36 protein-coding genes are annotated in these 43,240 nt (G+C 62.0%); 21 read left to right on the top strand and 15 right to left on the bottom strand.

Annotated features, from left to right (window positions below):
• Positions 1-60: 60 nt before the first annotated feature.
• From D0N36_RS16155 to msrB, 3 genes are all read right to left on the bottom strand, one after another.
• Complete coding sequence (locus D0N36_RS16155; RefSeq protein ID WP_116942871.1) at positions 61-405, bottom strand: hypothetical protein; 345 nt, start codon at positions 403-405, stop codon at positions 61-63.
• An 88-nt stretch (positions 406-493) separates the two neighbouring features.
• Positions 494-1,279, bottom strand: coding sequence for a DUF3050 domain-containing protein (locus D0N36_RS16150; RefSeq protein ID WP_116942870.1), 786 nt, complete (start codon positions 1,277-1,279; stop codon positions 494-496).
• 196 nt (positions 1,280-1,475) lie between these two features.
• Entirely contained in the window at positions 1,476-2,048 is a 573-nt protein-coding gene (gene msrB, locus D0N36_RS16145; protein ID WP_116942869.1) for a peptide-methionine (R)-S-oxide reductase MsrB, read from the bottom strand.
• Positions 2,049-2,289: 241 nt separating this feature from the next.
• Between msrB and typA the strand changes: the two genes are divergently transcribed.
• From typA to D0N36_RS16130, 3 genes are all read left to right on the top strand, one after another.
• Positions 2,290-4,098, top strand: a complete 1,809-nt coding sequence (gene typA, locus D0N36_RS16140; RefSeq protein ID WP_116942868.1) for a translational GTPase TypA — start codon at positions 2,290-2,292, stop codon at positions 4,096-4,098.
• Between the two features lie 124 nt (positions 4,099-4,222).
• Positions 4,223-4,735: a DUF6630 family protein gene (locus D0N36_RS16135; protein ID WP_116942867.1), complete on the top strand. Its 513-nt coding sequence runs from the start codon at positions 4,223-4,225 to the stop codon at positions 4,733-4,735.
• A gap of 228 nt (positions 4,736-4,963) precedes the next feature.
• On the top strand, positions 4,964-5,710 hold the full coding sequence (locus tag D0N36_RS16130) for a YqjF family protein (protein WP_199798361.1): 747 nt from the start codon (positions 4,964-4,966) through the stop codon (positions 5,708-5,710).
• Between the two features lie 10 nt (positions 5,711-5,720).
• On the opposite strand, the gene D0N36_RS16125 is transcribed toward D0N36_RS16130, so the two are convergent.
• On the bottom strand, positions 5,721-6,026 hold the full coding sequence (locus D0N36_RS16125; RefSeq protein WP_317191495.1) for an acylphosphatase: 306 nt from the start codon (positions 6,024-6,026) through the stop codon (positions 5,721-5,723).
• Between the two features lie 112 nt (positions 6,027-6,138).
• Between D0N36_RS16125 and D0N36_RS16120 the strand changes: the two genes are divergently transcribed.
• On the top strand, positions 6,139-6,804 hold the full coding sequence (locus tag D0N36_RS16120; RefSeq protein WP_116942865.1) for a DoxX family membrane protein: 666 nt from the start codon (positions 6,139-6,141) through the stop codon (positions 6,802-6,804).
• Between the two features lie 4 nt (positions 6,805-6,808).
• Here the strand turns inward: D0N36_RS16120 and D0N36_RS16115 are convergent, their stop codons facing one another.
• Positions 6,809-7,618 carry a TrmH family RNA methyltransferase gene (locus tag D0N36_RS16115; RefSeq protein ID WP_116942864.1) on the bottom strand — a complete coding sequence of 270 codons (810 nt, stop codon included), beginning with the start codon at positions 7,616-7,618 and terminating at the stop codon, positions 6,809-6,811.
• Between the two features lie 278 nt (positions 7,619-7,896).
• On the opposite strand from D0N36_RS16115, the gene D0N36_RS16110 reads away from it, so the two are divergent.
• From D0N36_RS16110 to D0N36_RS16095, 4 genes are all read left to right on the top strand, one after another.
• Positions 7,897-8,784, top strand: coding sequence for a hypothetical protein (locus D0N36_RS16110; protein ID WP_147320947.1), 888 nt, complete (start codon positions 7,897-7,899; stop codon positions 8,782-8,784).
• Positions 8,785-9,024: 240 nt separating this feature from the next.
• Positions 9,025-9,735, top strand: coding sequence for an endonuclease III domain-containing protein (locus D0N36_RS16105; protein WP_242478956.1), 711 nt, complete (start codon positions 9,025-9,027; stop codon positions 9,733-9,735).
• Between the two features lie 107 nt (positions 9,736-9,842).
• Positions 9,843-10,043, top strand: coding sequence for a hypothetical protein (locus D0N36_RS16100; protein WP_116942861.1), 201 nt, complete (start codon positions 9,843-9,845; stop codon positions 10,041-10,043).
• A 9-nt stretch (positions 10,044-10,052) separates the two neighbouring features.
• Complete coding sequence (locus D0N36_RS16095) at positions 10,053-10,316, top strand: DUF167 domain-containing protein (RefSeq protein ID WP_190242721.1); 264 nt, start codon at positions 10,053-10,055, stop codon at positions 10,314-10,316.
• Between the two features lie 104 nt (positions 10,317-10,420).
• On the opposite strand, the gene D0N36_RS16090 is transcribed toward D0N36_RS16095, so the two are convergent.
• From D0N36_RS16090 to D0N36_RS16080, 3 genes are all read right to left on the bottom strand, one after another.
• Positions 10,421-11,806 carry an ammonium transporter gene (locus D0N36_RS16090; protein WP_116942859.1) on the bottom strand — a complete coding sequence of 462 codons (1,386 nt, stop codon included), beginning with the start codon at positions 11,804-11,806 and terminating at the stop codon, positions 10,421-10,423.
• A gap of 437 nt (positions 11,807-12,243) precedes the next feature.
• Positions 12,244-13,446, bottom strand: a complete 1,203-nt coding sequence (locus D0N36_RS16085; RefSeq protein ID WP_116942858.1) for a threonine synthase — start codon at positions 13,444-13,446, stop codon at positions 12,244-12,246.
• A gap of 237 nt (positions 13,447-13,683) precedes the next feature.
• Complete coding sequence (locus D0N36_RS16080; protein ID WP_116942857.1) at positions 13,684-14,595, bottom strand: LysR family transcriptional regulator; 912 nt, start codon at positions 14,593-14,595, stop codon at positions 13,684-13,686.
• A gap of 99 nt (positions 14,596-14,694) precedes the next feature.
• Between D0N36_RS16080 and D0N36_RS16075 the strand changes: the two genes are divergently transcribed.
• Positions 14,695-15,720, top strand: coding sequence for an alkane 1-monooxygenase (locus D0N36_RS16075; protein ID WP_116942856.1), 1,026 nt, complete (start codon positions 14,695-14,697; stop codon positions 15,718-15,720).
• Positions 15,721-15,922: 202 nt separating this feature from the next.
• Complete coding sequence (locus D0N36_RS16070) at positions 15,923-19,021, top strand: T9SS-dependent choice-of-anchor J family protein (protein WP_147320946.1); 3,099 nt, start codon at positions 15,923-15,925, stop codon at positions 19,019-19,021.
• 77 nt (positions 19,022-19,098) lie between these two features.
• On the opposite strand, the gene D0N36_RS16065 is transcribed toward D0N36_RS16070, so the two are convergent.
• Entirely contained in the window at positions 19,099-19,650 is a 552-nt protein-coding gene (locus D0N36_RS16065; protein ID WP_116942854.1) for an RBBP9/YdeN family alpha/beta hydrolase, read from the bottom strand.
• Positions 19,651-19,898: 248 nt separating this feature from the next.
• Positions 19,899-20,474: a hypothetical protein gene (locus D0N36_RS16060; protein WP_147320945.1), complete on the bottom strand. Its 576-nt coding sequence runs from the start codon at positions 20,472-20,474 to the stop codon at positions 19,899-19,901.
• A 94-nt stretch (positions 20,475-20,568) separates the two neighbouring features.
• Between D0N36_RS16060 and D0N36_RS16055 the strand changes: the two genes are divergently transcribed.
• Together D0N36_RS16055 and D0N36_RS16050 are read left to right on the top strand one after the other, a co-directional pair.
• Entirely contained in the window at positions 20,569-26,067 is a 5,499-nt protein-coding gene (locus D0N36_RS16055) for an alpha-2-macroglobulin family protein (RefSeq protein WP_116942853.1), read from the top strand.
• A gap of 11 nt (positions 26,068-26,078) precedes the next feature.
• On the top strand, positions 26,079-26,957 hold the full coding sequence (locus D0N36_RS16050) for a hypothetical protein (protein WP_116942852.1): 879 nt from the start codon (positions 26,079-26,081) through the stop codon (positions 26,955-26,957).
• Between the two features lie 12 nt (positions 26,958-26,969).
• Here D0N36_RS16050 and D0N36_RS16045 read toward each other — a convergent pair whose 3' ends face one another.
• Entirely contained in the window at positions 26,970-27,566 is a 597-nt protein-coding gene (locus tag D0N36_RS16045) for a Uma2 family endonuclease (protein WP_116942851.1), read from the bottom strand.
• Between the two features lie 78 nt (positions 27,567-27,644).
• Here D0N36_RS16045 and pbpC point away from each other — a divergent pair, with 78 nt between their 5' ends.
• The 5 genes from pbpC to D0N36_RS16025 all read left to right on the top strand — a co-directional run bounded on the left by pbpC (position 27,645) and on the right by D0N36_RS16025 (position 36,414).
• The gene (pbpC, locus tag D0N36_RS16040) at positions 27,645-29,864 is read left to right on the top strand and encodes a penicillin-binding protein 1C (RefSeq protein ID WP_242478955.1); all 2,220 of its coding nucleotides are present in this window, start codon (positions 27,645-27,647) and stop codon (positions 29,862-29,864) included.
• Positions 29,753-30,073, top strand: coding sequence for a hypothetical protein (locus tag D0N36_RS19790; protein ID WP_242478957.1), 321 nt, complete (start codon positions 29,753-29,755; stop codon positions 30,071-30,073). Before pbpC ends, D0N36_RS19790 begins: the two co-directional genes overlap by 112 nt.
• Positions 30,074-30,371: 298 nt before the next feature.
• The gene (locus D0N36_RS16035; protein WP_116942850.1) at positions 30,372-31,745 is read left to right on the top strand and encodes a TolC family protein; all 1,374 of its coding nucleotides are present in this window, start codon (positions 30,372-30,374) and stop codon (positions 31,743-31,745) included.
• 100 nt (positions 31,746-31,845) lie between these two features.
• Positions 31,846-32,994, top strand: a complete 1,149-nt coding sequence (locus D0N36_RS16030; RefSeq protein ID WP_116942849.1) for an efflux RND transporter periplasmic adaptor subunit — start codon at positions 31,846-31,848, stop codon at positions 32,992-32,994.
• A 213-nt stretch (positions 32,995-33,207) separates the two neighbouring features.
• Positions 33,208-36,414, top strand: a complete 3,207-nt coding sequence (locus D0N36_RS16025) for an efflux RND transporter permease subunit (RefSeq protein ID WP_116942848.1) — start codon at positions 33,208-33,210, stop codon at positions 36,412-36,414.
• Between the two features lie 74 nt (positions 36,415-36,488).
• Here the strand turns inward: D0N36_RS16025 and D0N36_RS16020 are convergent, their stop codons facing one another.
• On the bottom strand, positions 36,489-36,767 hold the full coding sequence (locus tag D0N36_RS16020; RefSeq protein WP_116942847.1) for a hypothetical protein: 279 nt from the start codon (positions 36,765-36,767) through the stop codon (positions 36,489-36,491).
• Positions 36,768-36,963: 196 nt separating this feature from the next.
• On the opposite strand from D0N36_RS16020, the gene D0N36_RS16015 reads away from it, so the two are divergent.
• Positions 36,964-37,482 (top strand): hypothetical protein, encoded by a 519-nt coding sequence (locus tag D0N36_RS16015; RefSeq protein ID WP_116942846.1) that lies wholly within the window; start codon positions 36,964-36,966, stop codon positions 37,480-37,482.
• A 109-nt stretch (positions 37,483-37,591) separates the two neighbouring features.
• Positions 37,592-38,056 carry a YybH family protein gene (locus D0N36_RS16010; protein ID WP_116942845.1) on the top strand — a complete coding sequence of 155 codons (465 nt, stop codon included), beginning with the start codon at positions 37,592-37,594 and terminating at the stop codon, positions 38,054-38,056.
• An 82-nt stretch (positions 38,057-38,138) separates the two neighbouring features.
• Here D0N36_RS16010 and D0N36_RS16005 read toward each other — a convergent pair whose 3' ends face one another.
• From D0N36_RS16005 to D0N36_RS15995, 3 genes are all read right to left on the bottom strand, one after another.
• Positions 38,139-38,555: a DUF779 domain-containing protein gene (locus tag D0N36_RS16005; RefSeq protein WP_116942844.1), complete on the bottom strand. Its 417-nt coding sequence runs from the start codon at positions 38,553-38,555 to the stop codon at positions 38,139-38,141.
• A gap of 35 nt (positions 38,556-38,590) precedes the next feature.
• On the bottom strand, positions 38,591-38,971 hold the full coding sequence (locus D0N36_RS16000) for a hypothetical protein (RefSeq protein WP_116942843.1): 381 nt from the start codon (positions 38,969-38,971) through the stop codon (positions 38,591-38,593).
• A gap of 139 nt (positions 38,972-39,110) precedes the next feature.
• The gene (locus D0N36_RS15995; protein WP_116942842.1) at positions 39,111-40,637 is read right to left on the bottom strand and encodes an aldehyde dehydrogenase family protein; all 1,527 of its coding nucleotides are present in this window, start codon (positions 40,635-40,637) and stop codon (positions 39,111-39,113) included.
• A gap of 303 nt (positions 40,638-40,940) precedes the next feature.
• Here D0N36_RS15995 and D0N36_RS15990 point away from each other — a divergent pair, with 303 nt between their 5' ends.
• On the top strand, positions 40,941-41,642 hold the full coding sequence (locus tag D0N36_RS15990; RefSeq protein ID WP_116942841.1) for a DUF3239 domain-containing protein: 702 nt from the start codon (positions 40,941-40,943) through the stop codon (positions 41,640-41,642).
• A gap of 225 nt (positions 41,643-41,867) precedes the next feature.
• Positions 41,868-43,103: an MFS transporter gene (locus tag D0N36_RS15985; RefSeq protein ID WP_242478954.1), complete on the top strand. Its 1,236-nt coding sequence runs from the start codon at positions 41,868-41,870 to the stop codon at positions 43,101-43,103.
• Positions 43,104-43,240: the final 137 nt, after the last annotated feature.

Here is a 43,240-nt window from a genome sequence, read left to right as displayed (position 1 = left end):
AGCCTAACGCCCTTGCTACGTAGCAACGGGCCGTTAGGCTTTTCAGCGGAAGGTGGGCGTTTAAGGCAGCCGCAACGTATCGGCGGGGGTCCCTTTTACGCGGCGCAGGCGGGTTTCGGGCGTAGCCGTATTGTTGTTGTCGGTGTTGAGGCTTTCGGGGTTTTTCTGCGAGTTGATGCCACTGGCCTGCTCGCCGGGCCGGACCCGGCCGGGTGTGGCATCGGGCGTGGCTCCGCCGTAGCCGGCGTTGCTGTTATAGGCCGCCTGCCGGTCGGCATCGGTGAGAATGCGGCTCGGTACGCGCCGCACGCTGGCTTCCTCATTAGCCGTCTCCTGAGAGGTTGTGCAGCCGCCAAGTAGCAGCGCAGCGGGCAGTAAAAGGCGAAATATGACGACGGTATTCATGACGCAACGGAAAAAAAGCTGCCCAGGAATAGGTCAGCTCTTTTTCTAACGACCGGACGGAAGCGAAGTTGGCTCCGCCAGTACCTTTTTACAGCGCGGCCCTAATTCCGTCCCACAAGGTTACGCGGGCGCTCATGCAACTCACGGCCGTTGCCTCGGCCTCGGCCCAGCGTTGGGCCGAATCGGCGCACAGGTCGCGCACCATCTGTTGGGCCAGCGGCGTATGGACCTCCTCATCGAGCTGAATGTGGCGGTCGAGGTAATAGGTGAACGTGTCGAGCTGACCGGGGAAACGCTGGCGCAAATCGTGCACGAGGTGGCGGAACATGTCGGGTATCACGTCTTCGCGCCCGAATGTGAAGGCCGCCGCCGTCGCGTGAGGCTGCCCCGCCTCGATGAGGCGGAAAGTACCGAGCACGAACTCGTGCACCGAAGCCGGCGCCTCGGCCGCGGCCAGCGCCTCGGCCACCGACGCGCCGCCGGCCACCGCCGCCAGCAGCCGCTCTACGGGCTCCGTATCGGCCCCGCACTCGCGCATGGCCCGCAGATACAGTTCGAAGTGACTGGTAGGCCGGCCCTCAGGGTCGAGGTCGGTTTCTTCTTCCAGCACGATGTCGTTGATGAGGCGGCGGGTGGCGGGGTTGCCGCGTGGCACCCAAGGCAGCTCCACGCAGGTTAGCTCCCGCTGCAGAGCCTTCAGCAACGACATAAAGTCCCAAACGGCAAAGACGTGGTGCTCCATAAACGTGCGCAAATCGGCCAGCGAATGCAGCGACTGGTATATGCCGTGGGCCACTAGCTGCGCGCGGGCCGGGGCCAGCGCAGTTTGCAGGTCAGTAATCGGATCGGTTTGAACTTGGATGTGAGTTGACATAAACCAGCGACGAGCTTTCAACCGCAAGCGGCAGTTGAAGAATGAAAAAAGGGCAAACACGCCTGGCCGGGGCGCTACGGGGTTATAACAAACGAAATGGCCCACTGGCTCGGATTGCCAGTGGGCATTTAACAATGGTAGTTCAGTTGTCAGAATAATACGCGGTGCTGACCACTAGCAACTGACCACTGGCACCTTATTCGGCTTTCTTGAACGTCATGCCGTACGAATCCATGCAGTAACGCAGGCCGGTGGGCTTGGGGCCGTCGTTGAAGACGTGGCCCAGATGGCCGCCGCACTTGGCGCACAACAGCCCGTCGCGGCTCATGCCGTAGCTGTTATCGACGACCACCTTGAGGCTACTATTGGCCGCTGGGGCCCAGAAGCTGGGCCAGCCGGTGCCCGACTCAAACTTAGCTTCCGAAGAGAACAGCAGGTTACCGTCGGCGGCGCAGTAATAGTTGCCCTTCTCATGGTTGTCGTTGAAGGGGTTGGCGAAAGGCTTTTCGGTGCCGTGCTCACGCAGGATGAAATACTGCTCGGCCGTGAGCTGCTTTTTCCACTCGGCATCGGTTTTCTGCACCGGAAATTCGCCGGGCTTGCCCGTTACAGGTTGGGGCTTAGGATACTCCTTGCCCGCGGCCGAAGCAGTCGTCGTCCCGCGGGGCGAGTCGGCGGCATCCATCTTGGTGTCGCGGGAGCTAACCTGGGAGCAGGCGGTGTTAAAAGTGGCCGCCGAAAGCAGCAGAATCAGCAAAGAAGAGCGCATGGAGTAAATTTTTTTCTGTGAGGCAATGCCGGACCTGAAATCCGACAGCTGAACAACATACGTGGGCCGGGTAGAGTTCGGTTGGGGGCTTGAAGCGGCTTGAGGGCCTATTTGCGCGACTGGCAGCGGGTCAATGAGTTGGCTGAAGCAGCCGGAACAATTTCCTAGCTCGCTGGCAATTAGTAGGCCGACAAAATTTACGCTCATTATTACGTACATTTGCACCCGCAAAAACCCCTGTATGCAGAACATTCGGAATATCGCCATCATTGCGCACGTTGACCACGGCAAAACCACGCTCGTGGACAAGATTATCCACGCCTCGAAGCTGTTCGACGAACACCAGCAATTCGACGACCTCATCCTCGACAACAACGACCTGGAGCGCGAGCGAGGTATTACCATCGTCTCGAAAAACGTATCGGTTCGGTACAAAGACGTTAAGATCAACATCATCGACACCCCCGGTCACGCCGACTTCGGCGGCGAGGTGGAGCGGGTGCTCAAGATGGCTGACGGCGTGCTGCTGCTCGTCGATGCTTTCGAAGGCGCCATGCCCCAGACCCGCTTCGTGCTGGGCAAAGCCATCGACCTGGGCCTGAAGCCCATCGTGGTTGTCAACAAAGTAGACAAGGAGAACTGCCGGCCCGACGAGGTGCACGAGCAGGTTTTCGACCTCATGTTCAACCTCGGCGCCAGCGAAGATCAGCTGGACTTCGTAACGCTGTACGGCTCGTCGAAGCAGGGCTGGATGAGCACCGACTGGAAGGTGAAAACCGACAGCATCATCCCGTTGCTCGACGCCGTAGTGGCTTCCATCCCGCCCGCGCCTACCCTGGACGGCACGCCCCAGATGCAGATCACCTCACTCGACTACTCGTCGTTCGTGGGTCGTATCGCCATCGGCCGCGTGCATCGTGGTACGCTAAAAGAAGGCGCCAACATGAGCCTGGTGAAGCGCGACGGCACCATCAAGAAGGTTAAAATCAAGGAGCTGCAGGTGTTTGAAGGCCTCGGCCGCACGAAAGTATCTGAGGTTAGCTCGGGCGAAATCTGCGCCGTAACGGGCATCGAAGGCTTCGACATCGGCGATACGCTGGCCGACGCCGACAACCCCGAGGGCCTGTCGGTTATCAGCATCGACGAGCCGACCATGAACATGCTCTTCACCATCAACAACTCGCCCTTCTTCGGTAAGGAAGGCAAGTTTGTGACCTCGCGCCACCTGCGTGACCGGCTGTTCAAGGAAACCGAGAAAAACCTCGCCCTGCGGGTAAAAGAAACCGATAAGGAGGACACGTTCCTAGTGTACGGCCGCGGTATTCTTCACTTGTCGGTCCTGATTGAAACCATGCGCCGCGAAGGCTTCGAACTGCAGGTGGGCCAGCCCCAGGTGTTGTTCCAGGAAGACGACAACGGCCACCGCCTCGAGCCTATCGAGCACCTGGTGGTAGACGTACCGGAGGAAACTGCCGGTAAGGTGATTGAGCTGGTGACGATGCGCAAGGGCGAGTTGACCATCATGGAGCCGAAGGGTGACCTGCAGCACCTGGAGTTCAACATTCCGGCCCGCGGCCTGATTGGCCTGCGTAACAACGTGCTGACCGCCACCGCTGGTGAGGCCATCATGAACCACCGTTTTGCCTCTTACGAGCCGCACAAGGGTGTAATTCCGGGCCGTATTGCTGGTTCGCTGATTTCGATGGATACGGGTGCCGGCACGGCCTACACCATCGATAAGATGCAGGACCGCGGCGAGTTCTTCGTTGATCCGGGAGAGGAAGTGTACTCTGGCCAGGTAATCGGCGAGCACACCCGCCCCAACGACCTGACCATCAACATCCAGAAGGGCAAGAAACTCACCAACATGCGTGCTTCGGGCACCGACGACAACGCTAAGATTGTTCCTAAGCGTCAGTTCTCGCTAGAAGAGGCCATGGAATACATCCAGAAGGATGAGTACCTGGAGGTGACGCCTAAGTCGATCCGGATGCGTAAGATTCTGCTCGACGAAAACGAGCGTCTTCGTTCGGCCAAGAAAATCGACTAGTTGTTAGTCAGCTGATTTAAAAAAAGGGGTGCGGCCGATGGCTGCCCCCCTTTTTTGTGTCTGCCCGAGCTTAACTACTTTTATAAACAACGGCTTCGTTTTCCAACCACTTCTACCCACAGGCATGCATCCTGAACTCCTGGCCTTTCTCGACATATTTACCCTAGGCGACACGGCGGCGACGCAACGGCTGGCAGTCCGGCTCAACCTGGCGCTGACTGATGCAGCGGGATATGCGACGCACTTTGCAGAGGAGCTGGCTGAACGCGGGATAGAAAGCGAAATAGCGCCCCAGGAGCTGCGCGACATTGCCCTGATTGATGGGTTGATGGCCGAAGACCTGGCTGTGGAGTGCGATTGGAAAGAAACTGCTGGTGATATGCTAAGCAGCCTGAACGACGTGTTGACCCGGCAAGGACGGCCACTACTGGCGGAAGTGCCGGACCTGGGCACCGATGAAGAACTCGGCCCCGAACAGCTGGACCTCGTGCAGGATGCGCTGGAACCGCGCGAGCTGGCCCTGGTCATGTTCAACCTCGACGGCGACTCATATCCGTTGAGCGTGGTAGCCCAGGAGCAGGCAGAAGGCCTGACGACGCGGGCACAACAATTAGGGTTTAAGCTGCATCAGTGGTAACCTAGGCACCATGAATCGGCAGACAATCCACCACGAAATTGCACAGAGCAGTCGGGAGCCCGGAGTAGCAGGATTACGGCATCGTTTCGGGCAGCTGCGGCAGCGCACGTAGAGGCAGGCGCCCTGAACGATTCGAAGGCCGTCAAAGCAGGTAGTAGCAAAGTGCTGTAACTGTTCGGTGCTGCTCCGGTTTCTTCGCTATCGATTACCCACTTTGCTTCCTGCCGCGTGCCTGCTTCTACTCCAACTGCTACTACCCGCCGCCCGCCGCTGATGCGGCAGCGCTGGAGCAACCTGCTGTTTGCCCACTGGCCGGTAGCACCCGAAATTCTGCGGCCTTACCTGCCCGCCCGGCTGGAGCTGGACTTGTTTGAGGAGCAGGCCTGGCTGGGTGTGGTGCCGTTTACCATGAGCCGCATCCGGCCGCTGGGGCTGCCGGCTGTGCCCGGCTTGAGCGCGCTGCACGAGTTGAACGTGCGCACCTACGCCCGCCTCGACGGGGTGGCGGGCGTGTGGTTTCTCTCGCTCGATGCCACTCAGCCGCTGGGCGTATGGGCGGCCCGCACCCTGTTTCACCTGCCCTACCTGCACGCCCGCATGCGCCTGACGGAAACCAGCGGCCAGTTCCGGGCCGTGGCGGAGCGTACTCACCGGGGTACTGCGCCCGCCACTTTCGCCGCCGCCTGGACGCCGGGCGCGGCCCTGCCCCTGGCCCGGCCGGGCACGCTGGCGCATTTTCTTACCGAACGCTACTGCCTCTACACCGCCGGCCCCGATGTGCGCGCCGGTCAGCACGGGCCTCACCTGTGGCGCGGGCAGCTCTGGCACCAGCCCTGGCAGCTGCACGAGGCCACTTTGCAGCAATGGGACTCGACGCTGCTGGAAAGCCACGGCCTCCCTACACCCGTCGGCCCGCCCCTGCTCTATGCTGCCGAGCCGCTCGATGTAACCGTGCAGAGCCTGCGGCGGGTGTAAAACGGCCGGCTTAGCGACGTACCTCGAACTTCTCGTAGCCCCGCACCGGGCCGGCCGTTACCTCCACGCTATCTACCCGCGCCGCCACCGGGCCACCCTGCCGGCACCAGCTTTCGAGTGCGGCCAGGGCCTCGGCGGCCCCTTCGGCTTCGATGGTTACGGTGCCGTCGGGGTTGTTGCGGGCGTAGCCGCCGAGGCCGAGCTGACGAGCTTGCTGCTGGGTGCTCTGGCGGAAGAACACGCCCTGCACGCGGCCGTGGACGAGGAAAGTACGGTGTTCGGCAATCATGTTTTCTTTGCGGTAATTATAAATCAAGGGCAATCGGGGCAGCTTGATTGATATAGTTATACGGCCTGTTGTGCCCGGCCTGACTACCGGACGTGGAATAATCCGCCGGAGTTACGCGGCCGCAAATAACTTGCCTCCCATGAACCCTACTTACCTCTGTCTGGCGACGATACTGGTGCCCATTCTGGCCACGGCAGTGGCTTTGCACTTTGGAGGCTGGCTGCGCAAGCTGTACGTATGGGGCAGCCGCCTGCTGCTGGGCGCGCTTATGCTCGGCGGCGGCCTCTACAAGCTCTCCGACAACCACCTGCCCGGCCTGATGGGCCCGCCGATGGACCACGCTTTCCTGGCCCAGCACCAGCTGGAGCTGTTCGCTCAGTTTATTGGCGTGGCCCAGCTGCTGATTGGCCTGCTGCTGCTTACGGGCCGGTTTGCGCTGCTGGGGGCGGTACTGCTGGTGCCCATGTGGCTCAACATCATCTTCCTCACCTGGTCGCAGCATTGGACGGGCACTCCCTGCCTCGTTACTGGGTTTCTGGTTCTTACTATCGGGCTGCTGCTCCACGATTTTCCGCGGCTCAAGTTCCTGTTCTATCCACCCGAAAACGCCAGCGAGCTGCGCGCTTTGCCGCTCCGCACGGCCGGCCTGGGCCCCGAAAGCCTCTGGTGGCTGGCCCTTGGCATAACGCTGAGCGGCGCGTTGCTCTACCCCGTTTCGCTGGCCGTTATGGTGCGCGTAATGGCGCTCGGAGGTGTGCTGCTGCTCGGTGCTACCTGGTGGAGCGGGCGACGCAGCCAGCCGTAAGTGGCTACATCCGCTGGCGCACGGCTTCAAACGTGAGAATGGCCGTGGCAGTGCTTACGTTGAGCGAATCGATGTAGCCCTGCATGGGGATGATGATGGTCTGGTCGCAGGCCTGCATGAGTTCGGGGGTGAGGCCGTCGGCTTCGGTGCCCATTACCAGGGCCGTGGGGCCACGGAAGTCGCAGCTGGTGTAAGGCACGGCCAGCTCGGTGAGGGCGGCGGCGTAGGTGCGGATACCGTGGGCGGCGCACCAGGCCAGCAGCTGGGGGCGCGAAGTGGCCACGGTAGGCACCGTGAACGAACAGCCAATGCTGCTGCGGATAGCATTGGGATTGAACAGGTCGGTGCGCGGGTCGCAGACGATGACGGCCGTGGCCCGGGCCGCGTCGGCGGTGCGCAGGATGGCTCCGAGGTTGCCGGGCTTCTCTACGGCTTCGAGTACCAGCAGCAGCGGATTTTCGGGCAATACGAGGCTTTCGAGGGTGTGGTGGGGCGGGCGGGCCAGGGCCAGCACGCCGTCGGAGCCTTCGCGGTAGGCCACTTTCCCAAATACAGCCTTCGACACGGATACCCACTCGGTGTCGGAACCGGCAAACAGGGCCTGTAGTTCGGCCTCGTGAGTTGGGCCGGCCAGCTCGGCGCACACAAACACGGTGGGCACCGCTACCCCATTGGCCCGGGCAATGGTGAGCTCGCGCAGCCCCTCGATGATGGTGAGGCCCTGACTGCGGCGCTCAGCCGATTTTTGCTGGAGCCGCAGCAGGTTTTTGATGCGCGGGTTCTGGGGCGAGGTAATGGCGTCGGAAGCAAACATAAGCAGATAAAGCAGGCGGCAGAATGCGCCGGACGGCGCCAAAGATAGGCAGCACGACCGTCGGGGCCGCTGCCCAGAGGCTGCCCGATCAGCCGACAGGAGCAGGCCAAGCAGTTCAGCCAGCAGAGGCAGGCCAAACAGTTTAGCGGGTGCGGGTAACCCGGCATGAATATGGCGGGTTACCCGGCACCCGGGGCCGATGATTGGTAGGCGGTCTTGCCGGGCGGATGGTACGGCGTACTATCCGTATTTTCGGGCTTTCTACGTTATTTGCCTTTATGCTGCTTCGATTTCTTCCTCTGTTGGCGCTGAGCGCCTTTGCACAACCGGCGCTGGCCCAGCAAACACCCCGCGAGCTGAGCACGGCGCCCGCCCCTACCCTACCCGATACCACCCGCCCCGCAACCCCGCCAGTTCTGGCGCCGGCCCCCGTTGCGCCGGCCCCCGTTGCGCCGGCCCCCTACCCGCGCCAGGCTCCACTGCCGCCCGCCAACACCACCAGCTACAGCGTAGGGCTGAAATCGGGCCAGGTGCTACGCGGCTACGATGTGGAAGTACGCAGCCCGGTGTTCGGGCGCACCTTTCTGCTGGTTGATGGCCAGCAGAAGCTCGACCTCAACGACGTACGCTACTACGAAGACCAAAGCGGGTTTTATGTGCGCACTACCCTCCCCGGCCGCAGCAAGCGCGAAAGCACGCTGCGTCGCGACCGGGTGGGCCGCATCAGCCTGTACTCCATCACGCAACAGCAGTACTCGAACAACGGGATAGGTCCCGGCGGCTACAGTCCTTACGGGTACAACCCCTACGGCTACGGCGGTTTTGGCGGTTACCGCACGGTGCGCAACGAGTATTTCAGCAAAGACAACGGCCCGATTGAGGATTTGAGCATCCGTAACCTGCAGTTGGCCACAACCGACAACGCCGGATCCCAGCAGCTGCTGGCCAGTGCCCGCCGCTACCAGACCCTGACAACGCTCAGTTACGTGGGCGCGGGCGGCCTACTGCTGGCGGGCGTACTCTCAAGCCTGGGCGGCAGCAACGGCTTCTCGGTGTCGCCGCTGATGTATGCGGCCATTCCGCTGGCCATTGTACCGCTGGCCATCGGTGGCAAGTCGCAGAACAACGTCAAGCAGGCCTTGCTTTTGTACAACACCGGCCAGTAGATTAGTTGCCAGTGAAAGGAACGTCATGCTGAGCATGTGGCGCATAGAGCCAGGGTCGGAGCGGAGTCGAAGCATATCTACCGCTTTGTTGTAGTCGACAGAATTAGCATTGAGGTAGAAACACTTCGACTGCGCTCCGACCCTGGCTCAGCATGACGTTCCTTTCACTGGCAACTGACAACGCAAGCCTACGTAGGCAAGCGGGTGAAAACTTCTCCTGCTTCTGCCACTGAACCCACTTTGCCTGAGCGCCAGGAGCTGGCCTTGTGGACGCACGCCAAGCTCTGCACCGAATACGGCTGCCCGGTGGCCTTTTTTGCTACCAAAGACCCACTCAGTGAACTGATCAGCTCGCTGCTCTCCCACCGCACCCGCAACCAGGATTCGCACCGGGCCTACCAGCAGTTGCGGGCCCGCTTCCCGACCTGGGATGAAGTGCGCGACGCGCCCACCGCTGAAGTAGAGGCCGCCATCAGCCCCTGTACCTGGCCCGAGCAGAAGGCACCGCGGCTCCAGCAGATTCTGCGCGAAGTGGGTCAGCGCTGCGCCGGCGGCCCCTGCGACCTGGAGTTTCTGGCCGATTTGTCCATTCCGGAGGCGCGGGCGTGGCTGGAGCAACTGCCCGGCGTGGGGCCCAAAACCAGCGCCGCCGTGCTGCTGTTCAGCACCCTGCGCCGCCCGGCTATGCCCGTCGATAGCCACCACCACCGCGTGGCCCAGCGCCTGGGCCTCATCGGTCCCAAGGTGGGCGAGGCAGCGGCCCACAAGCAGCTGGCTGCCCTGTTGCCGCCCGACTGGGACGCCCAGCAGGTGTACGACCACCATGAGGTGCTCATGTTCCACGGCCAGAAATGCTGCTACTTCCACACCCCCGCCTGTGGCCGCTGCACCTTGCTGGAACGCTGCCCCTTCGGGCAGGCCCGGGTGAGTGGTGGTGGAGTGCAAGTTTGAGCAGATCCTAAGAAAGCCTGCTGATTTCCCGCATATTGCTTTCCCTTCCGTGTTTACTGCCTCATCACCTTTCCCCTATTACCACCTCACATCCTTACCTGCTTACTATGAAACAGACGTACGGCCTGCCCGCCCTGGTTTCCATCTTCGTGCCCGGCTTGGGCCAGCTTATCAAGGGACAGTTTCTGAAGGCCTTTCTGATCTGGGCCGTTGGCGGCACCATCAGTTTTTTTCTGGTCTGGACTATCATCGTGCCCTTTCTAATCTGGGCCTGGAACGTGTACGATGCCTACAATTCGCCCGCCTGAGCCTTGCCGGTGCTGCATCTCAAAGCCAGGCCCAACGCCCGCCATAACCAACTGGCAGTAGCGGCCGACGGCACCATAACCGTGCGGCTGCACGCCCCGGCCCAGGACGGCAAGGCCAATGCCTGCCTGCTGGCTTATTTGGCGGAAGTATTCGGCGTAAGCAAATCCAGCCTCACGCTGCTCAGCGGCCATACTACTCCCTTCAAAAAAGTTGAAATCGGGGGCGTTACCAATGAGGAGTTTCGGGATGTGCTAGCGGGGCTTGTAAGCTGACTGGCGTAATGTGCGGGGCTTGACCCCGCCCGCCACTGAAAGGCTAGACGTTATTGTTCGCCGGTAGGCGAAGGCAAGCCTCGCTCCCCACGTTGTACCGTCTTTTAATTCACAACCTTCTCCTGCGCGGCGCGGCGATAGGTGCGCTCGAATTCCTCGTCGATGTGGTAGGTGGATTCCTCGTGCTGGCTTAGGTCGAGGCCCAGCTCTTCCTCGGGCAGTTTTACGCGCAGGCCCACGAGCCGGTCGGTGAGCTTGAGCAGCAGCCAGGAGCCGCCGAAGGAGTAGCCTACCACGATAACCAAACCCAGCACGTGGTAGCCGAACGTAGTGGCCGAACCGTGGATGAGGCCCACTTTATCGGCGAAGATGCCCGTAAGCAACATGCCCACGATGCCACCCAGGCCGTGGCAGGGAAACACGTCGAGCGTATCGTCGATGGTGGTGCGGGCGTTTTTCCAATGCACCGCGGCGTGGCTGATGAGAGCGGCCAGTACCCCGAACAGGATGCTCTGGCCATAATCGACGTAGCCGGCGGCGGGCGTAATGGCCACCAGGCCCACCACGGCCCCGGTGCAGGCACCCACGGCGGTAGGCTTCCCCCCGCGCACCACTTCCACCAGCACCCAGGCCAGCAGGGCAGCGGCCGAAGCCAGGTTGGTATTCACAAACGAGAGAGCCGCCAACTCATTGGCCCCCAGCGCCGAACCGGCATTAAACCCGAACCAGCCAAACCACAGCAAACCCGTACCCAGCAATACGTAGGGCACGTTGGGCGTCGAAAACGAGGAGGTCCGCAGGCTGGCCGAGCGTTGGCCCAACACCAGAGCCCCGGCCAGTGCCGCCACGCCGGCCGAAATATGCACCACCGTGCCGCCCGCGAAATCGAGCACTCCCCACTGCCGCAAAAAACCCTCCGGATGCCAGGTCCAGTGCGCCAGGGGGCAGTAAATCAGCAGGCTGAACAGCACCATAAACGCCAGATAGCCCTTGAAGCGTACTCGCTCGGCAAACGAGCCGGTTATCAGGGCCGGCGTAATGATGGCGAACTTGAGCTGGAAGGCGAAGAAGAGCACGAATGGAATACCGGCCGCGAAAACCGGGTTGGGGGCCGTGCCTACGTCGCGCAGCAGGGCAAACGTGAGCGGGTTACCAATCAGCCCGTGCCAAGAAGTGCCGTAGCACAGCGAGAAGCCCACAAAGTAGAACAGCACCGACACCACGCCCAGCGCCACGAAACTCTGGAGCATAGTGCTGATAACGTTTTTGGGGCGCACCATACCGCCATAGAAAAACGACAGCCCCGGCGTCATCAGCAGCACCAGGGCCGAGGCCGTGAGCATCCAGGCAATATCGGCCCCGTTGAGCGCGCCGGGGGCCGCCGCCGGGTGCGGCACCCGCACGAAAGCCGCTACAAGGGCCAGTGCCACAAGCACCAGCAGCAGTAGAAGAGTGCGGCTTGGCCGGGAGGAAGCAGTCTGGTTTCTCATAACAAGTATTTCAGTTCGTGACCCTATTTCACAGGGTATAATTACTGAAATATTCTTCTTTTATCAGAATTGCTCTTCATATAACAGGGCTACTTGTCTATAAAAGCACATCAATAGCCGTTTTATAGCCTTATTTAGAAGGGTGCGATATATCTGCTATTGAAATAAGAGCGAGAGTCGGACAAACACTTTTTTGGCAACGGAAGCCCGGCGCCGGCCCGGCAGCAGCCAGACCGAGCGAACCGATGACCAGCGTAGCCAACCAAACCAACAAAAAAATCGGTGGACCAAACGTGGAGAATGCGCACAAGAGCAACGGGCCTTGTCCGGCAGGCTCGGACAAGGCCTATGAGGCGGAGGTAATGAACAACCCGGCGTCTGGGCAAACCCGGTTGTTATCACGCAACTGGCTCACGCACGCGCCAGGTTATTACCCCTTACTTCTCCCAGCGGCCTTCCACGTTGTCCATATACTTCTGGGCCGAGCCGGTGTTGAGCAGCAGAATCTGCTCGCCGGGGGCAATCCAACCGGAGGCCAGCAACTTGCGGGCGGCCATCCAGACGGCCCCGCCCTCGGGCGCCACAAACAGGCCCTCGTGGCGGGCCAGCTCACGCATGCCTTCCATCATTTCCTCGTCGGTGATGCTCAGGGCCGTACCGTTGGATTCGGCCAGCACGCGCAGCATCATCTGCTCGCCCATCGGGTGGGGCACGGCCAGGCCGTTGGCAATGGAGGGGCGGCCGACGTAGGCGTGGCAATTGGCCTGCTGGCCCGTGTAGGTGGCTACCAGCGGCTGGCAGGCGTCGGCCTGCACGGCTACCATGCGGGGTAGTTTCGCGTCGGGCGCCAGCCAGCCCAATTGTTGCATTTCCCGGAAGGCCTTCCAGATACCAATGAGGCCGGTGCCGCCGCCAGCCGGGTAGAGCAGCACGTCGGGCAGCTGCCAGTTGAGCTCTTCGGCCAGCTCATAGCCCATCGTTTTCTTGCCTTCGAGGCGGTAAGGCTCTTTCAGGGTCGACACGTCGAGCAGCTGCCCGTTGGCGTTGTGCTGGCGCACCCAGGCGGCGCAGTCGTTGATGAGGCCGTCGATGAGCTGCACTTCGGCCCCGTACCAATAGCACTCCTCCTTGAAGGCCTTGGGCGTGTGACGCGGCATGGCCACCACCGCCCGCAGGCCCGCCCGGGCGCAGTAGGCGGCCAGGGCCACGCCCGCGTTGCCGGCCGTCGGGATGATGCAGCCGGTCGCGCCCAGCTCCTTGGCCTTGGAAACAGCCATGCTCAGGCCCCGGGCCTTGAACGAGCCGGTGGGGTTCTGGCCTTCATCTTTAAGCAGCAGGCTACCCAGCTCGTAGCGGCCGCCGAGGGTGGGCAGGTGCAGCAGCGGTGTCAGGCCTTCGCCCAGGCTCACCTTGTTTTTGTCGTCGAATAGCGGCAGCAGGGCCCGGTAGCGCCACATAGACGAATCGGCTTGGTTGATACCAGCGGCCGGGGTAAGCTGTGGCGACAGGTGGTAGGAGGCTACCAGCGGCATCTGGTGGCACTTGGACACGAGCTGTAGCTGGTGCGCGGAATGGGGTTGGCCGCAAACGGAGCATTCCAGCTCGTGCAGGCAGGTGATGGATTCGAGGGTCGGGTTCATAAGCAGGGAGTTGAACGCAAAATTCCCCGTCGTCTATGCCGAAAACAAATGGCTACTTGGAATAGGCTATGCCATTTGGGAATAGTGGTTAGAACCGTGTAATGCTTCATCTGGCGTCCGCGTAGCCAGAGGCGAGTCGAAGCATCTTTACCGCAGTGGTAAACCCAATAGCAGGAATAGCACTGCGGTAGAGATGCTTCGACTTCGCCTCTGGCTACGCTCAGTATGACGTTCATTTTATTTCGGTCCCTCTGCCCCATAATACCGTTTTGCAAACTGCACGAAAGCCTTGTAGGGAAGGTTGTTTTCGGTGCCTTTGCGCTGCACGAACTCGAAGTGGCGCACCAGGTTCAGATCCAGAATTGGCACCTCTACCAGCTCGCCGGCGGCCAGCTCCTTCGTGACGGCCTGGCGGGGCAGGAAGGCCAGGCAGGTATCCACGCGGACGAAGTTTTTGAGGGCCTCGGTGCCGCCCAGGCGCACTTTCACCGGCAAATCGGCGAGCCGGATGCCCTTAGCGGCCAGGGCCTCTTCGAGCACGGCCAGCGTACCCGAGCCAGTTTCGCGCAGGGCTACGGGGGTGCGGAGCAGGTCGGCGGCCAGCAGGGGTTGGCGCAGCAGCGGGTTGCGGCCCGAGCACACCGCTATTACCTCGTCGGTGAGCAGGGGCGTGTAGGTGACGTTGCTGACCCGGTGGATACCCTCGATGATACCCAGGTCGATTTCGTGGTCGAGCAGGGCTTTGAGGATGTTTTCGGAGTTGCGGTTTTTGAGCGTGAGCCGGGTGTTGGGGAACTGGCCCAGGTAGGCCGAAAGCACCGGCGGAATCACGTAGAGCGAAATGGTGGTGCTGGCCCCAATCACCATGTCGAGCGGGGGCGAGAAGGCGGGGCTGAGGGCCGCAAATTCGAGGTGCAGCTCGTGCTGGAGCTGACGGGCCAGCAGCAGCTTCTGGTAGAGCAGCTCGCCGGCCGGCGTGAGCTGCACGCTGTTGCCCAGCCGCTCGAACAGACCCGTTTTATAGTGCTCCTCCAGCGCCCGCACCCGCTTGCTCACCGCCGACTGGCTCAGAAACAGCGTCTGCCCCGCCTTGGTAAAGCTGAGCTGGCGGGCAACTTCGAGAAATACTTCGTGGGCTTGGGAGAGCATGGCCGCCGCAAATTACGGCGGTTTCGCGGCCGGACGGCGGCCCACCGTTGCCGCGGCCCGGATTTCTGCTTACCTTCTGCCTTCCAAACACTTCTACTTATGCGCCCCACCGACCTTCGTTACCTGAGTGCCTACCTCGTGCCGGCCTGCGTGGCCGTGGGCCTGGTCTGGCGGGGGCCCTGGGCCTGGCTCACGCCGCTGTTCGTGTTTGGGTTGGTGCCGCTGCTGGAGCTGGCGTGGCCGCCGCGCAACGTCGTCAGCAACGAGCCCGCTACGGCCGGGGCTGCGCACCACCCGTTTTTCGACTGGCTGCTGTATTTGTGCGTGCCGCTGCACGTGGGCCTGCTGGTCTGGTACCTGGTGGTGCTGACGCAGGTGCCGCTGACGGGCGCGGAAACGACGGGGCTGGTGCTGAGCATGGGCATTTGCGGCGGCTCGCTGGGCATAAATGTAGCCCACGAGCTGGGGCACCGGAGCCGCGGCTACGAGCAGCGGCTGGCCCAGGTGCTACTGGGCAGCGCTTTGTACCTACACTTTTTCATTGAGCACAACCGGGGCCACCACCGCCATGTAGCCACGCCCCTCGACCCGGCCACCTCGCGCTTCAACGAGCCCTTCTGGCAGTTTTTACCGCGGGCTTTGGGTGGAGAGTTTCGCTCAGCCTGGCATCTGGAGGCCGAGCGGCTGCGGCGGCTGGAGGTGCCGGCCTGGAGCGGGCAGAATCAGCTGCTGCGGTTTATGGCGGTGCAATTGGGGGCTGTTGCTATAGTGACGCTGGTATTTGGATGGATCGGGCTGCTGGCCTGGGCGGGCGCGGCGCTGTTTCAGCTGGTGAACTACGTGGAACATTATGGCCTGCTGCGCCAACGCACGGCCGGCGGCGGCTACGAACGGGTTCAGCCCCAGCACTCCTGGAACTCGGAGCACGCCGTGGGCCGCATCCTGCTTTACGAGCTTACCCGCCACTCCGACCACCACTACCTGGCCTCGCGGCCCTACCACACCCTGCGCCACCAGCCGGCCTCGCCCCAAATGCCCACCGGCTACCCCGGCATGATGCTGCTGGCCGCCGTGCCCCCACTCTGGTTTAAGGTGATGAACCGGCGGGTGCCCGCTGTTCAGTAGCGTTTCCGGCGGAGGTGGGCGAAGAGATGCGCGGGGCCATTCTGATCTGTTGGTTGGCACAGCCGATGGAAAATCGCATGTTAATAAATCAGGCGTTTGCTGCATTAAAGGCATTTTCGGGGTATTTTTGACAGCTGTTTTGCCGGACGCAAGCGGCTCAATCTGAGCCGCTTGTTTTGTCCGCCTTTTTAATTTCTCTTCTATGATGAAACGTTTTCTCCTGTTAAGCTGGGCCTGCCTGCTAACCGTAGCCTCGTTGGAAGTCCGGGCCCAGGTTACGCTCACGAGCAGCCCCTACATCGAAACTTTCGACGGGCTGGCCAGCGGCTTACCGGCCGGCTTCAGCATTTATACCAACGCCGCGCCCAACCGGATAGGCACGCCGGCCCTGCTTACTACGGCTCCTACCGCCTGGGGCAATTCGGGCGGCGCGTTCAAAAACTTCGCTTCGGCCACCGGCCTCAATCGCGCTACTTCGTCGGCCGACCAGGCGGCAGCTACCAACCGGGCCCTGGGCGTGCGCCAGACCGGCAGTTTCGGCGACGGCACCAGCACCGCTACCCCGCCCACCGGGGCCGGGCCGGCCTTTGTGTTTCAGGTGGCCAACACCACCGGCAAAACCGATTTCGAGCTGAACTTCCGGCTGCAGTCTCTCGACAGCACGGTGGGGCGCACCGCTACCTGGCAGGTGGAGTACGGCCTCGGGGCCACGCCCACGGCCTTCACGCAGGTTGGCTCCACGGCTGCTACCGGCCCGTTTTTCGCCAACGCCCCCATCAAGATTGGCTTCGGCGGAGCCCTCGACAACAAGGAAGGCCCGGTCTGGATTCGGATTGTGGCCCCCACGCCCACTACGGGCCCGGGCAGCCGCCCCAGCTCGGCCATCGACGACTTCGCGCTGAGCTGGAACGCCAACTCCAACGTGCCCACACTGGCCGTGGCCCCGGCGACGCTCGATTTCGGCAAGCAAACCATCAACCAGCCCTCGGCCCCGCGCACCTTCACCCTGACGGGCACCAGACTGACGGGCGATACCAGGGTGCGCACGGCGGCGCCCTTCGCCGTTTCGAAGAACGGGACGGACTTTGACACCACCGCAGTGTACTCGGTAGCCGAGCTGGCCCAGCCCCAACTGGTGTACGTGCGCTTTACGCCCACCACCTTGGGCCAGGCGAGCGGCCCGGTTAGCGGCGTGGCCACCGCATTTAGCACCGGCGCTACCAGCCGTACCGTGGCGCTCCGCGGGGCTGGCAACGACCCGACCCAGACCGTGTATGATTTCAATGCCTGCACCAGCCCCACTGCCTTGGCCGACGGCTGGGTGCAGTACAGCGTGGCGGGCGCCCAGACCTGGGCCTGCACCACCTTCGGGCGCAACCCCACCGACCCAAGCAGCACGGCTCCTTACCCGAATGCCGTGCAGATGAACGGCTTCGCCGGCGGCGGCAACGTGGCCAACGAGGACTGGCTTATCTCGCCCGCCCTGAACCTGACCAGCACCACATTTCCGCTATTCTCGTACTGGTCCCGCACGGCCTTCAATGGCCCGGTCCTGCGCCTGCTGGTTTCCACCACCTACTCCGGCACCGGCAACCCCAACGCCAGTGGCGTAACCTGGACCGATTTGAGCGCCGACTTCCCCGCCCAGAACTCGAACCGGTGGCAGTATGACTACCTCGACCTGAGCGCCTACAAGCAGAGCGGCGTGTACGTGGCCTTCGTGTACAACTCGACCACCAACGCCGCCGCCCGCTGGAGCGTGGACGATGTAGTGCTGACCAATTCGGCCGCGCCCTCGCCGCCCACCGTGCGCCTGAGCAGCCAGAACCTGGATTTCGGCTACCAGCCGGTGAACACGCCGGCCTACCGGAACATCGTGCTGACGACGACCAACCTGACCGGCCCGCTAACCGTAACGTCGCCCAACGCCGCGTTCCAGCTCTCGAAAGACAGCCTCGTGTTCAGCCCCACCCTCACCTACACCCAGGCCGAGGCCAGCAACCGGCAGCTACCCATCCGGGTACGCTTCCTGCCCACGCGGGCCGCGGCCGACTACGCCGCCACGACCAGCGTTACCACGGCCGGCGTAACTACACCGACGCTCAGCCTGAGCGGCAACACCTACGACGCGGCCAAAACGCTGGAAATAGTTAACTGGAATATCGAATGGTTCGGCTCGACGGTTGCGGGCCAGGGACCCACGGACGTGGAACTGCAGCAGACCAACGTAACGAGCGTACTCAAAGCGCTGGCCGCTGACGTGTACGTGCTGCAGGAAGTGGTGGACACGGTGCGCCTGCGCAACCTGACTGCCACGCTCTCGACCCAGCTTGGCGTGTCCTACGCCTACAAAACTTCTGATTTCGGCTCCCGCGGCGACGACGCCAACGACCCCGACTACGCCTCCACCCAGAAGCTGACCTTCATCTACCGCAAGGATGTCGTACGGCCCGTGAAGTTCGAGGGCTTGCTACGTTGCACGGAGGCACAAAACTGCCCCGCCTTCAATGCCTGGTCGTCGGGCCGCTTCCCCTACCTGATGGCCGCCGACGTCACGCTCGACGGCGTCACACGGCGCGTTAACTTCGTGAATATCCACGCCAAGGCGAATTTCGCGGCCAGCTCGGCCAACGATTATGCCCGCCGCAAAGCCGGGGTCGAACAACTAAAAAACCTGCTCGACACCAGCTACCCCGGCTCCAATACGCTGGTGCTCGGCGACTTCAACGACGTACTCGAAGGCACCATTGCCACGGGCGTTACGCCGGCCGTATCGTCGTACAACGCCTTCGTGGCCGACCCCAACTACGTGGCCCTCACGCTGCCGCTGGCCCGGGCCGGCGCCCAATCGACGGTAGGCTTCGGGACGGTGATTGACAATGTATTAGCCACCAGGCAGATGGCGTCGTATTACATCAACGGCTCGGCCGCCATCCGCACCGATTTGGCCGCCGGCGTAGCCAACTACGCCACCACTACTACCGACCATTACCCGGTGTTCACGCGCTTCTCGCTGACACAGACGCCGCTGGCCACCCAAACCGCCACTGCTACCGGCCCGCTGAACCTGTACCCGAACCCAACCAGCAGCAGCATCCGGTTTGAGGTGCCCGAAACCGGCCAGAACCTGCACCTGAGCGTGTACACCACCACCGGCCGTCTCGTGCTGGAAGGCACCGGCTCGGCCGAGCAGCTAAACAAGCAGCTCGGCCAGCATGTGTCGAGCCTGAGCAACGGCCTGTACGTGGTGCGCGTAATAGGTGCCAAGCAGGCCTACGTGAGCCGCTTGCAGAAGCTGTAAAACCTTCAGCGGTGTAGGTATAGAAAGCGCCCCGGCCGGTTGGTCGGGGCGCTTTTGGTTGAGTGGAAGTTTCGTCTTTAGCTAGCTTCAGTGGCCGCGCCGAGGGCCAGTTCCTGCACCAGCGCCCAGCCGACCGGCCACAACCCAAGTTCCGAGGCGGAGTTGAGGTGACCCAGCGCCCCTACGTTCACCAGACGGCTGCCCCAGGCGGCGGCAAACTCCTGGGCGCGGTCCAGGGTCACGTACTCGTCGTTTTCGCTGGCCACCACGATGCTAGCAAACGGCAGCCGCGCCAGCGGCATGCGCGCGAATCCGCGCACTTCGGGCAGCTGTTCCCGCCGATCTACGTCGGCGGGGCCGACGAGCAGGGCCCCGGCCAGGGGGCGGGTGGTCGTGGCGGCCCAGTGGGCCACCGTGGCACAGGCCAGGCTGTGGGCCACCAGCACTACTGGCCCCGGCGCGGCAGAAACGGCCGCATCGAGGGCGGCCACCCAGTCGGTGCAAACGGGGTGCTGCCAGTCGCGCTGCTCCACGCGCCGGCAGCCATAGTTCTGCTCCCAATGGGTTTGCCAGTGCGCCGGGCCAGAGCTGCCCAGGCCGGGAACAGTGAGGATGGTAACGGCTTGCATGGCCCGAATGTACGTCACCCGCGTAATTTTACTATGGCTCTTCTGTTCGCCGCCATGCCCGTTATCACCAACATTTCCCAGCTTGACCCGACCAAAAGTGGATTGTGTTTCCGGGCGAGCAAATCGTGGTGACCTACGTGCTCGAAGCCGGCTACTATAAGGTGCGCGACGAGTACTTCGAGCCGGGCGGAATTGACTGCCATACGTTGCTGAGGCTGGAGATAAAGGTCTTTACGGGGGTGTTAGGACTATTCCTCAGCGTATTCTTCGTCCTCGTTTTCTACAAGGGGAAAGTGATGCCAGTCCCAGTATGTCAATAGATTTCTGAGAGCCTCATCGTTTTCGCTTTGGAAAAAATGCCCGTGGGGATATGGGATATCAAATACTTCCTGTTCGCGTCCATAAGCGTGCAGAATGGACAGATATTTATCAATGGGGCCGTAAGCATAAATAACATTGTGCTTATCATAAATAATTAAGCCCTCATTATCGGCATTACCTATCCAGATGTGATGCCTCCCATCTGTTTCCAAGGGTTCCTTGAACTTCAACAAGAAATTAACCAGCACTTCGCGGTTTTCGATGGGCGGAGACTGGTATCGCCCTGCCTCAAAGCTGCCGTCACGAGGTGTCACTAGCACATACAAACAGAAGTAAGGAGCATCCAAACAAGAACTCAACTCCAACATCAACTGCATCTGGTTAACGCTTGCTCCGATCTTCAACCGGGTAAATTTCTCCGTTTCCTCTAGCTGGTAAATATTCCCATAATCGTAAACAGATTCATTGTTACGTGAGTCGAAAGCGGTGAATTTCGGTAGCATAGAGCGTTCTTAACTATTCCTACCCAAACGTATACAAAATATAGTAAGAACCCCCTTTTTCTATACCTTCGGGCGCCTATCCTTCCCCCATGCTATGCTACTCTCCCGAATTGCCCGCCAGCCGCTGCTGGTGTTGCTGGCGCTCCTTGGTTTCGCCTGCTCGCGCTCCGAGGAGGGAGCCCCCGACCCTAACGGCGCGGAAATCGACCCCTATCAAAACATCGTGTTCCAGTTTGCCGATGCGGTAGTGGGGGCCGAGCAACTGGACCGCTGGGATACCACGCGGGTAGTGGAGTTCGAGCCGGCCATGCGCGGCAAGTTCAAGTGGACCACGGACCGGGAGTTGGTGTTTTCGCCCAACGTGCCGCTGCGGCCCAGCACCGCTTTCACGGCCAAACTGGTGAATGAGGCCCTGCCCGAAGGCACGCGCCGGGGCACCGAGCTGCCCGAAGACCGCCAGAAATTCCACACGCCCTACCTGGAATTACAGGCGCCCCAGGCCTTCTGGGCCCGCTCGGAGCGGGCCGTGGGCACGGCCGAGCTGCGGGTGGAACTGCCTTTCAACTACGCCGTGAAGCCCGCCGACGTGAAGCCGCTGCTACGCCTGACCCAGGATGGCGAGCCGGTGGCTTTCGAAGTGGTTGGCGGCGAGGCGGGCGAGCAGGTGCGCCTGAGCCTGAAGCAGCAGCTGCGGCCCGGCTCGCCCCTGAAACTGGCGCTGGCCCCCGGCCTGAGCGCGGTGGGCAGCGACCTGCCCACCGACCAAACCACCGAAGCCGAGCTGGACGTGCCCGACCCCCAGGCACTGGAAGTAGCGACTATTACCGGCACGCTGCAGGGCGCCGACCCGGTTATCAACATTCAAACCAACCAGCCGGTGAGCGGGATGGATTTGCGGAGCGCCGTGGCCGTGTCGCCGCAGGTGGCCTTTGAGGTGGAGGAGCTGGAAAGCGGCGTGCGGCTCAAAGGCGGCTTCGAGGTGGGCAAAAGCTACCAGGTGCGCGTGAGCAGCGGCCTGCGCGGCAGCCTGGGCGGCCAGCTGAACGACGACGTGACGCAGACCGTGAGCTTCTCCGACGAGCGGCCCACCATCAGCTTTGCCAGCGCCGACAAGGCCCTGTACCTCGACGCGCTGGGCTCCCGCAACCTAGGCATCCGCATCAACGAGGTGGATAAAGTAAAGGTGACCATTGCCAAAGTGTACGCCAACAACATCCAGCAACTGTTGCGCGGCGGCAGCCAGTACGGCTACCCCGAGTACGACGGTGAGGATGGGGAGAGCAACCAGGACGAGGAAGGGGAATACGTGGACCGCTCGTTCCAGTACTACGACGTCGAAAACCTGGGCAACGTGCTGTCGGACCGCACCTACACGGTGGCCGGCATGCCCAAAGAGCAGGGTTTACGGCTGCTGAACCTGAGTTTGAAAGACCTGGAGTTTTCGGGAGGCCTCAAGGGGCTCTACGTGATACGCGTGCAGGACACCGAGCGGCAGTGGCTGCAGGTGAGCAAGCTGGTGGCCGTGTCGGATATTGGCCTGATTGTGAAGACCGGCGCGGCCGGCAGCACGATGGTGTTTGCCAACTCGATTCGGGAGGCTAAGGCGCTCGGCGGCGTGGAAATCAGCTACCTGAGCACCAACAACCAGGTAATGGGCACCGGCGTCACCAACGGCGCGGGCGTAGCCAAGTTCGACAGTACAGCCAAAAACTCGCGGTTCCAGCTGGGCATGGTGGTGGCCCGCCGCGGCGACGACTTCACCTTTCTAGACCTGAACCGGAGCCGGGTGGAAACCTCGCGCTTCGAGGTGGGCGGTTTGCAAAACAATGCCGCCCGCTACCAGGCCTTCCTCTACGGCGACCGGGACCTGTACCGCCCCGGCGACACCATCCAGACCAACACCGTGGTGCGCACCGAAAACTGGCAGGCGCCCCCCAAAGGCCTCCCGCTAAAAGTCCGGCTGCTGCTGCCCACCGGCAAGGAGTACGCCAGCCTGCAGAAAACGCTGAGCGCCGAGGGTAGCACCGAGGCCCGCTTCATTCTGCCCCCCAGCGTGATGACCGGCCTCTACACGCTTGAAATCCTGACGGCCAACGACGTGCTGCTGACTTCGCGCCAGCTATCGGTGGAGGAGTTTATCCCGGACCGCATGAAGGTAACGGTTAAGGCCAGTCCCGCCGTGGTGAAGCCTAGCCAGACGGTACAGGCCCAGATTACGGCCCAGAACCTGTTTGGCCCGCCCGCTTCCGACCGCAAGTTCGAAGTGGAATTCTCGCTCAAGGAAAAGCGCTTCCAGCCCAAAGAGTATTCCAATTACGACTTCTCCATCAACAGCGGCAACCGGCGGCGCGGCAACTACGGCAGCCTGGAATCAACCCCGATTTCCGACCGCTTTGAGAAGACCGTGCGCGAAGGCATCACCGACGCTGCCGGCCGCGGCACCGCTACCTACCAGGTGCCCGACTACCCCGATTTGGGCACCCTGGAAGGTGCAGCCTTCACGACAGTGTTCGACGAAACTGGCCGCCCCGTGAACCGCTATGCCACTTTCGAGGTGCAGACTCAGGCGGTGATGTTCGGGGTGAAGAACCTGGGGGAGCTGGTGAAAACCCGCGACGAGGTGCCCGTAGAACTGGTGGCCCTCACGCCGGCCGGCAAGCCTACTAGCGCCACCGCCCGGGTGGAAGTAATCCGCATGTTATGGGAAACCGTGATTGAGCGCCGTGGCGGCCGCTACATCTATAACTCGCAAAAGCGCGAGGAAACCGTTTTGAGCCACAACGTGGAAGTTTCCGGCAGCGGCACCAATGCCAATCTGGGCTTCGCGCCGCAGTATTCGGGCGAGTACGAAATCCGGGTTTCGCGGCCTGGCGCGGCGACTTACGTTTCCCAGCAGGTGTACGCCTACGGTTACGGCGATACCCAGAGCAACTCCTTCGAGGTGAACAACGAGGGCGAGGTAACAATTGAGGCCGACCAGGAAAAATACGAGCCCGGCCAAACCGCCCACCTGCTGCTCAAGACGCCCTTCCCCGGCCGTGTGCTGGTAACGGTGGAGCGAGACCGGGTGCTCGACCATTTCTACGTGGACACCGACGAGAAATCGGCCAAAGTGGACATTCCGATTCGCGGCGGCCATGTGCCCAACATCTACGTGACGGCCACCGCCATCCGCCCCATCAAAGACAACCGCCTGCCCCTGACCGTGGCCCGCGGCTTCGTGCCGCTGGTGGTAGAAAAACCCGGTTCGCGGCTGTCGGTAGCCATTAAGGCGCCCGCGCTGAGCCGCTCCCAGACCGCTCAGATTATTGAAGTAACCACCGCCCCCGGTGCCCAGGTTACGCTGGCCATGGTGGATGAGGGGATTCTGCAGATGAAGGATTTCCGCACGCCCGACCCGCACGCCTACTTCTACCAAAAGCGCGCCCTCGAAGTAGCGGCCCACGACGTGTACCCCTTCCTGCTGCCCGAGCTCGGCACCAGCTCCACCGGCGGCGACGGTTACGACCTCGCCCGCCGCACCACGCCCGTGCCCTCGCGTCGCGTGAAGCTACTGGCCAAGTGGAGCGGCGTGCTCACGGCCGATGGCAGCGGCAAAGTCAGCTACAAACTGCAGGTGCCCCAGTTCAGCGGGGCCATCCGCATTATGGCCGTGGCTTACAAGGGCGACGCCTTCGGCTCGGCTGAACACACCATGCGTGTGGCCGACCCGGTGGTTATTTCCACCGCCCTGCCCCGCTTCGCCAGCCCCGGCGACACGATTGACGTGCCCGTGACCCTGACGAACACGACCACTAAGCCCGGCACCGGTGCGGCCAGTCTGGCCGTAACCGGCCCGTTGCGGGTGTTGGGAGCTGCTTCGCAAACCGTACGCCTGCCGGCCGGCGCCGAGCAGCGGGTGCAGTTTCGGGTGCTGGCCCCCGCCAGCATCGGCAATGCCACGCTAACAACGACGGTGAAAGCGCTCAACGAAACCTTCACCGAAACCATTGAACTGCCCGTCCGCCCCGCTTCACCCTTGCAGAAGCGCACCGGCAGCGGGGTACTGGCGGGCGGCGGCAAAGCGCAGCAGCTGAATCTGAAGACCGATTTCATGGCGGCCTCGTTGCGGAGCCAGCTGGTGGTGAGCCGCTCGCCGATGGCCGAGTTTGCCAAGGATTTGCGCTACCTGCTGCAGTACCCCTACGGCTGCCTGGAGCAAACCGTGTCGGCCGCCTTTCCGCAGCTGTACTACGGTGATTTGGTGGCGACGCTGGGCCAGAAAACCGGCGTTAAAGGCAAGGCGGGGCAGTTCAACCCCAACTACCACGTGCAGGAAGCCATTCGCAAAGTGGAGGCCCAGCAGATGTACAACGGCTCGCTGAGCTACTGGCCCGGCGGCGACTACGACAACTGGTGGTCCACGGCCTACGCCGCCCACTTCCTGCTGGAGGCCCGGCAGGCTGGTTTCGCGGTGAACAAGAACGTGCTCGACCGGGTGCTCGGCTACCTCGAAACCCGCATCCGCCAGCGTGAAACCGAAACCTACAACATCATCCAAACGGGCGGCGTAATCCGGCCGGTGACGCTGGCCAAAAAGGAGATTCCGTACTCGCTCTACGTGCTGACCCTGGCCGGCCGGCCCACTCCGGTGGCGCTCAACTACTACAAGGCCAACCGCTCCCTGCTGGCCGACGATTCGCGCTACCTGCTGGCCGCGGCATTTGCTCTGAGCGGCAACCAGCGCGGTTTCCAGCAGACGGTACCCAGCCGCTACGGCGCGGCCCCGAGCATTGCCGGCCGCGAGCTGGGCGGCTCCTTCTCCTCACCTATCCGCGACATGGCCCTGGTGCTCAACGCCCTGCTCGCCGCCGACCCCGGCAACTCGCAGGTACTCAGCCTGAGCCGGCAGCTGAGCCGCCGCGTGCAGCAGGCCGGCTGGATGAGCACCCAGGAGCGCGCCTTCTCGCTATTGGCGCTAGGCAAGCTGGCCAAGAGCAACGCCAACAGCACCGCCACCGCCCAGCTCCTGACCGATGGCAAGAGCATCGGTGCCTTCACCGGCAAAGACCTCACGGTAAGCAACGTGGCCAACCGCCAGCTGACGTTGCGGCCCAGCGGCAAGGGCAGCCTTTACTACTTCTGGGAAATGGAAGGCATCTCGCCCACCGGCCGCGTGGCCGAGGAGGACGCCTACCTGATGGTTCGCCGCCAGTTCCTGGACCGCAACGGTAACCCGCTGGGCTCGGCCACCTTCCGCCAGAACGATTTGGTGGTGGTCCGCATCACGCTACAGTCGGCCGAAAGCGCCGGGGAAGTGCCCAACGTGGCCATTACCGACCTGCTGCCCGCTGGCCTCGAAATCGACAACCCGCGCATCGGGGCCGTCCGCGACCTGGCCTGGGCCAAGGACGCCGCCCAGCCCGACTACCTCGACGTGCGCGACGACCGCCTGAACCTGTTCACCACCGCCACACCCAAACCCAAAGCGTTCTACTACCTGGCCCGCGCCGTGAGCAAAGGCACGTTCCGCCTCGGCCCCGTCAGCGCCGACGCCATGTACAACGCCGAGTACCACAGCTACTCTGGCGCTGGCGTAGTACGAGTGCGGTAATTTCACCCACAATGAACTACCTCATTTACCTGGCCCACGGCCCGGCGGCCATCAAACACGAGGCGCTGTACAGCCTGCTGACGTACTTTGAAGTAGCCCCCGCGCCGCCCGCTACGGTGCTGGTGTACACCGATACGCCCGACGTTTTCCAGCAGGTACTCGGCGAGCGGACCGACGTGCTGTACCCCGCCGTAACGGCCGAACAGTGGCGGGCCTGGCGCGGGGCGGCCGATATGGTGTACTTGCTCAAAATCGGGGTGCTCCAACATGCGGCGGCCCACTACCCCGGCAACCTGCTGTTCACCGATACCGATACGCTCTGGCAGCGCGACCCGGCCTCGATTTTCGCCCAGATTGCGGAGGGTGCCCGGTTTATGCACCTCGACGAGGGCATAATGCGCACCGGCAACCTGCTCAGTCGCAAGGTGTACCGCCGGTTGCAGGGCCGCGAGTTTGCAGTGGGCATGGGCGGCGTGCGCATCGGCCCCGACACGCGGCTCTACAACTCCGGCATCATCGGTTTCCGGAGTGAGGACGCGGCGCTGCTGGGCGATATTACGCCCCTGGCCGACCAGCTTTACGCCACCTACAACAAGCACATGATGGAGCAACTGGCTACCGGCCTGCGCCTGGGTTTCGACAGCCCCCTGCGCGAGGCAGCCCCCTACGTGCTCCACTACTGGAACCTGAAAGCCATCCGCCCGGCCCTGACGCGGGTATTCGAGCAGTACGCCAGCCAGGGCCTCCCTACGCTCCGCCGCCACCTCGACGCGCTGGACATTACGGGCCAGCACACCGCCGAGCTGGCCTACCGGGAGCTGCCCGGCTGGCGCCGGACCCTGCTGAAGCTGGTAGGCCGCCAGTGGCGGATAGCTGATGGGATAGAGTAGTTCGGGCAGCGGCTATATTCCTTCGAACACCTCCGCCCACTCCAGCGCCGTGCCGGGCAGCGTCGCTACCGGAATCGGGCCGGGCTGGTAAAATTCGCCTTGGAGCTGGTAATGGTCGCCTTCGAGGACGTACACCATGACGTTTTTGAGGCCGGGGTCCACCATCCAGTACTCCCGCACTCCATTTTCCTCGTAGAGGTCGAACTTGGTTTTGCTGTCGTGGGCCACGTTGCCGGGACTCAGGATTTCGATAATCCAGTCGGGCGCCCCCACGCAGCCAAATTCATCGAGCTTCGCCGCGTCACAGATAACGCACAGATCAGGCTGCACTACGGTGCTGATTTGCGCGTCGCCGTCGGGAGTGCTTTTCAGCAGGCGCACGTCGAACGGCGCGGCGAAGCCTTGGCATGCACTACCTCTCAACAGTCCCCCAATCAGTGCGCTCAGGCTAAACGAAATCGACTGGTGCCGCACTCGCGGGGCGGGGCTCATCTGTCGCACCTTACCTCGAATAAGCTCCACGAACTCATCCAGCCGCCACGTCAGGTAGTCGGCGTAGGTGTAGCTTTTGGTCAGGTCGAGTTGAGAAATATCGGTGATGACGGGCATGGCGGCGGGGCTGGCTGAGCTAACGAATATACGGAAGGAAGACGGCAAGAAGGCCGGGGCAACCTGTATCTTGCCAGAATGAAACGGCGCACCGCCATTCGCACCTTCGCACTGCTGGCCGGGCTGGCACTACTGTTACTGGCCCTCGACCGGCTGTTTCCGCTGCCGGCCGCCCCGCGCTACTCGCCCCTAGTGCTGGCCGCCGATGGCACCGTGTTGCACGCCTACCTTAACCCCACCCAGAAGTGGCGGATGAAAACCGAGCTGAGCGAAATTACGCCGGTACTGCGCCAAACCATTATCGAGAAGGAAGACCGCTGGTTTCGCTGGCATTTTGGGGTGAACCCGCTGGCGCTGTTGCAGGCGGCCGGGCGCAACGTGTTTGGCGAGGGCCGCACCACCGGGGCCAGCACCATCACGATGCAGGTGGCACGGCTGCTGGAGCCCAAGCCGCGCACGCTGAGCAACAAGCTGCTCGAAATGGCCCGCGCCACCCAGCTCGAAGCGCATTACAGCAAGGACGAGATTCTGCAGCTCTACCTGAACCTGGTGCCCTACGGCGGCAACATCGAGGGCGTAAAGTCGGCCGCTTTGCTCTACTTCCAGCAGCCGCCCAACTTCCTTTCCCTGGCCCAAACCGTTACGCTGGCCATCATCCCGAACCGCCCGCGGGGCCTGGTGCTGGGCGTGAACAACGAGGCGGTGCGCCGGGAGCGGAACCGCTGGCTCCGCCGGTTCGGAGCGGCCGGACTGTTCGCCAGGCAGGATATTGCCGATGCGCTGCTGGAGCCGCTGGACGTGCGCCGCCACGCCGCGCCCACGCTGGCCCCGCACCTATCGCGGCGGCTGGTACGGCAGTTTCCACACGAGGCCATTATTCGGAGCAGCCTGCAACGCGCCAAGCAAAGCCGGGCCGAGGAGCTGACCGGCAATTACGTGCGCCGCTTGCACGAACTGGGCATTTCGCAGGCTTCGGTGCTGGTGGTGAACAACCGTACCCGGCAGGTAGAAGCGTACGTGGGCTCGGCCGATTTCCGCGACTTCCGGGGCCAGGGCCAGAACGACGGCATCGTAGCCGTCCGCTCGCCCGGCAGCACCCTCAAGCCCTTCCTCTACGCCCTGGCCCTCGACCGGGGCCTCGTGACGCCCAAGCTGCAGCTGCCCGATGTGCCCACCAACTTCCAGGGTTACCGTCCCGAAAACTTCGACAAGCACTGTCAGGGCGAGGTAACGCTGGAGCGCGCTTTGGCCTTCTCGCTCAACATCCCCGCCGTGCGCGTGCTCCAGGATTACGGCGTGCCCACCTTCACCGAAAAGCTTCAGCAGGCCGGTTTCCAGAGCGTGGCCCGCAACCGCACCCGGCTGGGCTTGAGCAGTATCTTGGGCGGCTGCGGAGCCTCGTTAGAAGAACTGACCGGGCTGTACGCAGCGCTGGCGAACGGGGGTGATTATGCGGCGTTGGGGCTGACCGCTGAGCCCTTTGCTCCCTCACGTGGCGCCTCACCCCCTAGCCCCCTCTCCGAAAAAGGAGAGGGGGAACTAGAATCTAATTCTAAAAAACTAAAAGCTAGTCCCCCCTCTCCTTTTTCGGAGAGGGGGCTAGGGGGTGAGGTGCACACCAGGGCCCTCGTCTCCCCTGCCGCCGCCTTCCTCGTAACCGATATCCTGAGCCAGCTGACCCGGCCCGATTTGCCGCTGGGCGCGGCCCGCAGCACCCGACTGCCCAAAATTGCCTGGAAAACCGGCACCAGCTACGGCCGCCGTGACGCCTGGAGCATCGGCTACAACCGCGACTACACGATTGGCGTGTGGGTGGGCAACTTCAGCGGCCAGGGCAGCCCCGCCCTCACTGGCTCCGATGTGGCCACGCCGCTGCTCTTCGACCTGTTCAATGCCCTGGCCTACAACTCGCCCAACGACTGGTTTGTACCGCCCGCTAGCCTCGACTTCCGGCTCGTGTGCACCGAAACCGGCCTCGTACCCGGCGAGAACTGTCCCAACCAGGTAATCGACTACTTCCTGCCCAACCAAAGCTCGGGGCGGCGCTGCCAGCACCAGCGCGAGGTGCTGGTATCGGCCGACGGCGGCTTTACCTACTGCCGGGCCTGCGCGCCGGCGGCGGCTTCCGGCGCGAATTGTACCCCAACCTGCTGCCCGAAGTGGCCGCTTACCGGGTGGCCCAGGGCCTGCCGTACCGCCGGCTGCCGCCCCATAACCCCCAATGTCAGCGGGCCAGCGGCGGGCCCGAGCGGGCGCCCACCATCACCTCGCCCACCCTCAACACCGAGTACGTATTAAGTACCCGCGAACAGCAGCAGTTGCTACTCAGCTGCACCACCGACGGCGAGGTGCGCCAAGTGTATTGGTACGTGAACGACCAGTTTCTGCGGGCGGCTGCGGCTAATGAGCGGGTTTTTTTTCGCCCCCCGCCCGGGCCGCTTAAAATCTCCTGCGCCGACGACCACGGCCGCAACACCGATGTGCTAGTGACAATAGCCGAAATGTAGCTACCGGCTTTTTAGGGCTTATTTCTCTGCCTCACCGCCGGCCCGTGCTTATTGGCAGCGGGTGAGGTGTGGCCGCTACATCCAGCATTTTTCCGGCCGCTAGCATCCTCCTGAACCAGCGGGCACACCTAACAATTTCGCCCGCCGCGGGTTCTGGCGGCTTGGGCTTTATTGTTGAGCCTAATCCGGGGTCAGCTTAACAAGGGCTTGCTGGCTGTCGTCGGAGTTGGCTTCATCCCATTCTTCCTGACCACTTCCTTCCTGTTCGCGTAAGCAGGTAGCTGCTTTTGCCTATCGTATGAATCAACCGCTTCGCGCTTTCGGGCTGCCGGGTTTGCTGCTGCTACTCCTGTTGCCTTTGCTGAGCCGGGCCCAAGTGGCCGCCCCCGCCCCGCCTCTGCCCAACCAGCCCCTTTCCCTTGCCGAGTGCCTGCAATATGCTCTGCTGAATCAGCCCCTGGTGCGCCAGGCCCGGCTCGATGAAGCTATCGGTGAGCGGCAGATTCGGGTGGGCCTGTCGGCCTGGCTGCCCCAAGTGCAGGGCACGGGCACGTACACCCGTAATTTCCAGTTGCCGGTAGCCGTGCTGCCCAACTTCACCGACCCCTCGGCCCCGTCGCAGGTACGGCGCATTGGCTTGCAGAACACCTCAAACCTGGGTTTACAGGGCAACCAGGTGCTCTACAACGCCGATGTGCTGCTGGCTGCCCGCTCGGCCCGCTACGTGCGCCAGCAGAACGGGCAAAACACCGTCAGCTTCCAGATTGATGTGGTGCGCGACGTGAGCAAGGCCTTCTACGATATCCTGCTGACCAACGAGCAGCTGCGGGTGCTCGACGAAGCCATCCGCCGCCAGCAGAAGCAGTTCAAAGATGCCTTCGCGCAGTACGAGGTAGGCCTCAAAGATAAAATTGACTACAAGCGGGCCGAAATTGCCGTCAAGAACGCTGTAACGGACCGCAAGAGCACGGCCGAAAACCTGAAGGGCAAGTACGCCGCCCTGCGCCAGCTGATGGGCGCCCCGCCCGAGGCCGCCCCCGTTACGCTGGCCTACGACACGCTCCAGCTGGCCCGCGAAACCATGCTCGACACGCTGGAGCCGCTGGCTTTCGAGCGGCGCATTGAGCTGCAGCAGCTCCTGACCCAGCAGCAATTCCAGCGCCTCGATATCGACTACTACCGGCTGGGTTTTCTGCCCACACTTTCGGCCTTCGGCAACTACGTGAAGGTGTACCAGAACAACGAATTTGCGGAACTCTACAAGCAGGCCTTCCCGACTTCGCAAGCCGGTTTACAGCTGGGCCTACCAATTTTCACGGGTACCCGCCGCCTTCAAAACCTCAAGATTGCCGAACTGCGCCAAGACCGCCTGAGCCTAGCCGTGCTCGACACGAAGAACCAGATTTCCACCGAGTACGAGCAGGCCCTGGCCCGCTACAAAGGCAACTTTATCGACCTGCAGGCCCAGGGCCAAAACCGCGACGATGCCCGCGAAATCTACAAGATCATCAAGCTGCAATACGATGAGGGCATCAAAACTTACCTCGAAGTAATCGTGGCCGAAAACGACCTGCGCGCCTCCCAGCTCAACTACTACAACGCCCTCTACGCCGTGCTGGCCGCCAAACTCGATGTGCAGCGCGCCCTCGGCACGCTGCCGGTGACGTACTAAAAAGAGTAAGCTATTAGCTGATAGCTGTTGGCTGTTAGCTCCTTCCCCAATGAAAGCTATCAGCTAACAGCTACTGGCTAACAGTTCAACACAACTAACCATGAAGCACCCTTTCCTTTCTCTTCTGGCCCTGTTGCTCCTGGCAGGCTGCGGCTCCAAGGATGCCGATAAGCCGGCTGGTCCGCCGCCGCCCACGCCCGTAACGCTGGTAGCGGCCCGCACCACTGACGCCGTGTACTACGACGAGTATCCGGCCACGGCCGTAGCCCTCAACAGCGTAGAGTTGCGCAGCCAGGTGGGCGGCTTCATCACGGGGCTGTTTTTCCGGGAAGGCGAAGTGGTGCCCAAGGGGAAGAAGCTCTATGAAATCGACCGGCGCACCTACGAGGCGGCCTACCAGCAGGCGCTGGCGGGACTGCGCAGCGCCCAAGCCACGGCCCAGAACGCCAAGCTCAACCTCGACCGGTACCAGCGCCTGGCCCAGCAGGATGCCATTGCGGGCCAGATTGTGGACAACGCCGCCACCAACTACGCCACCGCCCAGGCCCAGGTGGCTCAGGCCCGCGCAACGGTTACGCTGGCCCGCACCGATTTGAGCTACTCCACTATTACGGCACCCTTCAGCGGCCGCATCGGCATTTCGCAGGTGCGGCTGGGCTCCCAGGTCAGTCCCGGCACCACGCTGCTCAACACCATCAGCGGCGAGGACCCGATGGGTGTGGATTTCGTTATCAACGAAACCGATTTGCCCCGCTTTACGGCTTTGCAGAGCGCCGGCAAGGCCAACCCCGACTCGTTGTTCCGGCTGGAGCTTTCTGACGGCACCATGTACAAGCAACTCGGCCGCATTAAGGCAATTGCCCGTGGCGTGGAGCAACAAACCGCCACCGTGCAGGTTCGGGTGGAATTCCCTAACCCCGAGCGCCGCCTCAAGGATGGCATGAGCACGGTGTTGCACGTGCTTAACCGGCAGTCGGGCCAGCGCATCGTGATTCCCTACAAAGCCGTGACCGACCAGATGGGCGAGAGTTTCGTGTACGTGCTCGGCGACAGTAGCAAAGCCCGCCAGCGCAAAGTGCAGCTCGGCCCCCAGTTGCGCGACCAGATAGTGGTGCTCGAAGGCCTCAAAGACGGCGACCAGGTGATTACCGAAGGCTTCCAGCGCCTGCGCGAAGGCAGCCCGGTGCAGGCCGGCGCGCCGCCGACAGCCGGTACGCCGGTTGGAGCCGCCGCCGCGGGTAAGAGGTAGCACAAGTTAAGAGCGCGTCATGCTGAGCATGTGGCGCATAGAGCCAGAGTCGGAGCCGCAGTCGAAGCATCTTCTCTACAGCAATACTATTCCCATTGATTACAACGAAGCAGTAGAGATGCTTCGACTCCGCTGCGCTGCACTCAGCATGACACGCTCTTTTATCTCATCCGACCTCAAAAGCTAACAGCCATCAGCTAACAGCTTACCCCTATGATTGCAGAAACCTTTATCCGCCGGCCGGTTACGGCTATTGTTACGTCGCTGGTGATTGTGCTGGTGGGCGTGCTGGCCATTCTGAACCTGCCGGTGGGCCAGTACCCGGAAATCACGCCGCCCACCGTGTCGGTGAACGGTATTTACACCGGGGCCGACGCCCAGACCGTGGAGCAGACCGTGGCCACGCCCGTGGAAGTGCAGGTGAACGGGACGCCAGGCATGACATACCTGCAGAGCAACTCGTCGAGCAACGGGCAGATGAGCATGACGGTGAACTTCGAGCTGGGCACCGACGTGAACATTGCCGCCCTCGACGTGCAGAACCGCGTGGGCATTGCCCTGCCCTCGCTGCCCCAGGAAGTGCAGCGCCTGGGCATGACGGTGCGCAAGCGGAATCCCAGTATTCTGATGCTGGTGGCCATGTACGCCCCCAAAGGCACCCACAACACCTCCTTCCTCGACAACTACGCCAACCTGTTCATCAAGGACGCGCTGCTGCGCACCCCCGGCGTGGGCGACATTGTGAGCCGGGCCGACGACTTCTCGATGCGCGTCTGGCTCAACCCCGATAAACTCTCGCAGCTCGGAGTAACGGCCCAGGAAGTAACGGCCGCCATTCAGGAGCAGAACGCCCAGATTGCGGCCGGCTCCATTGGGGCCCCGCCCGCCAAGGTAGGCCAGACGTTCGAGTACATCGTGTTTGTGCAGGGCCGCCTGCGCACCACCGAGGAGTTCGGCAACATTATCATCAAAACCAACCCCGAAGACGGGGCCGTGGTCTATCTTAAAGACGTGGCCCGGGTAGAGTTGGGCAAATTCAACTACGCCAACAACTCGTTTGTCGATGGCAAGCGCGCCGCCTACCTGCTCGTGTACCAGGCCCCTGGCGCCAACGCCCTCGACACCTACGAGAACGTGAAAACCACCATGGAGCGGCTCAAGCAGCAGTTCCCGGCCGATGTAGAATACATCATCCCCTTCGAGTCGGCCACGGTGGTAAAGGTATCCATTAAGGAAGTGCTGAACACGCTGGCCGAGGCCCTAGTGCTCGTGATTATTGTGGTGTTTCTGTTCCTGCAAAGCTGGCGGTCCACGCTCATTCCGGTGCTGGCCATTCCGGTGTCCATCATCGGCACGTTCATCTTCTTTATTCCGCTGGGCTTCACCATCAACACGCTCACCATGTTCGGCTTCGTGCTGGCCATTGGTATTGTGGTTGATGATGCCATTGTGGTGGTGGAGGCTGTGGAGCACAACATGAACGCGCGCAAAATGCCGGTTCTGGAGGCCACCATGACGGCCATGCGGGAGATTTCGGCGCCCGTTATTGCCATTGCCCTCATTCTGGCGGCCGTATTTGTGCCGGTGGGTTTCATTCCGGGCATTACTGGGCGGCTGTATCAGCAGTTTGCCATTACCATCGCCATTTCGGTGGTAATTTCGGCCTTTGTGGCCCTCTCGCTCACGCCGGCACTATGCGTGCTGCTGCTCAAGCCCCACGAGCGCAACGAGGAGTCGAAAGGGTTGGACAAGTTCTTTTTCAAGTTCAACAACTGGTTTGAGCGCGTAACCGGCAAGTACGGCAAGGGCGTGCAGCGCGGCATCAAGCACTCGCGGCTGGTGGTTATTCTGCTGGTGCTGCTGGTGGGCGGCACGGGCCTGCTGTACCTCAACAAGCCCACCGCCTTCATCCCGACCGAGGATGAGGGCCGCCTGTTCATCACCTACAACCTGCCCGAAGCCTCCTCTACCGACCGCTCGGTAGCCACGCTCAAGGGTATTATGCAGGAGCTGGATTCCATTAAAGGCATTGCGCACTATGCCGGCCTGGGCGGCCTGAACGTGATTAACTTCTCGTCGAAGTCGAACAGCGGCACTATTTTCTGCCAGCTCGAACCCTGGGCCAACCGCCAGGACAAGGAGCTGCAGCTGGAGGGCCTGATGGCTACCGTGCAAAAGCGGCTCAGCAAGTTCAAGGAAGCCAACGTAGTCGTGATTTCACCGCCCGCCATTCCGGGCCTGGGAAACAGCGGCGGCTTCTCGTTCATTTTCCAGGAGCGCGACGGCGACGGGGATATCAAGACCTTCGACCGCAACCTAAAGGCCTTCCAGGCGGCGCTGGCCAAGCGGCCCGAAATTGCGCGGCCCTTCTCGTTCTTCACCGCCAGTACGCCGGGCTACCAGCTTTCCATCGACCGCGAAAAGGCCAAGAAGCTGGGCGTGTCCATTGCCGACATTGGCACCGCCCTGCGCACTTACCTAGGCTCCTCATACGTTAACGACTTTACGCTCTACGGCCGCAATTTCCGGGTTGTCACCCAGGCCGATTCGGGCTACCGGGGCAGCATCGAAAACCTGAGCCAGTACTACGTGCGCAACAAAACCGGCGGCATGGTGCCCCTGAGCACCATCACCAGTTACCGCCGCGCCGAGTCGGCCCCGCTGATTTCGCACTACAACCTGTTCCGCTCGGCCGAAATCAACGGCAGCGCCGCCCCCGGCTACTCCTCCGGCGACGCGCTGAACGCGCTGAAGGAAGTAGCGGCCGAATCGTTGCCCCAGGGCTACGGCTACGAGTTTTCGGGCCTGACGCGCGAGGAGCAGAAGGCCAGCGGCCAGACCGTCTACATCTTCGGCCTCTCGCTGGTGTTCGTATTCCTGCTACTGGCGGCTCTTTATGAGAGTTGGTCGGTGCCGTTTTCGGTGCTGCTGGCCGTACCGCTGGGTGCGTTCGGAGCCATTCTGGCGCTTACGTTCCTGCCCAAGCTCACCAACAACGTCTACGCCCAAATTGGCCTGATTACGCTCATCGGCCTCTCCGCCAAAAACGCCATCCTCATCATCGAATTCGCCAAGGAGCGGGTGGATAAGGGTATGCCACTCATTGAGGCTACGCTCGAAGCCGTGCGCCTGCGCCTACGCCCTATCGTGATGACCTCGCTGGCCTTTATTCTGGGCGTATCGCCGCTGGTGTTCGCCTCGGGCGCCGGTGCCATCAGCCGCCAGACAATAGGATGGACGGTGCTCGGCGGCATGCTCTCGGCCACGCTGCTGGCCATTTTCATCGTGCCGGTCCTCTACGTGCTCATCACCCGCTTCGCCTACGGCAAGGAGAAGCTGGCCGAGCTCGAAGCTAGTTATAAGCCCGACGAGGAGCACGGCGGCCTTGATGACCCAGGCGACCATTCGCTGACCAGATAGCGAGGTGGGTGATGAGCTGAAAAAGCAACGTCATTCAGAGCTTTGCTCTGAATGACGGGCTTTTAGTCCTCCAACTACTCACTAGCCCACACCTCTGTTCCGGCAGGCACGGCCGTAGCGCCTTGCTGCGTGAGCAGCAGCGCCCGAACGGCGGGCTCACCGGCGCGGGCCACTTCTTCGACGCTGGCCGTAGCGGAAAACTCCTGTTTATCAGGGTAAACCAACTGAACAGGCAGGTTGGTGTGCAGGTCCAGGGCAGCCAGGATTTCGGGCGGCGCGGCGGGTAACAGCAGTACGCCCAGGCCCGTGAGCACCCGGCTTTTCTCAACTCGCAGTAGAAATATTGCTTTCATAAGATAAAATACGCGAAATTGTGCCGCGCTGGCTGTCGGACAGGCTTTTATCCGCTTGAGAAGCTGCCGCGTATCCAGCAAAAATCAACCTGCCGGAGTTTAACCTCACCCACAGGATGAGCGTATTGGCATGGTGCTTGTAAAACACCTCCTGAACACGGGCCATCAGCGTCCCTCCACTTTAAAACTATTGGCCATGAAAAAGGTAAGTCTGTTTCTCGCATTTGTCCTGTTCCTCACGACGGTCTTCAATGGCTTCGCTCAGGATCGTAAGGTTAGCTCCAGCGCCAAGGGTGCTGTAATTGGTGGCCTGGGCGGCGCTGCTGCCGGTGTGCTCATCAACAAGAAAAACCGCGCCGTAGGTGGCGTAGTTGGTGGTGCCGCCGGTGCCGGCTTGGGTTACAGCATCGGCCGCACGGCCGACAACAAGCGCCGCGCCGAGGCCGCCCGCGTAGCCGCTGCCCGTCGGGCCGAGGCTAACCGTCAGGCTTCCTACCGCTCGGGTATTGCCCAGGGTAAGGCCTCGGCCGCTCGGGCCAATGCCGCCACCATGGCTGCCGCTCCGGCCGCTGCTCCGGCCATGATGAGTAGCTTCGCCGCTCCCGGTGCTGCCCCCGCTGCCTACGCCATGAGCTCGGGCTACCTGCCCAACGAGGCATACGGCAAGCGCGAGGCCGCTTACCCTACCTCCGAAGTTCGTCGCAAGAGCTGGTAGTCCGGCCCGTTTGCGTAGTTTCAAAGCCCAGGTCTGCGGACCTGGGCTTTTCGCGCCTTAGGGACCCCTGCCTGCTTCACTTCTGATTTTTCTACCTAATCCTGTTCCCATGAAACGCATTTTTGGCCTCCTGCTGGGAGGTGCCCTGCTTGCCGGCTGCTCCGACACCAAAACCGATGCCGCCGCCGACGTGAACGTGCAAAGCCTCAACCAACAGTTTATTGGAGCCTGGAACGCCAAAAACACCGTGCAGCTCGATTCGCTGCTGGCCGACGACGTGCAGTACGCCCAGGGCGCCACGCGCTTCAGCGGCAAGTCGGAGGTGTCGGACAAATGGGTACGCGCCACCATGGGCACCATTGCCGACCTGAAACTGTACACCACCACCTCGGGCAGCGGCCCGGCCATGGCTTACGAGGCCGGCACGTTCTCGACCGAAGTACTGCCAGAAATGGCCGACCAGCCCCGCGGCGAAGGCGAAGGCAACTTCATCCTGGTTTGGAAAAAGAACGCCAAGAATGCCTGGAAGCTCAGCTACGTGCAGCTCGAAGGCCTACCCGTAAAGGCGAAGTAAGCTTCGATTTCCACAGCACCGAAACGCCCCGCCAGCAACTGCTGACGGGGCGTTTCGCGTTTCCGGCGGCTGAGTTGGCGCGCTATTGCGCCAACTCCGGGCGCGTCAGGTATTCTTCGCCGTCGTATACCGGAGCCATGTGCTGCGCTTCTGCCGCAGTGAAGATGCGGGAGCGGATGAGGAACCGGACGCCGAGCGGGATTTCGAGCGAGAAGCTAGCCCCGCGGCCCTTCACCACATCTACGGTAAGCTGGGTGTGCTGCCAGTACTCGAACTGCGCGGCACTCATAAAAAAGTCGCAGTCGTAAATCTGGCCCAGCCATACATCGTTGCTGCCCACCCGAAACTCGCCCTTGGTAAAGCACATCGGCGATGAGCCGTCGCAGCAGCCGCCGCTCTGGTGAAACATCAGCGGGCCGTGCTCGTCGCGCAGCAAATCGATGGTGGCTTCGGCGGCAGGCGTTACGAGGACGCGGGGAGTTAGGGCAGTTTCGGGCATGGCAAGTGGAATGAGCCGGCCGGAGCCGGGCAGTATCAGAGGAATTTGGTGGGAGGCAACGGAGGCAAGGGCTGAGGTTGCGCGCCGCGTCGCTGGAAACGGTAGTATTGGTTGGTGGTTCGGTCGTGCAGGATACCGTGTCGCAGGTCGTAGGCAATTGCGGTGCGGGGGTCGTAAAAGCTCACTAGCCCTCCGGTTTCTCCGTCGTACACTCCGCCGCGCACAGCATCTTCAGTAGAGGCATTCCGGTCGGGTACCGACCATACTTGCATACTAGGTATACCTGCGGGGGATTCGATTTTCTGCAATACCCAGTCGGAATTTTTGGCTCCTGGCACCGGAAACTGCTGGGCCTGGGCTACCGCCGCGCCGCCTACTAGGCAAGCAGTCAGCAGAGAAGAAGTGAGAAAGCGCATAACAGTAACAAATTGATTAGCAGCTACCAGGGAGACGTACGCCGCACGTACTTGGTTGCGCCATAAACCCGAATGGTGAGCCGATACCCCACCCAACGGCAGAACATCGACTCACCATAGTTTCCGGGTGCTTTACGGCTTAGAAGAAGCCCAGCTTCTGCTGGCTGTAGCTGATGAGCATGTTCTTGGTCTGGCGGTAGTGGCCGAGCATCATTTTGTGGTTCTCGCGGCCGAAACCCGAGTTTTTGTAGCCACCGAAAGGCGCACCGGCCGGATAGTCGTGGTAGCAGTTCACCCACACGCGGCCGGCCTGGATGGCGCGGGGCACTTGGTAGAGCTCATGCGCGTCGCGGGTCCAGACGCCGGCCCCGAGGCCGTAGAGCGTGTCGTTGGCAATTTCGATGGCCTCGTCCATGTCCTTGAACGTCGTCACGGCCACCACCGGGCCGAAGATTTCCTCCTGGAAGATGCGCATTTTGTTGTGGCCCCGGAACACGGTGGGCTTGATGTAGTAGCCCTCGGCCAGCGCCCCGTCTTCCTGGGTGAAGGCCTCGCCGCCGGTCAGCACCTCGGCCCCTTCGTCCTTGCCGATTTCGAGGTAGCTCAGAATTTTCTCGAACTGGTCGTTGCTGGCCTGCGCGCCCATCATAGTTTCCATATCGAGCGGGTTGCCCAGCTTGATGGCTTTCACGCGCTCGACTACCCGGGCCATAAACTCGTCGTAGATGTCTTCCTGCACTAGAATTCGCGAAGGGCAGGTGCAGATTTCGCCCTGGTTGAGCGCGAACATTACCGCGCCCTCGATGGCCTTGTCGAGGAAGTCGTCGTCGGCATCCATCACGCTCTTGAAGAACACGTTCGGCGACTTGCCACCCAGTTCCATCGTAACGGGAATCAGGTTTTCGGCGGCGTACTGCATGATTAGGCGGCCGGTGGTGGTTTCGCCGGTAAACGACACCTTATTGATGCGCGGCGAGGAGGCCAGCGGCTTGCCCGCTTCCAGCCCGAAGCCGTTTACCACGTTCAGTACGCCCGGCGGCAGCACGTCCTGGAGCAGTTCCATGAGCACCATGATGCTGGAAGGCGTCTGCTCGGCGGGCTTCATCACCACGCAACAGCCGGCGGCCAGGGCCGGGGCCAGTTTCCAGGTAGCCATCAGCAGCGGGAAGTTCCAGGGAATAATCTGGGCCACCACGCCCAGCGGCTCCTCAATAACAAGCGACAACGTGCTGCTGTTCAGCTCTGTAGCCGATCCTTCTTCGGCCCGAATGACACTGGCGAAGTAGCGAAAGTGGTCGACTACCAGCGGCAGGTCGGCCAGCGTGGTTTCGCGGATGGGCTTGCCATTTTCCACGCACTCGACGGCCGCCAAATGGTGCAGATTTTCCTCAATGATGTTGGCTACTTTGTTGAGGATGTTGCTGCGCTCGGTGGCCGAGGTTTTGCCCCAGGTCTTGAACGCCTCGTGGGCCGCATCGAGGGCCAGGTTGATGTCTTCCTTGGTACTGCGGGCTACTTTGGTGAACACCTTGCCGTCAATGGGCGAGATGTTGTCGAAGTACTGGCCTTTCACCGGCGCTACCCACTTGCCGCCGATAAAGTTATCGTAGTGGTCCTTGAACTTGGGGCGGTCGATGAGGGTGCTGGGCTTTTCGAGGGTTTCCATGGGCAAGTGGGGTTTGAGGTGAAGAAGGGTTTAAGATAGGTATTCCGGTAGGCAAAAGCAGCGCAGTAGCCGCATTGTTTTCAACTACATACGCCAGCGTGTGAGTGCTTACTCACCTAAAATAAATCTATGAGCGGCGGCAGATGTTTCGGCGGTTCCCGGATGAGCGGCGTGGGCGCCGGTAGCACATTTTTTACCAGTTTCGCTGCCAGCCGGCAACCCGGGCTGGGAACCTGATTTTGCTTGCAGCAGTATCAGCAAGTATCTCATCTCTCATCCCCTACCTCCTATCAACTGCTGTTTATGGAAAGACAAATTGGTGAACCCGGCGAATTTTTAGGTGGCTCGATGGCCAGCCGGGCGGCTAATATCCGGCCCGATATGAAAAAGGTGCGCCAGTTGGATGTGCCCCACCGCACTTACCGCAAGTACCTCTGGGTGAGTATGGGCGCGGCGGCAACGCTCCTGGCGCTGGCCGTGCTACTATATTCGCTCGATTACACCAACGTGGCTATGGGCGGGGTGGTCGTGGGCCTGACCATGATATCAGTGGGGTGGAGTTTTCGCAAAATGCTCACCGGCGACGCCTACCGCAACGGCTTGCTGGTACCGGGTATTATCACGGGCCTGAATGCGCTGCAACTAAGCGTGGTGGCCGAAGTGCAGAACGGCGACGGGCCCAACCCCCGCGGTATTGTGTGGGGCGTCAATCAAATTACCGTCCCGGCCCTCTCCATGCACCCCGAGCAGCTCGGCGAACAAGTGCCTTGCGTGGTGCTGTTCGGAGCCGACTCAGATGGCATTTATATCGATTACGAGCCCCGCCCCCTCTCCTGGGGAACCAACGAGCCGGCCGTCATCAACTCGGCCCATTCTTCCATTGATGCCGAAGAATGGGAACTGGCGGCCCTGATGGCTGAACGGGCAACCACCATTCCGGGCGACCGTACCCTGACCTTTTTCAATGAGGAGTTGCAGTACGTACCCCACATTCCTGAATCTTAGCCCGTGTGAGTTTCACCAGCCGGCTGCCGTAGCTCCGTTAGGCCCGCTAACGGAACTGCGGCGGCCGGCCTGGTTTTACTGTTTCTATAAAACCGCCTGGCCTAACTCGCGGCATTGTAGCCGCCGCCGCAACTTTTACCGGTTTCGGCTGGTTGCAGAAACCGTACCTTTGCCCGCCATCTACTTCCGCCGTCCCGGACTTTCCCGGGCGGCGCTTTTCGTTTTATGCCTGATACCCTAACTGCCCAGGTTCCCGAGCCGGCCCCCATCCGGCCAACTTCCACTGCCCCGGCTACCGCCCCGCTGGCCTCCTCGCAGGTCTGGCTGATGGCCATAACGTGCGGGCTGGTGGTAGCCAACCTTTACTACAACCAGCCCCTACTGGCCGAAATCGGCCGCACGTTTGGCCTCACCGAGAGCAAAGTGAGCTGGGTGGCCACCATTACGCAGGTCGGCTACACGCTGGGCCTGCTGCTGCTGGTGCCGCTAGGCGACAAATGGGAGCGAAAGCGCCTGATTATGAGCCTGGTTATGCTGGTGGCCGTGTGCCTGGCGGTGGCGGCCTACGCGCCCACGTTTGGGGTGCTGGTCGGGGCCTCGCTGCTGCTGGGTTTCTTCTCGGCCGTGCCGCAGCTGCTGGTGCCCATGGCCGCCTCGCTGGCTTCCGATGAGCAGCGGGGCCGGGTGGTGGGCAAGGTGATGAGCGGGCTGCTGATTGGCATTCTGCTCTCGCGCACCATCAGCGGCTATGTGGGGCTGCACTTCGGCTGGCGCACCATGTTTTTGGTGGGCGCTGGGCTGATGCTGGTGCTCGTGGCCGTACTGGCCCGGATGCTGCCCAGCAACCAGCCCTACTACGCGGGCAGCTACGGCAGCCTGCTTCGCTCGCTGGGCACGCTGGCCCGCGAGCTGCCAGTGCTGCGCCGCTCCTCCATCATCGGGGCCTGCCTGTTCGGCGGCTTCAGCGCCTTCTGGACCACGCTGGTATTCTTTCTGGAAAGCGACGCCTACGGTTACCACGCCGACGTAGCCGGACTGTTCGGCCTCATCGGGGCAACCGGGGCGTTTGCCGCCTCGTTCGCCGGCAAATCAGCCGACCACAAAGGGCCGGGCTTTGCGTTGCGGGTCGGGCTGGCGCTGTTCCTGGGTGGCTATGTGTTGATGACCTTCGGCGGCTACCACCTGCTGGGCCTTATTGCGGGTGTAATAGTACTCGACGTGGGCCAACAGATGGCGCATATTTCCAACCAGACCCGCATTTTCAGCCTCCGCCCCGAAGCCCGCAGCCGCCTCAACACCGTGTACATGACGGCTTGCTTCATCGGCGCCTCAGCCGGCTCGCTGCTCGGCGGTATCGCCTGGGACCATTACCAGTGGCCTGGCGTGTGCGCCGTGGGCCTGGGGCTGGTGGCGTTGGCCTACGTTGTGAACCGGTTTTATGGGCGGGAAGCGGGCGAGTAGCAACCTTAATTGTATAGTCCCAGGGAGAGATGGTGTATTTTCCGGGCTGGAATTTCGCACGCACTTATGGGACAAATACTCCACGGCAGCGCCCGCACAACTTCGGCAATACGGGCCGCTATCCAACGTAGTCAGGA

Source organism: Hymenobacter lapidiphilus (assembly GCF_003417065.2).
In the GTDB taxonomy this organism is placed as follows: Bacteria; Bacteroidota; Bacteroidia; order Cytophagales; family Hymenobacteraceae; genus Hymenobacter.
The sequence above is the reverse complement of the archived record's forward strand: the minus strand, read 5'-3'. Positions and strand labels throughout refer to the sequence as shown.

What these genes read in the sequence shown, in the direction of transcription:
- D0N36_RS16000 (WP_116942843.1), bottom strand. Translation starts at nt 38,971, where the DNA reads ATGCGCTTTCTCACTTCTTCTCTGCTGACTGCTTGCCTAGTAGGCGGC.
- msrB (WP_116942869.1), bottom strand. Translation starts at nt 2,048, where the DNA reads ATGCGCTCTTCTTTGCTGATTCTGCTGCTTTCGGCGGCCACTTTTAAC.
- D0N36_RS15995 (WP_116942842.1), bottom strand. Translation starts at nt 40,637, where the DNA reads ATGGAAACCCTCGAAAAGCCCAGCACCCTCATCGACCGCCCCAAGTTC.
- D0N36_RS16080 (WP_116942857.1), bottom strand. Translation starts at nt 14,595, where the DNA reads ATGCTCTCCCAAGCCCACGAAGTATTTCTCGAAGTTGCCCGCCAGCTC.
- D0N36_RS16135 (WP_116942867.1), top strand. Translation starts at nt 4,223, where the DNA reads ATGCATCCTGAACTCCTGGCCTTTCTCGACATATTTACCCTAGGCGAC.
- D0N36_RS16035 (WP_116942850.1), top strand. Translation starts at nt 30,372, where the DNA reads ATGAATCAACCGCTTCGCGCTTTCGGGCTGCCGGGTTTGCTGCTGCTA.
- typA (WP_116942868.1), top strand. Translation starts at nt 2,290, where the DNA reads ATGCAGAACATTCGGAATATCGCCATCATTGCGCACGTTGACCACGGC.
- D0N36_RS16030 (WP_116942849.1), top strand. Translation starts at nt 31,846, where the DNA reads ATGAAGCACCCTTTCCTTTCTCTTCTGGCCCTGTTGCTCCTGGCAGGC.
- D0N36_RS16090 (WP_116942859.1), bottom strand. Translation starts at nt 11,806, where the DNA reads ATGAGAAACCAGACTGCTTCCTCCCGGCCAAGCCGCACTCTTCTACTG.
- D0N36_RS16010 (WP_116942845.1), top strand. Translation starts at nt 37,592, where the DNA reads ATGAAACGCATTTTTGGCCTCCTGCTGGGAGGTGCCCTGCTTGCCGGC.
- pbpC (WP_242478955.1), top strand. Translation starts at nt 27,645, where the DNA reads ATGAAACGGCGCACCGCCATTCGCACCTTCGCACTGCTGGCCGGGCTG.
- D0N36_RS16100 (WP_116942861.1), top strand. Translation starts at nt 9,843, where the DNA reads ATGAAACAGACGTACGGCCTGCCCGCCCTGGTTTCCATCTTCGTGCCC.
- D0N36_RS16150 (WP_116942870.1), bottom strand. Translation starts at nt 1,279, where the DNA reads ATGTCAACTCACATCCAAGTTCAAACCGATCCGATTACTGACCTGCAA.
- D0N36_RS16025 (WP_116942848.1), top strand. Translation starts at nt 33,208, where the DNA reads ATGATTGCAGAAACCTTTATCCGCCGGCCGGTTACGGCTATTGTTACG.
- D0N36_RS16065 (WP_116942854.1), bottom strand. Translation starts at nt 19,650, where the DNA reads ATGCAAGCCGTTACCATCCTCACTGTTCCCGGCCTGGGCAGCTCTGGC.
- D0N36_RS16015 (WP_116942846.1), top strand. Translation starts at nt 36,964, where the DNA reads ATGAAAAAGGTAAGTCTGTTTCTCGCATTTGTCCTGTTCCTCACGACG.
- D0N36_RS16155 (WP_116942871.1), bottom strand. Translation starts at nt 405, where the DNA reads ATGAATACCGTCGTCATATTTCGCCTTTTACTGCCCGCTGCGCTGCTA.
- D0N36_RS16085 (WP_116942858.1), bottom strand. Translation starts at nt 13,446, where the DNA reads ATGAACCCGACCCTCGAATCCATCACCTGCCTGCACGAGCTGGAATGC.
- D0N36_RS16075 (WP_116942856.1), top strand. Translation starts at nt 14,695, where the DNA reads ATGCGCCCCACCGACCTTCGTTACCTGAGTGCCTACCTCGTGCCGGCC.
- D0N36_RS16060 (WP_147320945.1), bottom strand. Translation starts at nt 20,474, where the DNA reads ATGCTACCGAAATTCACCGCTTTCGACTCACGTAACAATGAATCTGTT.
- D0N36_RS15985 (WP_242478954.1), top strand. Translation starts at nt 41,868, where the DNA reads ATGCCTGATACCCTAACTGCCCAGGTTCCCGAGCCGGCCCCCATCCGG.
- D0N36_RS16070 (WP_147320946.1), top strand. Translation starts at nt 15,923, where the DNA reads ATGATGAAACGTTTTCTCCTGTTAAGCTGGGCCTGCCTGCTAACCGTA.
- D0N36_RS16020 (WP_116942847.1), bottom strand. Translation starts at nt 36,767, where the DNA reads ATGAAAGCAATATTTCTACTGCGAGTTGAGAAAAGCCGGGTGCTCACG.
- D0N36_RS16050 (WP_116942852.1), top strand. Translation starts at nt 26,079, where the DNA reads ATGAACTACCTCATTTACCTGGCCCACGGCCCGGCGGCCATCAAACAC.
- D0N36_RS16120 (WP_116942865.1), top strand. Translation starts at nt 6,139, where the DNA reads ATGAACCCTACTTACCTCTGTCTGGCGACGATACTGGTGCCCATTCTG.
- D0N36_RS16110 (WP_147320947.1), top strand. Translation starts at nt 7,897, where the DNA reads ATGCTGCTTCGATTTCTTCCTCTGTTGGCGCTGAGCGCCTTTGCACAA.
- D0N36_RS16055 (WP_116942853.1), top strand. Translation starts at nt 20,569, where the DNA reads ATGCTACTCTCCCGAATTGCCCGCCAGCCGCTGCTGGTGTTGCTGGCG.
- D0N36_RS16115 (WP_116942864.1), bottom strand. Translation starts at nt 7,618, where the DNA reads ATGTTTGCTTCCGACGCCATTACCTCGCCCCAGAACCCGCGCATCAAA.
- D0N36_RS16045 (WP_116942851.1), bottom strand. Translation starts at nt 27,566, where the DNA reads ATGCCCGTCATCACCGATATTTCTCAACTCGACCTGACCAAAAGCTAC.
- D0N36_RS15990 (WP_116942841.1), top strand. Translation starts at nt 40,941, where the DNA reads ATGGAAAGACAAATTGGTGAACCCGGCGAATTTTTAGGTGGCTCGATG.
- D0N36_RS16005 (WP_116942844.1), bottom strand. Translation starts at nt 38,555, where the DNA reads ATGCCCGAAACTGCCCTAACTCCCCGCGTCCTCGTAACGCCTGCCGCC.